The following is a 55,764-nucleotide window of genomic DNA, read 5'->3' on the forward strand; positions in this document are numbered from 1 at the left end:
TAGGATCAGTTATTTAGATTTAATTGACTCGTCAGTTCATTGCTACTTGTCGGGGCATCTTCCAGATGAGACGTCAAGAAGGCGCGTGAAAAGCTTGAGCTGTTACTCAGCACCACAAATATTGCAGCGCGACTATTATTGCTTGCCTGACTCTCAACGGCATGTAAGCAGGTCTGCAAATCACTCCCCGGCCACCAGTTACTGATTGGTGTTGTGGCGCCCGCAGTGAAGAAATTCGATATATTTCCGTAACCTGGCTTCTGAATATTGGCAAAGTTATAAATCTTGCCATTTCTTGGAGAGGTTACCAATGCCCCTGGCTGAGTATAAATCGGGTTATCATGATCAGCGATACTTGGGACGTAATCCCAATCGGTATTCATGGTCTTTGCATCAAATGCACATACCATAGTTCGCTTCCAGTAACTGGATACCCGGCAAATATATGCACCAAGGTCTTCATACTCAAGCCCCCGTGGCTTAATATATTCGTTGGTATATCTCGCGATCGGGGTAGGCTTGATATCTTCTTTTTTTAGTAACGTGTAGAGCCACTGGGCAATGGCCACCACTATGCCTATCACCGCAATAATAATCCCCAAGGGGCCGGCAATGGCAAGCCCCATAAAAGAGGCAATGGCGACGCCCAACGCCACCGTGGCGACCAGCATGTTGATTGCCGCAAATATAATATCCCCAATATCCCCGCCCTCGACAGCCTGATATAGGTTATACGCTGCCAAGGCCGCCCCCAGCGCTGCCAATCCAACAAAACATATATTGATAACCCGTGTAATATTTTGAGTGGCGAGAAACATCTTGCTGGCTATCTGCCGCTCTATCACATTCGTGAGATGCTCGCCTTTGGCTGCAAGGTTGCTCAAAAACTGACTGAATTTCCCCATATTAATGGCTATGCTATTTATGATTCCTTCACCATTGCCATAAATAAACATGGTCACTTTATCAAGGAACCGACCGAGCTGGATCACATTCAGTACCGTATCAAAAAGGGCGGCCCCCAACTCCATCAAAGGAACAGGGTTGCTCCACTCCTCCCGCTCGGTCGCCGTCAACCAGGTAAAGTTGCCTACTCCCAGCAACAAGGTGAACACGGAAAGGAATGAATCTGTGGAGAAGGCAGCGGGAGCCACACCGGAGAAGGCTGTGGGAGCCACACTGCCCGTCGCCCCTGCCAGACTGGGGTACTTATTAAGAATACGCCGCTGGGCATCCCCATACTGCAAGGTGCTCGTTCTCAAGCTCATATTATTCAGTTCATTCCAGAAACTATCTGGGCTATTGCTGTTGAAAAAATTGCTCCAGAAGGTGCGCTGAGTACCGCTTTCATTTCTCAGCAAGGTCACCACATCATCGAAATTTCTCCTGTTGGCCAGGACTGTGTATTTCTCGCTTTGGTGACCCCAGCTCATGTTCATGGCAAACCCGCTGTAAACAGAACCCGCCATGGTGCGTTCAAATGTTTTCAGCTCATCCTCGGTGATGCGACGACCGGATGAAATATTGAGTGCCCTTACTTTATTGATGGTGTTATACACTTTCCACATCGCTTTTTCAAACGATGAGCCCGATCCCAGATACTCCTGAACTTTAAAAGAACTGATCAGTTCGTCTAACACCTCATTCTTGGAGTAGTGTTCGATAAGTTGACGAGCCCAACTTTCCCCCCCTGCTTTGTAGGTGGTTAACTTTCCATTTTGACAATAATGGATGGCGACAGAGTATAGCTGATCGATAATCTCTTTAAATTGCGCTCCCTTTTCTGCTTGCTTAATATTCGCATTTACCTTAACCATATCCCAAGAGTTATAAAGCTTCCGGTCAGCCACAGTGACATTAGTTTGCTTGCTATATGAGTGTTGCAGCAAGCCACTTACATATTCAACCATGTTGTCAGTAAAATAGCGTCGATTGCTGGTGAAAATGGCGTTAACCGAGTTGATGCCATCACTCATTGTCAGCACCTTATCATTAGGCTTCATGCCAGCGCCCAAGTCTGCACTTAATGTGCCGTTCTGATACTGGAATTCGAAATTCATTAACTCTTGAAACATCACTTGGGCAAGATATTGAGCTTCATCAGTTTCTTGTACAAAATTGACCCGATTCGAATCAACGGTGGGCTGGTTAGACGCCATCACGTAAAAGTCGATCTCATCCAGTTCAGCGAAAGTGCCACTATTCAGGATAGAAATGGCGGCCTTCACCGGGGCAGGAAAAACACTGCTCGCAGCCAAGCCAAGCAATGACATGGAAGAGAAAGTGAGAAAGTCGCGACGACCCTGTGAAACTTCACGATGAATAATCTCTGAAAGTTTTTTCATATAATATATCTCTATCCGTGCTCTATGGTTTTCCAGATTGCTCAGTTTCTTCATACAATAGCCGGGCAGGTCATATCATAATGACTGAGCATATGAGTGTTTTTAGGGTGACAGGTAAAAACAGGTAACCACATCAGCATAATTAATACGTAAGTGGCAACTACGCTACTGATATTTATAAAACAAAAGAAAATATAGATAATTAAAGCTACAGCAATCCAGCCACGCATCCTTGTTTGTATATTTTACAACCTACCTTCATATTCTCATTTGAGTCAAACATCAATAATGAGGTCAAACCAAAAAATGCTACCCGTTAGACAAAAACAGACTTTATTGCGGGAAAATTTGTAACAAGATATTGCGAAGGAAAAACCGCTTGAAAACAGGACTTCCCCCCAGGTCCGGTATTGGGTCAATGCTGCGGCATTGCTTGAAAAATCAGCGTAGCGTTTCCCCGAGACCAAAGGCTCCCGGGCACGCCTTCACCCATCCGGTTGCAAGGACGCGGAGCTCAGCCTCTGATGACAATGAAGGGGAAGGAAAAGGAAGAGAGGAAGCCAGATATAAAGAAGAAAGATTGCGTGCTCTGTCTTGATAACAAAACGGCAGCCTGAAGGCTGCCGTTTTTTGCTCATTGTTCTTCGGGGATCTCGTCAAACAGGGGGTGGTAGAGCACTTCGCCAGCCATGCCAGCCAGGCCGCCTTCCTGCAGCTCCATCGCCAGAAAGCAGTCGGCGGGAACTTCATAGATGCAGTGCAGACCGAACTCGCTGGCGGGACGAAAACCGAAGCGACCGTAGTAGGTCGGATCGCCGAGCACCACCACCGCCTTCCAGTCCATCTCCAGCGCCGTATCCAGCCCCTCACGCACCAGATCCGAGCCGATACCCTGCCCCTGCCAGTCCGGATGGACGGCAACAGGCGCCAGACCGAGCCAGGGCCCTTCCATGCCGTTAATGGTGATCGGGCTCAGCATCAGGTGCCCCATGAACTCGTACTCTTCCTCTTCGACCATGGTCACCACGGCAGCGCCACATTCGCGCAGGCGGTTGACCAGTTCGGCCTCATCGGAACGGCCAAAGGCGGCGCTCACCAGTTCATAGACCGGCAGCATATCGCCGGGGCGCTCGGTTCTCAGCATACCGCGTTACTCCTCGTACAGCAGAGCGGGCATTATTCCACAAAGTGCCGGTCGGCCTGAGCACCTTTGTCCAGAAATGGGAGGGTGGACTCAGGAAAGCGAGCCGCAAGCAGCCGCAGTACCCCTTGCAAGGCCACCGGCGTCATGGCCGTGATGGCCTCACCGTAGGCCGCGAACAGCTCGGCATCGTCCTGTTCCAGCCGTGCCAGAGCAAGCTCAGGCCCCTGATGCCAGCGCCCGGCCAGCTCATCGACAAGCTCTGGCAGCTCCACCAGCAGCCAGAGCTGATGATAACGCCCCGCGACCGAAGCCCCATCAAGGCCCCCTGCCGCGGGAAGGCCGGCGCGACGCGCCATCTTGTCAATCCAGTCGAGCCGCTGCTGCCGCTGCGTGCGGGTGAGCAGGACGGGCCCCTGGCGCAGCAGACTGGTCAGTTGCAGCAGGCAGGCAGGCAAGCCCCTGCTCGTCCCTGTCTTTTAGCAGCAAGCCACCCAGCAGATGCAACTGCTCGGGCTCGACCTGCTCCAGCTGACTGAGCGGATGGTACACAATGTCGAACAGGGCCCCATCATAGGGTGCTGCACCTGGCAAGGTGGGTATGCACTTGTCATCCAGAAACAGGGTGAGCTGAAACGAGCCGTCATGACCCAACCCGGCCTGTGCATCGGCACCATGCAAAATAGCCACGGCCACCCGCTCGTTCGCCAGCCAGGGCGCCAGTTGCTGCATCACTGGCTCGGGCAGGGGGATGGCCCTGTCCAGTCGCCAATAGCTCACCTCGCACGGCTGCTGGGCAGTTCGGGCGCGCAGCCCGCGATAGTGCATGCCGAGTTTGGCCATCACCCGACCGGAGGCGAGGTTGCCCGGCATATGACGGGCGATCAACGCCGGCAGTTGCAAGATGTCGAACGCAAATGACTTGACCAGCTGCGCAGCCCGGGTAGCCAGCCCCCGGTTCTGCCAGGGAACACCGACCCACCAGGCCAGCTCGCCGTTCCAGTGCAGCGAAATCACCCCGACCAGCGGGGCCACTTCAACCCCCTGCGGCAGCGTCATGGCCCAGCTCCAGCCCAGCCCCAGCGCGCCCTTGCGCCCACTGCTGGCGAGCCAGTCACGGGCGCCTTCCGGCGGGTAAGGGTGAGGAATATTGAGGGTATAGCGGGAGAGCGCCTCATCGCTGCAGTAGCGCACCACCTCGGCCTCGTCGTCGGCCAGCAATGGCCGCAACACCAGGGGGCTGCCAGAGGGTGACGCCAGAGCGGATTCACGCAGCAGGGGCACGGTCAAGCGGCGGGCAAGCAGGCGCTTGAGCACGGCGCCCATGTCGTCATCCGCGGTCAGCACCAGATCGGCCCCGAGCGGCCCCAGGGTGAGCAGGCCGCTCTCCTTGGCCAGGGTCAGCAGAGAGGGGGACGCGCTGATCAGGATCTGGCGGCTGGGATCGACATAGGGATCCGCGCTCAGATCGCCGTCGAGCCAGGCCGCCAGCAGCCCGCTGGCGGACAAGATGCCATCAGGGGGGCAGCCAGACCAGAGATCAGCCCCCTGCCCCAGATGGAATTCGCTCTCTTTGCACAGCAGCAGTTTCCAGCAATGACCCTGCCGCTGCCAGGCTTGCAGCACAGGAGACCAATGGGGTTGCCACAGCGCCCGCTCGATAAGCAGCTCCATCAGCTTGCCTGACAGGCTCAGGTGACGGGGGTGAGCCTCGAGGCGGGCGATCCAGGCCTGGATGGCAGGCCAGCCCTGCAAGGAGAAGATCCCCTCCTCCACCACATGGGTGTAAGCATAGAGAGTCATGTCGGCGATGGTCGGCGTTTACCCGCACAGGTAGGGACTCTGTTTCAGCTGCTGCTCCATCACCGCCAACGCCTGCTCGCCACCGGCCTTGAGGCCATCGAGCCGTGCCTCCTGAGATTCCGGCCGCCCCAGATAGTGGACGATGAAGCGCGCCACGGCTATGTAGGGCTCGTGGCTGTACTGCTCGAAGAACAGCCACTTGAGCACCTCGGCCTGCTGGCGGGGATCTGCCGGCCAGAGCGTGGAGCCCTGCGCCAGATAGAAGAGGATGGCGTTGGATTCCGCCAACGTATCCCCTTCATCGATGGCCAGCACGGGGATCTTGCCGTTGGGGTTCATGGCCAGAAAGGCCGGGGTTTGGGTGTCACCTGCCTGGATATCCACCGGTACCCAGGTCAGAGGCAGCTCGAGCCAACGGGCCAGCAGCCACACCTTGTAACAGTTGCCGGATCTCAGGTCGCCATACAGACGCATACAGACTCCTTGTCAGCGCAGGAGATTGAACGGGATAAAACAGACTCTCAGGGTGCCAGCCGCTCTATGTGCCAGCCATCTCCCTCGCGGGTGTAGTAGAAGCGATCGTGCAGGCGATGCTCGCCCCCCTGCCAGAACTCTACCGTGTCGATCACCACCCGATAGCCGCCCCAGAAGCTCGGCAGCGGCACTTCGCCATTGGCAAACTTCTGCTTGAGCTCGAGGAACTTGGCCTCCAGCACGCCGCGGGCCGAGATGCGGGTCGACTGCTTGGAGACCCAGGCAGCTATCTGGCTATCCTTGGGGCGACTGTGGAAGTACTTCATCACCTCGAAGGTGCTCATCTTCTCCACCCGGCCGGTGACGTGCACCTGGCGATCCAGAGTATGCCAGGGGAAGAGCAGACTGATGCGGGGATTACCTTCCAGCTGGTGTGCCTTGCGGCTGCCCATGTTGGTGTAGAACACCATGCCCTGGGCATCGTAGTGTTTGAGCAGTACGGTGCGCTGCCAGGGTTGCCCCTCGGCATCCACGGTCGCCACTACCATGGCGGTGGGATCGGTCAACTTGGCCTCGCAGGCCTGGGCCAGCCACTTCTCGAACAGGGCCAGGGGGTCGGCCGGCAGATCGGCCCGGTGCAATCCGCCCCGGGTGTATTCACGGCGCAGATCAGCCACATCCATCATCTTGATTTTCCTTCTCTCTTTTTGCCGCCGATGCGGCCATGCGTGCTGGCATTGTGCGACGAGCACGCCATGGGTACAAGCCTCGGGGCGGTCAAATGCCAGCGCCAAAAAAGAAAGGGAGGCTTGCGCCTCCCCTTTTCTGCCCACACCCGGCTGCGGACTTATTGCTTGCCGACAGCCGATGGACAATGGGCCAGCATGCGCTGGTTATACTCGGCCGCATAGGCCCTCAGCCTGGCCTGAGCCTCTTCCTGACCGGGTCTGATGACATCTCCCAGTCCATCGAGGTAGCGTACGCCACAACGCGCCTTGGCGGCTTCCTGCTCACTTGCCGCAATGCCGGGCGCCACTTCTCCGCGCCCGGCCCGCACAATCAGCCGGTAATCCTGCCTGGCAAGGCTGGCGCTGACCGTCTGCTCCAGCGTCTCGGCATCCGCCTGACATCCACCAAGCAGAGCAAGCAGCAGCAAGCCTGCCAGCCTCATGCCCGCCTCCTTTGCCAGCCGAACAGGGCCAGCGCCAGTGCCCAGAAGCCAAGAGAACCACCGCCACCACCACCCGAGCTGCCGCCACTTTGCGCGACCGGCAATTTGAGCGGGCTGATGGCGAAGAAGATGTTGTCGCTACAGGCCACCTTCAGCCTGACGCTGCTAGTGAGGTTGGTCGGCAGAGTCACGGTAGCCGAGCCACTGTTGGGCTGGCTGCTGGCCAGGGTCGACCAGTTTGCCCCTTCATCCTGAGTCACGAACAGGTCTACCTTGCTGCAGTTGATAGGCGCAGCATGGGTGCCAGCCACATCCCAACTGACGGCCTGGCTGGCCCCCGGCGTCACCGTCACGCCCAACGGACTGGTCAGGCGGAAGGCGCTGCCGGTGTTGACTACCTGCACCTTCATATCATCGCTGGCGACGCCGCCCTGGCCATCACGCACAGTGAGCCGGAAGTTGAGCTCCCGGTTGGTAGTGGGCCAGGCCTCGCCCTTGGCCAGGGTACCGGTCAGCAGGGAGGGCAAGCTTGGCAGGATCCGCTCCGGCGAGCTGGTGGGCGAGACGAACCGGAACAGCGGGCGGGTACCATCGTCGATCATGTCGAGGGTACTGCTGGACTCTGTGCCCAGATCGATCTGCTCCCAGGTGTAGGTCAGGGGATCCTTGTCCAGATCCGCCCCTGCCCCTCTGAGCACAAAAGGGACATTGGCAGGAATGGCGTAATTGGCACCCGCTGCGGCCTGAGGTGCGTTGTTGCTGAGGCTCAGTGTGGTGCCACAGGTCGGCACAGTGGCCATGTGCGCCCGCATCTGCTCGATGGATTTGCTGTGGAAATAGGGATCACCTTGCCGCTGGATGTTTTCATCCCCACAGATACCGGCATAAGCCATGATGGAAGTGCCGCTGCCCGGTTCCCAGGCCTGATTGGCTACCCGGTTGCCACCGCCGCAACTGTTGGTGGTACCGTTGAAGGTGTGGTCGGCACCGAACTGGTGGCCGATTTCGTGTGCCACATAGTCGATAAAGAAGGCATCTCCCACTGGGTTGGATGAGCCTGTCATGCCGTTCGATTTGGTGGCAGTACAGAGCACCCCCAATCCGGCCAGACCACCACCGCCGGTATTGACCACATGACCTATGTCGAATGGCCCCAGCGCCCCGCTAGGCAAGGTCTGCGCAGTGGCCTGTACCAGGCCGTTGACATTGAAATCCGTGGCGTCATTGCCGCTGGCCAGCTGGAACTCGGCCCCCACGTCGCGCTGATATACCTCGTTCACCCGGTTGAGCAAGGTGGCAATCGCTCCCATGGTCAAGACCTTGGAGCCACCGTGGAACTGGGTATACTCTCCGGCTGCCGAGATGGCTATGGTATAGCGCTTGCGCTCGTTGCCATCCACCTGCACCTTGCGGGCCAGGGTGTTGGCGTCATGACCGATCACCTTGTCGGCCTCCTCTTCCAGCCGGCTGTAGGCATCCTGCTGGTAGTAGACGGCATAGCCTTCGGCATTGGGCAGCGGATCGACGAACACCATCTTGCCCTGATGGCTGAACATGGCGTGGAAGCCCTGCGGACCAAGATCAAAACGGCCCGTCTCTACCGGCGCAGCCGGATTATGACCCTTGAAGGTCAGGATATCGGGATACTTGACGGCAAGATCGGCGGGCAGCAGGTCATAGGCCTGCAGCGCGAAGGTCACTTCCCCCCCGTCAGGCAGGGGCAAGGTCAGCTGGCGTCCCCCGGCCTGCAGTCCGGCAAAGTAATCGAGGGGCACCTTGGCCACTCGAAACTGGTTCGCCCGCACGTCATAACCGTCAGTCACCGTGGCGCGCGCCGCCACAGTGCTCCACTCCTTGGCCGCAAGGCCACCAGAGCTCATCAGGCTGGCCACAACCAGCGCCAGGGGCGAATATTTCATCAACTGCATCTTTTTAGTCCTTTTAAATGCACTCAGCTGAACAACCATCGGCATCATTTTCCTGCTGGTCCGATTAGTCCAGCGCCATCGTCTGTACATTCCCCGAATGGGGAGTGTTGCGCCAACCCTGTCTAACCCCTATCATTGCGCGGATTTATCAGTTTTAGAACCGCGCTCGATAGGGAGGCGGTTCATCTTTATCTGGCCAAGGTTAATCTCATGCTCAAGTCCCCACTGTTGCCCCGTTCCGGGGATCTGGTCGTTGCCATAGTTGACGATGTATTAGGCCAGGGTCTCACCCTGGACAGAGCCTATGCACGTCACTTCTCCGGCATCGAAATCAAGCCACAAGAACAGGCAAGGATTGCCCTGGTCACCGGCGACCTGCTGCGTCGCCTCAGCCTCTACTGCGCCCTGACCGGTATTCAGGTGCGTCAGGCCGAAAAAAACGTCTGGCCACTGCTGCACAGTTGGCACGCCTTCCACAAGATAGTTCAGTCCAACCACCCGACCCTGGATCGCTTCAACGAAGAGGCATTCCGTCGCCGCCTGACAGAAGCGAAGAAAAATCCGGTGCTGATGGATGGTTGCCCTGCCTGGCTGGAAAAACTGGGCAGCGAGCAGTTGGGCGAGGCCTGGCCTGCAGAGCGCGCCGCCCTGGCCTGGATGCCCAAGCGTTACCTGAGGGTCAACACCCTCAAATGCACGCGGGAGCAGCTGCAAGCCGCGCTGGCCAAGGAGCAGGTCAACACAATTCCGGTTGAAGGGGTCGCTACCGCCCTGCAGGTCACCTCTGATGCGGCCCTGTTTCGCACCAAGGCGTTTGCCGACGGCTGGTTCGAGCAGCAGGACGCAGGCTCCCAGCTGGTTGCAGCCGCGCTGGAAGTCACCCCTGGCATGCGAGTCATCGACGCCTGCGCCGGTGCCGGCGGCAAGACCCTGCACATAGCCGCCATGATGCAGGGCAAGGGCCGTCTGCTGGCGATGGATGTGGAAGAGTGGAAACTGGAAAACCTCAAGCAGCGCGCCCGCCGTGCCGGTGCCCACAACGTGGAAACCCGCGTCATCGAGAGCAGCAAGACGGTCAAGCGCCTCAAAGGCACCGCCGATCGCGTACTGCTGGACGTGCCCTGCTCCGGTCTTGGCGTGCTCAAGCGCAATCCGGATGCCAAATGGCGCGACACCGCCGAGCGACTGCCGGTGCTGGTAGCCTTGCAAGAGGAGATACTGCAGCGTTACAGCCAGATGGTGAAGGTGGGGGGTCTGCTGGTCTATGCAACCTGCTCCATCCTGCCCCAGGAGAACCGTCAGCAAGTAGACAAGTTCCTGGCTGCCAACGACAACTATCGTCTGCGGGATGACCACACCGTCAGCCCGTCAGCGACCGGCTTTGACGGCTTCTATATGGCGCGGATCGAGCGCATCAGCTGATCCTGTCTACCGTGATAAAAAAGGGGAGCCATTGGCTCCCCTTTTTGCATGATGCAGATGCGACCTTATTCGGCAGCAACGTCATCCTGCTTGTGCTTGGCGGCAGTTTCCTTGATCAGGGTCTGCAGCTCGCCGGCCTGGAACATCTCGATCAGGATATCGCAGCCCCCGACCAGCTCACCCTCTACCCACAGTTGCGGGAAGGTGGGCCAGTTGGCGAACTTCGGCAACTCGGCACGGATGTCCGGATTTTGCAGTATGTCGACATAAGCAAACGGCTCGCCACAGGACATCAGAGCCTGGGAGGCCTGGGCAGAGAAACCGCAGCTGGGTAGCTTGGGGGAACCCTTCATGTACAGGATGATGGGATTGTCAGCCAGCTGCTGTTTGATCTTTTCAATAGTTTCCATAGGTGCCTCACTAGAGCGATTTCGGCGGCCATTCTACTGCAATCCTTGCAGACCACAAACTGACAAACCGTCCTGAATGCAAGAAGTGATGAATCAATACGCCGTAGCTTGATCCGGATCATGGCGAGAATCAAGAGTTGTTAGCCCATCTTTGATGCTGGTACAATCGACGGGCTTTGGGCCATCTGGCCCCATCATTTCAAGAACAATTCTTTTCAAAATAGAAAAGAGTACGCAATGTCTTGCAACCGTCGCCTTCGCACGGCCAGCCAATGGAGAGTAGAAAATGGCTTTCGAACTTCCCGCTCTGCCCTACGCAATCAATGCCCTGGAACCGCACATCTCCCAGGAAACTCTGGAATATCATCACGGCAAGCACCACAACACCTACGTGGTCAACCTGAACAACCTGGTGCCAGGTACCGAGTTTGAAGGCAAGTCTCTGGAAGAGATCATCAAGACCTCCACTGGCGGCATCTTCAACAACGCCGCCCAGATCTGGAACCACACCTTCTACTGGCATTGCCTCTCCCCGAACGGTGGCAACGAGCCGACCGGCGCCCTGGCTGATGCCATCAACAAGGCGTTTGGCTCCTTCGCCGAGTTCAAGGATGCCTTCACCAAGTCTGCCATCGGCAACTTCGGTTCCAGCTGGACTTGGCTGGTGAAAAAAGCCGACGGCTCCCTGGCCATCGTCAACACTTCCAACGCCGGTTGCCCGCTGACCGAAGCTGGTACTACACCGCTGCTGACCGTCGACCTGTGGGAACACGCCTACTACATCGATTTCCGCAACCTGCGTCCGAAGTACATGGAAACCTTCTGGACCCTGGTGAACTGGGAATTCGTGGCCAAGAACCTGGCTGCCTGATAGCCGCTTCTTGCCAAAACGCCCCGCACTGCGGGGCGTTTTTTTATGGCAGAAATGAGCTGGCAGCAGATATGAAAAAGGCGCCCGAAGGCGCCTGTTATCGACAGCCAGTGGTATCACTGGTCTATCTCGTCCAGATAGTCATCCAGATTGGCATCGTCAGCTTTCTCCGCCGGAGTCTGCCTAAACTCGGTCTGACGACCGGTCACTTTGTTCTGGTTGTGCTGAAGATAGAAATCCTTGGTCAGGGCATAAGGATCGAGCGCGTTGTCGATGATCCTCTCCTGATCGATCAGCTTGGATCGGGTACCCAATCCATCCAGCATCCAGTGGGTGACTCGCAGCGGCAGCGTCAACAGGGCATAGGGGAAGTAGATGGTATCTATGGTATCCCCCACCAGCTTGCGCGTCGTGGTAGGACCGTAGACGGGCACCATCAGATAGGCACCATCGCCGATATCGGCACGACCCAGTACTGTATTGAGTTCCAGCTTGTCGCGTTCGAGCCCGGCATGCTTGGCCACATCGAAGATACCCAGCAAACCGATAGTGGTGTTGAGGGTAAAGCGGCCGAGGTTGGTTCCCGCGCCTTGCAAGTCACCGGTGATCAGGTGGTTGACCATGCTGCTCGGCTCGTTGAAGTTCTCAACCAGGTTCTCGATGCCATCCTTCATGCCTTGCGGAATATAGCGGGCATAGCCATGCACCACGGGGCGGGCCACATAGGGCTCCAGCACATCGTAGTTGACCACCCACATGGCCCGGTTTGCCCCCTGGAAGGGGTCGCGGCCATCGCTGGCAGTGCTGGTCGCCTCGGGCCGACCCGGTGCTTCATTGAGATCAAGACTCTCGGGGCCCGGCTTGGGTGGGCCACCCGCACAGCCTCCCAACAACAATGCCGCCATCAATGCCACTGAACGCACATACATATGGAAGTCCTAGTTTCTTATTGTGATTAATCCGAATTATAGGCACCCGCCCCATAGAGGGGCGGGGCAAAGGGGTATTAGAGGGCGTGATCGATACGGATGTCAATCGGCGCTGAAGGAATCGCATCCGTCGGGATAGATGTCGATACCCCTTCGAACGCCCCTTCCTTGTTCATGACGTTGCCGCCGCGAGAAAGCCGTGCCTTGAACTGCAGTTGCGGATAGGCGGAAAGCTTGCTGCCCTCCATCATGGCATCACCATCCCCAAGAGAAAGGGTAACAGGCAAAGTGGGTCCTGCGATGCGCTTCACGGCAATGGGCATGGGCGGTCCATTGGGCACCACGGCAAAAACGAACAGATGAGCATCTTCCGGCATCTGAATGCCGGCAGCCAGGGTGACATGGATCGGAAACTCCCCTTTCTTCACCTCCAGCTGTTGCCCCTGCTCGTCACTCTTGTTGGCTGCACCAGGGATCGTCACCGCTATGCCACGCTGTTTCAACTGCTGCTCGGCATAGTCGATGGAGCGCTCCACCATGGCGTAGCGGGTCGAGCCCTTCTCCATCAGCGGCAGCATCTCGCGCCAGCGCATCAGCGCTGTCTTGAAGTCCTCTTTTTGCAGCGCCATGAAGGCATAGACGGAGCGGGCCTCTATGTTGGCCGGATCCAGCGCGATGGCGCTACGCAGCAGCTCATCGGCCTGGGCGTCATCCCCCGTCATCATCAGCGCCTGGGCGTAGGGCACGGCTACCATGGTCTTCTGCGGAGCCAGATCGTAGGCGCGCTCAAGGGCCTCGCGGGCCATGTCAGGATCATTGCCATCCAGCGACAAACGACCCAGCAGCAGCCAGCCACGGTAATCATTCGGCTCGTCTTTCAGACGGGTGCGCAACGCCAGCATGAAGTCCAGCAGGTCCTGCTCGGTCACCTGGGCATCCCGTTCGACCAGAATGCGGTTGCTCAGTTCACCCAGTCGACTGCTGGCATCCTGCCAGCGCTGGACTTCCTGCCAGGCACCCAGCTTGTAATAGAGCCCCAGACTCACCCCCACCAGCACCAGCACACCCGGGATCCAGATCAGGCTCTTGCCGCCACGGGCGCTCTGCTCCACATCGGGGATGTCATCCAGCAGGCTGCGTTGCAGCTCGACCAGGGATTCCGGCTCCTCCGCCAATATTCCTTGCTCGCGCTCTTCGCCGATTTCCAGCAAACGCTGACGATAAAGCTGCTTGTTGAGAGCCGAACGGCTGATGCTCTGCTTGCCCTCACCACGCCACAGCGGCATCGCCAGGGTCAGACTCACCAACACCAGCAAGGCCGCGATCACAATCAAAAATGCGGTCATTTTTTCTCTTCCTCTTTGAGCAGGGCAGCCAGACGTTCCTGCTCCTGTGCGCTCAGGGCGCCATCCGCCTGTTTGGCCATGACGGGACGACGGCGACTGCGCACCACCACAGTGACGGCGCCAATGACGATGACCAACAGCGGGCCGAGCCAGAGGATCAGGGTCGACGCCATCAGCGGCGGATTATACAAAATGAAGTTGCCGTAGCGGGCGACCATGTAGTCCACCACTTCCTGCTTCTCCTTGCCCTCACGTACCATCTGGTAGGTCTTGTCCCGCAAGTCCTTGGCAAGCCCTGCATTGGAATCGGCGATGTCCTGGTTCTGACACTTGGGACAGCGCAACTCGCGGGTCAGCTCGCGAAAAGTCTGCTCTTGCGCGGGAGTGTCAAAGGTATAGACATCAATCGCAGCCAGGGCTTGTCCTGCGCCACCCAATCCCGCCAGCAACAGCAGGGAGGCAATCAGTGTTTTCATCAGGCGCCTTCTCATTTCATGGACTCGAAGATGGGCTTGAGGGTAGTGGCCCAGACTTGTGGATTCACATCCCCCACATGGCGATAGCGAATGATGCCCTGACTGTCGATAAAGAAGGTCTCGGGTGCCCCATAGACCCCCAAATCCAGCCCCAGCATGCCATCCGGGTCATACAGATTGACCTGATAGGGGTTGCCAAGCTCGGTCAACCAGCGGATGGCCTTGTCCCGCTCATCCTTGTAGTTCATGCCGACAATGGGGATGCCCTGCTCCGCCAGTTGCTTGAGGTAGGTGTGTTCGCCGTAGCAGGTCGGGCACCAGGTAGCCCAGACGTTGAGCAGCATGGGGCGCCCCTTGAGAATGCTGCGATCATGCTGCTTGTTCAGGTCGTAGATGTCCTGCAGGGTGAACACGGGCACTTCCTTGTCCACCATCACTGACTCGAGCTTGGTGGGGTCGGAATAGAGCCCTTTGAACAGGAAGACAGCACCCAACAGAAAAATAATGAAGGGGATCAGAAACAGCCAGGTTTTCTTGTTCATGCCTTGGCTTCCTCTTCACGACGGCCAAAACGGTAACGCTTGTCCAGTATGGCCAGCACGCCGCCAATGGCCATGAAGACGCCACCGAACCAGATCCAGCGAACGAAGGGTTTGTAATAAATCCGCACAGCCCAGGCGCCGTTGTCCAACTGCTCGCCGAGCGCTGCATAGAGATCCCGGGTAAAACCGGCGTCAATCGCCGCTTCCGTCATAGGCATCCGGCTCACTGTGTACATCCGCTTCTCGGGTTTGAGCAGGGCTACCTGCTTGCCATCTTTGTGAACTTCCAGCACACCTTTGAAGCCGTCGTAGTTGGGACCATTCTTTTCCCGAATGCCGGTGAAAACAAACTCGTAATCGGCAAATTGCACCCGATCGCCGGCCTGCATGCGCAGATCTTTTTCGATGCTGTAGTTCTGGGTACAGGCGATACCTATGATGCTGACGGCCAGCCCCACGTGACCCAGGATCATGGCCCAATGGCTGTTGCCCAGCTTGCGCACCCCAGTAGCGAAGGAGTGCTTGTGGGTGGCGCGTACCCAGGTCTCCTGGATGCTGGTGATGATGATCCAGGTCCCCAGCCCAATTCCCACAGCAGCCCAGGGCTTGAACTCCTCGGCCAGCCACAGTGGCAGCAAGATGGCGGAGACCAGACTCAGAACCAGGGCAAGGATCACCTTGCCCTTGAGTTCGCCCAGCCCCTGACGGCGCCAGCGAAACAGCGGGCCAACCCCCATCAGCAGGGCAAACGGAATGATCAGCCAGCTGTAGATGTGGTTGAAGAAGGGCGTGCCGATGGAGATGCTGCCAAGTCCCAGCTCCTTGTGCACCAGCGGCAACAGGGTGCCGAGCAACACGGTGAGCAGACCCGCCACCAGCATGATGTTGTTGCCGAGCAGCAGGGTCTCGCGGCTCCACAGCTCGTGCTTGCCGTGGCTCTTCACCTGCGAGCCCTTGAAGGCGAACAACAAGAGCGAGCTGCCGATCACCGCCAGCAGGAAGCCCAGAATGAACAGGCCGCGGGTCGGGTCGGAGGCAAACGCATGCACCGACACCAATACGCCGGAACGCACCAGGAAGGTGCCGAGCAGGCTCAGGGAGAAGGCGGAGAGTGCCAGCAGCACTGTCCAGGCCTTGAAAGTAGCCCGCTTCTCGCTTACCGCCAGCGAGTGCAGCAGGGCAGTACCTGCCAGCCAGGGCATGAAGGAGGCGTTTTCTACCGGATCCCAAAACCACCAGCCACCCCAGCCGAGCTCGTAATAAGCCCACCAGGAGCCAAGCACTATGCCCAAGGTCAGGAAGACCCAGGCCGCCATGGTCCAGGGACGGGACCAGCGCGCCCAGGTGGCGTCGAGACGCCCCGTCATCAGGGAGGCGATGGCAAAGGCAAAGGCGACCGAGAAGCCCACATACCCCATGTAGAGCATGGGCGGATGGAAGATAAGACCCGGATCCTGCAACAAGGGGTTAAGATCGCGGCCATCCACAGGGAAGTAAGGCAGGGTCCGGGTGAAAGGGTCGGAGGTAAAGAGCACAAAGGCGGTGAAACCAACCGAGATAAGCCCCAGAACCCCGAGCACCCGCGCTACCGCATCGAGCGGCAGGCTGCGGCTGAACAGGGCCACCGCTGCCGTCCAGCCTGCCAGCGTCAGTACCCAGAGTAGCAAGGAGCCCTCATGGGCCCCCCAGACGGCAGAGATCCGATACGCCAGCGGCAAGAGGGTATTGGAGTTGGTGGCCACATACTGCACGGTAAAGTCGTGGTCGATAAAGGCCCAGGTCAGGCACAGAAACGACAGCAACAGCAGCAAAAACTGGGCATAGGCCAGCGGACGGGCGGTCGACATCATGCCAAGGCGCCCCCACTGAGCGCCGAGCAAGGGATAAACCCCCAGCAAGATGGCGGTGGCAAAGGCCAGGATCAGTGAAAACTGCCCTAATTCCGGGATCATTTCAGAGTTCCTTCAGGTTGAGTGACAGCACACACCTGTGCGCGGGTGAGAAACGATGAAAACGGTGAGCGGGTAGCCAGACTCATTGTTTGGCTCCTTTCAACTGCGCCTCGGTATATTCCGGCTTGAAATGCATACCATTGGTGGCATCGGCCACTTCCGGCGGCATGTAGTTTTCATCGTGCTTGGCCAGCACCTCGAACGCCTCCACCGTAGTGGCGTTCTTGAGGGTACCCTGGGCCACTATGCCCTGCCCCTCACGGAACAGGTCGGGCAGTATGCCGTCAAACTCGACGGTCACCAGATGGCCGCCGTTGTCCACCAGCTTGAAGGCTACCTTGAGGCTTTGCTGATCTCGCAGCACTGAACCCGGTACCACCAGCCCACCAATACGCAGACGCTGCCCCTCTTCGGGCTTTATCTTGTCCGGTCCCTTGCCTTCTACCAGCTCACTCGGGGTGTAGAAGAGATCGATGTTCTGGCTGAGGGCGTAGAGCACCAGGCCGATCACGGCGGCCAAACCGGCACTGATCGCCAGTATGATGGTGAGGCGTTTTTTGCGTCTCGGGTTCATAGGGTGTTCTCCATCTGCTGGGCTGCCTTGCGGCGGGCCTCTCGCGCCTGCTTGCTACGCAACTCGCCAAGCAGGCTGCGGGTTTTTATACGGGTGGAAATGACGATGCCAACCAGGCAAATCAGGGTCAGACCAAAGGAAAGCCAGACATAGAAGGCGTAACCGCCCATCGCCATGAAGTCACTGAAAGAGGCAAAGTGCATGCTTACTTCTCCTGCTTGGCAAGATCGATGACCCAGGGGCGATGCCACTCCCGCATCAAGAGCTCGTTTCGAAAACGCATCAGGGTCAAGGCTCCAAGGAAGGCGGCAAACGCCAGTATCATGATGAGCAGCGGCCACAGCATCTCGGGGGAAATGGAGGGTTTGTCAAACTTGGTGATGCTGGCGCCCTGGTGCAAGGTGTTCCACCACTCAACCGAGTAGTGAATGATGGGCAGGTTGATCACCCCCACCAGTGCCAGAATGCCAGCGGCGCGGCCCGCCACCACCTTGTCGCTGAAAGCGTTGTAAAGCGCGATCACACCAAGATAGAGAAACAGCAGGATCAGCTCCGAGGTGAGGCGCGCATCCCATACCCACCAGGTGCCCCACATGGGTTTGCCCCAGGCAGCACCGGTAAACAGCGCAATAAAGGTGAACACGGCACCGACCGGCGCAATGGCCGCCACCGTCATGTCGGCCATTCGCAGTTGCCACACCAGCCCAATAAAGGCGGCCACCGCCATGGTGGAGTAGGCCCCCATGGAGAGAATGGCGGAGGGCACATGGATATAGATGATCCGGAAGGAGTCACCCTGCTGATAGTCGGCCGGCGCAAAGGCCAGCCCCCAGACAGTACCGATGATAAATGACAGCAGACTTGTCACGGCAAACCAGGGCAGCAAGGTCCCTGCCAGCCCATAGGCTCGCTCGGGTTTAGCGTAAGGGTGCAACCATTTCCACATAGCTCACAAAACCTTTTTGTTATTAATTGTTTGGCGAGGCCTACCATACTGACCTCGGGGTGACATCAAATACCCCGAAAGCAATAAGCGACCCTCTTCTTGATCCATCGCAACATTATTTTTCCACAATGACCCATCAGGAGCCCTGTGCTCATGTCCATCGTCAGTTCAGGCTGACCCTGAGCGCCGCCGATACCGCCAGCGGGGTCAGGGTCAAAGCCCCCACCAGCATGGCGGCCAAAATAGCGAGCTGGCCAGCATAGGGCAAGCCCATCCCCGCCGCATCGATGGCGGAGGTGGCAAAAATCAGTACCGGAATATAGAGCGGCAGGATCAGCAGGCTCAGCAAGACACCGCCCTTGCGCAGCCCCACCGTCAGGGCGACGCCGACTGCCCCGAGCAGGCTCAGCACAGGGGTTCCCAGCGCCAGGGTCGCGACCACGGCCAGATAGGAGTTCATATCCAGTGACAACAGGATGGCAAGCAGCGGTGAGATCAGCAGCAGTGGCAGCCCGGTCAGCAACCAGTGAGCGATCACTTTTGCCAGCGCCAGCAGCCCGAGGGGATGAGGCATCAGCATCATCTGCTCCAGCGACCCATCGCTGAAATCATCCCGAAACAGCCGCTCAAGGGAGAGCATCGCAGCCAGCAAGGCGGCCACCCAGATGATACCAGGGGCAATGCGAGCCAGCAGCTTGGGCTCAGGGCCTATGCCGAGGGGAAACAGGGTAATGACGATCAGGAAAAACCAGAGCGGGTTTAAAATGTCGGAGCGCTGGCGCAGAGCCATCAGCAACTCGCGGTGAATAAGCTGGATTACGGCGCGCAACATCAAGCTACTCCTGCAGCAAAGGGGTCAGCGACAGGGTCTTCAACCGTCCCTGCATCAGAGTCATGTCCTGATGGGTGGTGAGGATCACCATACCTCCCCGCTCGGCGTGGGCCAGGAAGAGGCGTTCCAGTACCTTGACCCCCTGCTTGTCGATGGCGGTAAAGGGCTCATCCAGGATCCAGAGCGCCGGTTTATCACTGAGCCAAAGCCTTGCCAGTGCCACCCGGCGCTGCTGACCGGCGGAGAGTTGCCCGCTGGGATTGTCCTCGAAACCGGCAAGCCCGACCTGGGCCAGCACTCGCCACAGATCCACCCCGGTTTGGGTCGGATGATGCAGTTTTTGATAGAAGGCGAGATTTTCGAGCGGTGTCAGCGCCGCCTTGACACCGGGCTGATGGCCCAGATAGAGCAGGTTGGCATGATATTCATCGCGACAGTGGCGGATATTTTCGCCATTCCAGCACACTTCACCGGCAAACGGCTGGGACAGACCCGTCAAGAGGCGCAACAGGCTGGTCTTGCCCACGCCATTGGGACCTTCAATCTGCACCAGATCGCCGGGAGCCACCGCAAAGGAGAGGTGTTCAAACAGAGTGCGATCTTCACGCACGCAGCTCAGATTGTTAACTTGAAGCAGCATGAGGATGTAATCAGATGAAAAGAGGCGGCCTGCATATTAACACAGTATTAGAATGCGTCTTTTCAAAGATGCCAATTATCAGCAGGATTTGTGGGGAAGATCCCGCCTTTTCGGTGCGCAAAGCGGGAGATGAAAATCAGGAAGGCGAGCGCCTTCCCGATGATTTATGAGCGGCCTTTTCGCAATGAAATCAAGAGTTCAGCCTCGGCCTTTGGCAATTCGCACTCGTTCATGACCTCGTCGAGGTCGGCACCCAGCTCGACCATCTTGGCGGCACGGCTGTAAAGGCGGCGTTCCGGATCCTGCAGGGTCAGCTCCTGCTGGCGATCGTTGACCTGCTGCATGGCCCCTTCGACCGACTGCAAACGCTGGCCCATGCCGATGGCCCCCGTGTGCAGTTCCATCATCTGCTTCCGCAGACTCTCGAGCTGGCCTTGCAGCGTCTCCACCCTGGCCTCGGACTCTCGTTGACCACGTCGACTACTGATCACCCCGTACAGGGCCAGCACCAACGCCAACAAGGACACCCCCAAGGCAGCTATTTCAATAATCAAAACATCACCTTTCTATCAGAGGGAACCAATATCTTCCCACTCTTCATCGGAGAGCAGCTTGTTCAGATCGACCAGGATCAGCAGTTGACCATCACGGTTGCTGACACCCTGAATGAACTTGGCGCTCTCTTCGGTACCCACCGCAGGGGCGGCATCAATCTCGGAGGAACGCAGATAGACCACCTCGGCCACACTGTCGACCATGATACCAATCACCTGCTTCTCCGCCTCGATGATGACGATGCGCGAGTTCTCGCTCACATCGCCGGAAGGCAGGCCGAAACGGGAACGTGTGTCGATGACGGTCACCACATTGCCGCGCAGGTTGATGATACCCAGCACATACTCGGGCGCACCCGGCACAGGGGCGATTTCGGTGTAGCGCAACACCTCCTGCACCTGCATCACGTTGATGCCGTAGGTTTCATTTTCCAGCTGGAAGGTGACCCATTGCAGCACTTCATCTTCGGCCAGATTCTGTGCAATATTGCGCTTTTCTGTCATGTTTTTATTCCTTTTATGAAAACGTCTACTGGTAAAACTAGCAATAAAACAGCACAAGTGCAGAAGTTATCAGCGACCTTCTATGTTGACCCCGCGCTCCAGCAGCAGGAGCAATTCCCTGACATGCAGCAGGGCGCACATCTTCTCCTTGACCATGCCAGCCAGCCAGGGGCGTTTACCCTCCTGATGACGCCATTTGACCTGATCACGATGCAATAACTCTGTGCCTTTCAGATGATGGCAGGCGAGCCCCCAGGGAGATTCACCCAACATGATCAGATACTTGTAATCCGGTATCTCCAGATGCTGACCCGGCATCACCCACTGCGCGGTATCCACCACGTTCATCTTCTGCTCGCGGGAAGTCATGATGCCACGATACCAGTCGGGCTGACCAAACAGCGACGAGACTTCGCCCATCTGATGGATCCCGCCGAGCTCGGTCAGGGGCACTGCAAAGGTGACGCCAGCAACTTCGAAGAACAGCGCCTGAAATTCCTTGCCGGTATCGATGTTTTCCCAGATCGATGGTGCCACCTCTTCTTGAGGCGTCAGCTCTACCGTCGTTTCTGTCATCACCAGCGTTGACGGTTCGACCACCGCCGGGGCCGGCATCTCCTCTGGCCAGACAGGCTCAACCGGCAACAAGGCATCTTCAGCCTCGATCTGCAAGGGCTCGCTGATGACCTCTTCATGGCTCAGGGCATCCATTTCAAACTGCACCTGACCCACCTGGGCGAGCAACTCGCTCAGCTGTTCGAGCCGTTCATCCGCTTCCAGATAGGGTTGAACGACTACCTCGGGAGCAGCAAGAGGCTGGCGTTGCAACAAGATCACGGGCGCAGGTTCAAGCTCTTCTGACGGCTCCGTCAGCAGGACCTCATCCAGCAACAGGGAATGGAAGTAATCATCCATTGCCCTCACTTGAGTTGTGTCTCTCATGATGTCACCTCATGAGCACGTTGACGCTCCTGGGCATCAAGATAGTTGAGCAAAGTCTCATAGGCATAAGTGCCGCGGCTGCTCGGCGAATAAATAGAAGGGGGAATGTGGAGCAAACTGGCATCCCGAAACTTGGTATCGATGGGGATGACGGCGTTCCATACGGCATCGCCATGTTGTTCCTTGATGGACTTCAGGGTCATCAGGGAGGCGCGGGTTCGCTTGTCAAACATGGTGGGGATCACGGTGAAGCGGAACTTCTCCCGCTTGGAGCGTTGCATGATTTCGAAAGTTTTCATCATCCGCTCCAGCCCCTTGAGCGCCAGAAATTCGGTTTGTACCGGTACCAGTATCCGATCACAGGCCGCCAGAGCGTTGACCATCATGACGCCCAACACCGGCGGACAATCGATGAGCACATAGTCATACTGATCCTGAATACGCAGCAGGGCACGCTTGATCACCAATCCCATCCCTTCCCGGTTTCCCATCACCCGATCCAGGGTAGCCAATGTGATGGAAGCCGGCAGAAGATGGATATTTTCGAATTTGGTTCTCAGCGTCAGTTTATTGACCAGCTCGGCAGTAGGTTTGGCAGCCTGAAACAACTCATAGAGAGTGCCGTCCAGCCGGTCTGAATCAAAGTCGAGATATGCAGTCAGGGAAGCATGGGGGTCAGTGTCAATCAATAGCACACGCTGTCCACGCTGAGCCAGAATACCGGCTAACGAGACTACTGTGGTGGTTTTACCGACCCCACCTTTTTGGTTGGCAACCGTCCAAACAATCACTGTATCAATCCTGCCTTGTTGTTATACGTATGCCACCACCTGGCAGAGTGATCACCTTGACCTCGCCTGCCTCGACTGCCTGTTGCACTGCGGGAACCGGCTCCACCGTCACAGGCTTGACAGGAGCGGGGGCGGGTGGCACCCAGGCGAACTTGGAAATAGCGACCACCACCTTGCGATTCTGTAAACGCCCCTGCTCGCTGTCATTCCCGGCAAAGGGAGAAAACTCGCCATAGGCCTCGTAAGCAAGCCGCTGGGGGGCAACCCCCTTGGCGATGAGAGCCGTGAGCACGGCCTCCGCTCTTGCCGCTGACAACGTCCAGTTTGAGCGGAAAATTTCATTATTTATCTGCTGGTTATCTGTGTAGCCTCGCACTCTCACATAGTTATCGACCGGTTTGAGAATACTTGAAAGAGTATTGAGCACAGGCTCGGCATTAGTGCTCATAAAGGCACTGCCACTACCAAACAAGAGTCCAGAGCTCAGCTCTACCGTCAACCAGTTGTCATCCAGCGTGAGCTTGACTACCCCCGCCTCCACCAGTGAGCCCATGTTTTCCTGCAATTGGGTATCTATCGTCGCAAGAGTCGTACCATCTTGCTTGATGGGAACACCAGAGATGGGAGCAATCGAAGGAGAGTCTTGTCTGGCACTCTCCAGCACTGCAGATGCGGCAGAGACCTCGCCGTTCAACAGGGATGTCCCCAGCCCTTCCAGCAAGCCATCGCTGCGTGGCGGCATGACATTGAAAGCCTGAGTCATGCCATCAATGACGGCGCGATACTTGTCTTTGTTGACCAGCGCCACCGAGTAGAGCACCACGAACAGAGCAAAGATCAGCGTCATATAGTCGGCATAGGAAACCAGCCATCGATCGAGGTGCTCTCGACCTTGCAGGTGCAAACGATAGCGCTTGCGCATGGCTACTCTCCTTTCAGATAAGCCTTCAACCGCCGTTCAACCTGCGGGCCATTTTCGCCGTGAGCAATCGCCATCAAACCTTCCAGCGTCATCTCCTGAAACAGAGCGTAATGATAGTGAAAGGCGCGCAGACGATTGGCAATCGGTAAATAAAAGAGGTTGGCAAATCCGACCCCATAGATGGTGGCAACAAAGGCAACGGCAATTCCGGCACCAAGAGCTGCGGGATCTTCCAGATTGAACATGGCCTGGATCAGACCTATCACTGCACCTATGATGCCAATGGTCGGACTATATCCCCCCATCGCCTCAAAGACCCGGGCGGAGTGCTCGTTGCGCTCCTGCTCGATATCGATGTCCGCTTCCAGCAACATGCGGATATCCTCTATCGATACCCCGTCCACTATCATGGTGAGGCCCTGACGGGTGAACTCGTCACTCTCCTGATCGGCCTGATTTTCCAGCGCCAACAGTCCCTGCTGACGGGCAAACACAGCCCATCCCTGCAGCCGCTCGGCTTGATTGAGCAGATCCCAGGCAGGAGGGAGCAACATCCAGCGCAACTGCCTGATTGCTTCAAGCAGATATTTGCGTGGTGTCTGCAAAATGACCGCGCCCCAGGTGCCACCAACCACGATGACAAAGGCAGGGCCATCGAGCAGGGTGAGCAGGGTGCCGCCATGCCACAACTGGGCAATGGCAATGGCTCCCAACGCCAGGATCAGGCCGAACATACCCATCTTTAGCGACCCAGCTCAACCAGAATACGCTGTGCCACCCGATCCAGCGGCAGTGATTCAGTGGCGATACCCGCCTTGGCGACGGCTTGCGGCATACCATATACGACACAGGACGCTTCATCCTGAGCCCAGATGGTAGAGCCCTGCTCCTTGAGCAGGCGAGCGCCATCTCGGCCATCGGCCCCCATGCCGGTCAATACGATGGCAAGCACCTTGTCGGCATAGGTTTTGGCTGCTGAAGCAAAGGTAATATCGACACAAGGCTTGTAGTTGACCTTGTCGTTACCCTCGACAATCCGGATTCGGGCTCCGACACCACGCCCTTCCAGCAGCATCTGCTTGCCACCGGGCGCCAGATAGGCATGGCCGGGTTTGAGCACATCACCATCTTCCGCCTCTTTGACCCCGATCTGGCACAGGCCATTGAGACGAGCGGCAAAGGCGGCGGTAAAGGTCGCCGGCATATGCTGGATAAGCAATATGGGGTGAGGAAAATCAGCGGGCAGCTTGGTCAACACATTTTGCAGTGCAACCGGGCCGCCGGTGGAGGTACCGATAGCCACCAACTGATAAGTCTTGCCACTGCGCTTGAACGCCACCGCCGGCACACTCCGCTGTGGCTCGGCCTGACGATCACCAGGACGTGACAGCGAACTGCCCAATGGGCTGCGAGCAGCAGGTTCCGGCGCTTTGACTCGAGCCGGTGCCACCATCAGGAAGCGCTTGCGCGAAATATCCTTGACCCGTTGTTGCAACAGCCGGATCGCCTCATCCTTGTCACGGGCAATGTCTTCAAATTTCTTGGGCAGAAAGTCGAGAGCACCGGCATCCAGCGCATCGAGCGTGGCCTTGGCCCCTTCATGGGTCAGAGAGGAGAACATCAGGATCGGAGTGGGACACTTGGCCATGATCTCGCGTACGGCGCTGATGCCATCCATCACGGGCATCTCTATGTCCATGGTGATCACATCAGGCCGCAGAGCCAGCGCTTTGTCTACTGCCTCCCGTCCATTTTGGGCCGTGTCTATCACCGTCAGCATGGGATCCTGATTGATGATTTCACTGACCCGGCGGCGGAAGAAGCTCGAATCGTCGACAACTAGTACCTTGACTGCCATTGTTATTTTTCTAACTCCTTGGGCCTGAGCTATCAATGTCTACGCGCATACGCTTTGAGCAGACTCGGCACATCCAGAATGAGTGCGATACCACCATCACTGGTGATAGTGGCCCCGGCCATGCCAGGGGTTCCTTGCAGCAGGTTGTCCAGCGGCTTGATCACCACCTCTTCCTGACCAATCAGGTTATCCACGACAAAACCTATCTGCTGGGTGCCAATCTGCACTATCACCACATGGCCCGTATCCTGCCGTGATTTCTTGTTCGTCCCTTTCACCAGCCACTTGTGCAGGTAAAAGAGCGGAATGGCCTTGTCACGCACTATGATAGTGAGCTGACCATCCACCACGTTGGCCTTTTTGAGGTCCAGATGGAAAATCTCGTTCACACACCCCAGCGGCAAGGCAAACGTCTGTTCACCCACTTCCACCATCAGCGTCGGCAAGATCGCCAGCGTCAAAGGCACCTTGATCTCGAGGCGGGTCCCTTTACCCCAGGTTGAATCGATATAGACGGAGCCATTCAGGCTCACAATACTGGTTTTCACCACATCCATACCGACACCACGGCCTGAAATATCGGATATCTCTGACTTGGTAGAGAAACCAGGCGCAAAAATCAGGTTGTAGGCATCGTTGTCACTCATACGAGCCGCACTGTCTGCATCCAGCACACCACGACTGATGGCGATGGACTTGAGCTTCTCCGGATCCATGCCGGCACCATCATCCTCGATACAAAGCAGGATGTGGTCACCCTGCTGGGAGGCACTCAGGGTAATGGTGCCCTGACGTGGCTTGCCCGCTTTTTCACGAACATCCGGCATCTCTACCCCATGGTCACAGGAGTTGCGTACCAAGTGAACCAGCGGATCGGCCAGGGCCTCGACCAGGTTTTTATCCAGGTCAGTCTCTTCCCCGACCATCACCAGCTCAATGTCTTTCTTGAGAGTGCGGGCCAGATCGCGCACGACGCGCGGGAAGCGACCAAATACTTTTTTGATGGGCTGCATGCGGGTTTTCATTACCGCGCCTTGCAGATCGGCCGTCACCACGTCCAGATTGGCAACCGCTTTTGACATGTCTTCATCGTTGCTGGCGATGCCGAGGCTCACCAGACGATTACGAACCAGCACCAGCTCACCCACCATGTTCATGATGACGTCCAATGTCTTGGTATCTACCCGAACCGTGGTATCGCTTTGCACTGCATTTTCTGCCGGTGCTGACGGTTGTTTGACGGGGGCTGGGGCCGGTTTTGCGGCAACAGCCGGCGCGGCGGCGGGTTTTGGTGCAGGCGCAGGCGTCGGCTTGGCCGCAGGGGCTGCGCTCACCGGAGCTGCTGGTGTTGGGGCGGCTGCTACCGGTGCAGCAGGTGGCGTGATACTGGTTTTCGGTCCCTGGCCACGACCATGCAGCTCATCAAGCAGACGCTCGAACTCATCGTCATCGATAAGTTCGTCGACTTCTTTTTGTACCGACGTCAAAGGGTTGACCTCGAGGGCGCCGCTATGCTGACCCTGACCATGCAACTGGTCGAGCAAGGCTTCGAACTCGTCGTCGGTGATGTCACCGGTGCCGGTCAATATGGAATTGGCAACCGGGGTCGGCGCCCCGCCAGCACCATGCAATTCATCGAGCAAACGCTCGAACTCATCGGCAGAGATTTCATCGATGGAGCCGCCACCATTGACGGGCAATGGTGCAGCAACCGTCTCGGGTTCGGAAACCATGACAGCAGTCTCAACCAGTTCTTCCCCATGGGCAGGGGCATTATTGCCAGCGGAGGCAGTCAGCAGCTGCTCTTGCCCCTCGGGCTTGCAGAGCTCATGCAGATCATGCAGGATTTCGGCGGATGCAGGGCTTGGTGGTTCGCGATTCTGCACCTGGGCAAACATCACATTGATGGCGTCCAGTGCCTGCAAAATAACATCCATCAACTCGGCAGTGACGGTTCGCTTGCCATTGCGCAAGATGTCGAACACGTTTTCGGCACCGTGACAGACGTCTACCAATTCTCCCAGAGAGAGAAAACCGGCGCCGCCTTTAACGGTATGAAAGCCTCGAAATATGGCATTCAACAGATTCTTGTCATCGGGTCGCTTTTCCAAGTCGACCAGTTGTTCGGACAACTGTTCCAATATTTCGGATGCTTCGACCAAAAAGTCTTGCAGTATGTCTTCATCAACTTCGAAGGCCATGCGTCACTCCATTAGAATCCCAGGCTAGACAGCAGATCGTCCACATCATCCTGACCATTGACCACATCGGAACGCGTCTCAGGGTTCATGATGGGGCCTTCGGCTTCAATCCCGCTTACAGGAAGGCGTTGAGATGAATGCTCAGCCGCAGCCTCACCAAACATAGTCAGCATTTCTATTAATTTTGTTTCAACTTCCTGAACCAGCTTGATGACCTTGCGGATCATCTGGCCGGTCAAATCCTGAAAATCTTGCGCCATCAGAATTTCTGTCAGCAGTTGCCGTAATTTATCGGCATCAGATTCAGAAGCCTTAATAAAATCATCCAGTTGGTGACATAAAGACTTAAATTGTCCGACATTCATGTCCCTGCTCATCAGGGCATTCCAGTTGGGCAGAACCAGCTGAATATTGTCATTGAGCCGGTCAGCAATCGGCAGGCTGGCTTCCACCGCATCCATGGTGCGGTTGGCTGCCTTGTCAGTCATGTCGATAACGTAGCTGAGACGCTCCCGTGCATCGGGAATATCATGGGTCGCCAGGTCGGGGATCCGCGGATCCAGCCGGAAATCCTGTAGGGAATCATGCAGTTGTCGGGTCAGTTGACCCACTTTGTCAAAGAGAGCGGCGGCATTGGGGGCACATGCATCAGCAATGATGGTATCGGCCTGTTCAAATTCGCCTTGCTCAAGATGGGCAACAAGCATCCTTGCCTGATCGAGCGAAATCATTGCACTCGTTTTGGCCTTCATCCCTGCTGCTCCTTAGCCGATTCGTTCAAAGATTTTGTCGAGTTTCTCTTTGAGCGTTGCAGCGGTGAAAGGCTTGACGATATAGCCATTGACGCCCGCCTGGGCGGCTTCAATGATCTGTTCGCGCTTGGCTTCAGCCGTTACCATCAGCACCGGCAGATGCTTGAGTTTGTCATCGACGCGAATCGCCTTGAGCAAGTCGATACCTTGCATACCGGGCATGTTCCAGTCGGTGACCACGAACTGATAATCACCATTTTTCAACATTGGCAAGGCCGTGTTGCCGTCATCTGCTTCGTGGGTATTGTTAAATCCCAAGTCACGCAGCAAGTTCTTGATAATCCGGCGCATCGTTGAAAAATCGTCAACAATGAGGATTTTCATGTTCTTGTCCAAAATTCCCTCCTAAATAGCCGCCATAGCGGCTCACTTACATGATGCAGATCGCAGGTTTTGTTTTGCGGATTATGCCTTAGAGTTTTGTTTCAGTGTAGCTAGTACAAACACTTATACATGCCAATCTCTTAAACGAGCGCGTAATCTGTGCATCGCCTGACTGTGTATCTGGCTCACACGAGACTCGCTTACGTTCAATACCTCGCCTATTTCACGCAAGTTCAGTTCTTCATCGTAGTAAAGGGAGAGCACCAACGCTTCCCGTTCCGGCAAGCGTCCAATGTGTTCGGCAAGAGCACCTTGAAAACGCTCAGCTGCCAGTTCGTCAAACCCACTGTTGCCTCCAGCATCGTCGGGATGACCAATCACATCCTCGCTAACCCCCAGGTCCTCGATGCCGATGATCTTGCCGCAGGAGACATCCTGCAGCATGGTGTGATACTCGCCGAGACTGACCCCCATCTGGACCGCCACCTCGGTATCGCGGGCATCACGGCCATGCGCTTGTTCAACATTTTCGATGGCTTCGGCGATGGCACGGCTGTTGCGATGCACGGAACGCGGCACCCAGTCGCCCCGCCGAATCTCGTCGAGCATGGAGCCACGGATGCGGATCCCGGCGTAGGTCTCAAAACTGGCGCCCTTGCTGCCGTCAAAATTGCGGGAAGCTTCGAGCAGCCCAATCATACCTGCCTGGATCAGGTCATCCAGCAAGACACTGCTTGGCAGGCGAGCCAATAAATGCTGGGCAATCCGCTTCACCAGTGGAGCATGACGCTCGACCAGCACATAGGAATCCTGATGACGCAAGTACGCTTGGGCTTTATTCACGGGAACCTTCCTGTGCTATGACCGGCTTTTGCAGCAAATTTTCCAGGAAAAATTCGAGATGACCGCCGGGTTGGTTAGGAATGGGCCAGCTTGCCGCCTTGTTGGCGAGGGCGCGAAACGCCAGCGCTGCAGGTGACTTGGGGAAGGCTTCGACAATCAGCTTCTGCTTGCGCACCGCAGCCCGCAGGTTGGTGTCGTAAGGCACGCAGGCCACCAGCTCCAGCGAGGTGTCCAGAAAACGATCGGTTACCCGGGTCAGCTTGGCATAGAGCTCCTGCCCCTCGCGCAGGCTGCGCACCATGTTGGCTACCACCTTGAAGCGAAACACGCCGTGATCCTTCGAGAGGATCTTGATCAGTGCGTAGGCATCCGTGATGGAGGTAGGCTCGTCGCACACCACTATCATGATGTCCTGAGCCGCGCGAGTGAAACTCAGCACCATCTCGGAAATGCCCGCCGCAGTATCCACCATCAGGATATCGACCTGAGTCTTCATCTCGCTGAAGGCGCGGATAAGCTCGGCATGCTGCACCGGGGAGAGTTCCACCATGGACTGGGTACCTGATGTCGCCGGCACTATCATCATGCCGTAGGGCCCCTCGACTATGATGTCGTCTATGGTGCACTCGCCGGCCAGCACATGGGAGAGGTTGCGGTGTACCCGCAGCCCCAGCATGACGTCAACGTTAGCAAGGCCAAGGTCGGCGTCCAGCACCATCACCCGTTTGCCTTGGGCGGCCATGGCACCCGCCACGTTCAGGGTCACGTTGGTCTTGCCCACGCCACCCTTGCCACCGGAAACGGCGATCACTTTTACTCGATTGTTTTGACGCATTTTGCGCAGACCACTCGCCTGATCCATATGTATGTTACTCATAAAACTCCGAATCTTCGGCCTCGCCAAAGCCTGCCCCCCAGAAATAGGGTTCTTCTGTTTCCTGCTCCAGCGAGCCCATGGCAGCCCCGACGAGCTGCGCCGCATTGGCAACTTGAATATCTTCCGGAACCCTTTGTCCATCAGTGATATAGCTGATAGGCAATGCATTCTGGATACACACGTTAATCACTTCGCCCAGATTCAGACTCTCATCCAATTTAGTAAGTATGCAGCCGCTTAATGGAATACGCCGGAAATGGTCCACCGCCTCCTGCATCACTCGACGCTGGGACGTGGCTGACATCACCAGGTAGCTGCGGATGCGAACCTTGGCATTCTTGACCAGGGTATCGAGCTGCTCGGTCAACCGTATATCCCGCTGCCCGACCCCTGCGGTATCGATGAGTACCAGCCGACGATGGCGGAACTGATAAAGCGCATTGGCCAGCTCTTCGGCATCACGCACCTGCCGAACCGGACACCCCATGATGCGACCATAGGTCTGCAACTGTTCATGGGCACCAATCCGGTAGTTGTCCGTGGTGATGAGCGCCACCTGCTCGGCGCCATACTTCATGGCAAAACGAGCCGCCAATTTGGCGATGGTGGTGGTTTTGCCCACCCCGGTCGGTCCGAGCAGGGCAACGGCCCCACCCTGTCGTAAAATGTCATCTTCGCTGATCTTGAGCTGGGCGGTCAGCACCTCGGCCAACTGGGCCATGGCCTGATGGATGGACATATCCTCAGGGATAAGGCCCGCCAGCTGATCGGCAAACGCATCATCAAAGCCTATCTTCTTGAGTTCCTTGATGAGCAGGGCCCGCATAGGTTCACGGCGTTCGACTTCCTGCCACATCAGTCCGGAGATCTGGTGCTCAAGCAGCTTGCGAATGCTGGCCATCTCCTTGCGCATCCCTTCCATCTCCTGCTCTCGCGGCGCAGGCTGGGGAGCGCGACCCGGGGTCGCCACTCTGGCTTTGGGCTTGGCGGGCTCGGGCGCCGCTCCCCACTGCCCCTGTTCGGCCAGGGTGCGAGGCGCAGATCCGGCAGCAGCCATCGGAGCCCCACCGTTGAGACCGGCCGGGTTGGATGGATTCAGCTTCTGCTGGCGTGCCAGCAGCGCGGCCAGGGTATCGGCATAGTGTTCGTTCTGTTCCTTGGCCGGGGTGGGCGCAGGGCGCGTCATCTGCCGTCCGGCAGACGAGATATTGACGCTCTCATCGTTCAACTGACGGCGAACCGGCGCATCTTTGGGTCCCGGAACCTGGGATTGATAATCGACAGCGGCGACTATCTCCACCCCTCCGGTGACTTTCTTGTTGGACATGATGACGGCATCGGGCCCGAGAGTCTCCTTGACCTCAGCCAGCGCCGTTCTCATATCCTTGGCAAAAAAACGCTTAATCTTCACCCGTCATCTCCGCTAACTAGTTCTGTCCTACCGCACTGACGATGCGGATTTGCTTGTCATCAGGCACTTCCTGATAAGACAGAACGCGTAATCCAGGAATGGCATTCTTGACAAATTTCGCCAGGGTATTGCGCAGTATCCCTGATGTCAGAAGCACGGCCGGTTGGCCTTCCAGTTCTTGTCTTTGAGTGGCTTCCACCAGCGAGCGCTGCATCCGCTCCGCCAGGCCCGGCTCTATGCCAGCGCCATCACCACCCCCTGCCTGCAGGGATTGATGCAATATACGTTCCAATTCTGGCGACAATGTGATCACCGGTAACTCGGGATCCGGGCCGGCAATTTCCTGCACTATCAGGCGGCGCAGGGCGATACGGCAGGCGGCCGTGAGCACTTCCGGGTCCGGGCTGCGCGGGGCATATTCCACCAGGGTCTGCAGGATAGTGCGCATATCACGGATTGGCACGCCTTCATTGAGCAAATTCTGCAATACCTTCACCAGGTTACCCATACTGATGACCTCGGGAACCAATCCTTCCACCAGTTTGCTCTGGTGCTTCCCTATCATGTCGAGCAGTTGCTGCACCTCGTCATGCCCCAGCAGCAAGGCGGCATGGTTGGAGAGGATCTGGCTCAAGTGGGTAGCGACTACTGTCGCGGTATCCACCACTGTATAACCCAGGGTCTGCGCCTGGGAGACCTGCTCCTTGGCGACCCACACCGCCTCCAGCCCGAAGGCGGGATCCCGGGTGGCGATGCCCTGGATCTGGCCGAACACCTGGCCAGGGTTGATGGCCATCTCCTTATCATAGTAAACATTGGCCTCGCCGGTACTGACCCCCATCAAGGTGATGCGGTATTGATTGGGCGCCAGATCCAGATTGTCCCGAATATGTACGGCAGGTACCAGAAAGCCGAGCTCCTGAGAAAGTTTCTTGCGCACCCCTTTGATCCGGCTGAGCAGTTCCCCGCCCTGATTGCGATCCACCAGAGGGATGAGCTGATAGCCCACCTCCAGCCCGATAATATCCACCGGCATCACATCGTCCCAGCTCAGCTCTTTCTGCTCATGAGGCTGCTCTGAAGTAGCCGGCATCAGTTCGCCCTTGGCGGCCTTGGCCGCAGCACGTTTCTCACGGCGCAGCAGCCACCAGGCTCCGGTGGCAGAGATGGCTCCCAGACTCAGGAAAGCAAAATGTGGCATGCCGGGAACCAGCCCCATCATCAGCAGGATGCCGGCCGAGATGGTCAGTGCCTTGGGATTGTCAAACAACTGACCCAGTACCGCCGTGCCCATGTCCTGATCCGTATTCTGCCGGGTCACAATGATGGCAGCGGCGATGGAGAGCAGCAGGGAGGGGATCTGGGCAACCAGACCGTCACCAATGGCAAGCAGGGTATATATTTCAGCCGCTTCACCAAAGGTGAGCTGGTGCTGCATCATGCCGATGATGAAACCGCCGATGATGTTGATGAAGAGGATCATGATGCCCGCGATAGCATCCCCTTTCACAAATTTGGAGGCGCCGTCCATGGAGCCGTAGAAGTCGGCTTCCTGGGTCACATCCTGACGACGTTTTTTGGCATCTTCCTGGTTGATGAGACCAGCGTTCAAATCCGCGTCGATGGCCATCTGTTTGCCGGGCATGGCATCCAGGGTGAAACGGGCGCTCACCTCTGCGATCCGCCCCGCACCCTTGGTGATGACCACAAAGTTGATGATCATCAGGATCGTAAAGACGATGATACCGACCGCATAGTTGCCACCGATCACCACGTTGCCGAACGCCTCGATCACATGACCGGCTGCAGCGCTGCCATTATGACCTTCCAGCAAGACCACCCGGGTTGACGCCACGTTGAGCGCCAGACGCAGCAAGGTAGCGAGCAGCAAAACGGTTGGAAAGGCAGCAAATTCGAGGGGGCGGCGGGTATAGACGGCGACCAGCAAGACCACGATGGAAAGCGCAATATTGAAGGAGAAGAGGACATCCAGCATCAGCGGCGGGATGGGCAGCACGACCATACCAAGAGACGCAAGCACCAGCAGCGGTGTCCCCACCCCCTTGGTCAGCAATCCCCTGTGCTCTTTCAATCGGCCCAATGATGCCTGGAATTTCATCGTTTTTCTCAATCTTAAACTGCTGGTATCCGATTAAAGCAAACATCAAGCCAACAATTCAATGTATTGATTTTAAATGATTTTATTTTGACTGCGTCAGAAGTTTGTCATTTTCGAAATTCGGGCGGAATGGGCAGATCCTTGGCGATCGGATTGGGGCGCCGGCCGCTGCCACGACGGAATTTTTTAAGCTGATAAATATAAGCCAGCACCTGGGCCACGGCGGCAAACAGGCCTTCCGGGATCTCGTGCCCAATTTCGGTGGAGTGAAAGATAGCGCGGGTGAGTGCCGGGGACGGCATGATGGGGATCTCGTACTCCCTGGCTATTTCCCTGATCTTCATTGCGATCTCATCTGTCCCCTTGGCAACTACCTTGGGCGCGGCACCCGGCTTGGCAATGTCGTATTTGAGCGCCACCGAGTAGTGGGTCGGGTTGGTGATGATGACGTCTGCCTTTGGCACATCTCCCATCATGCGTCGCATCGCCATCTGCATCTGCAACTGCCGTATCCGTCCCTTCACCTCGGGTTTACCTTCGCTGTCCTTGAATTCGTCTTTCACTTCCTGCTTGGTCATCTTGAGCTGGCGGGTGTGGTTCCAGGTCTGGAAGGGTACATCTATGGCCACTATGGGGATGAGAGCACAACAGAGGATGATCAGCATCCACAGCAGGCCAAGCGGATAGACAAGCTCCCTTAGCAAGGCCGGCAACATGGCGCCCATGGCGTTGGGATCAAAAGCCTGATCCCGGTCCAGAGTAAAGCCAATGGTGAGGATCTTGACCATGGCGCTGGCCAGACTCTCCTTGACCATCAGCAGACCGAAAACAGCCGCCAGCAGGGCGCTGGCAGTACCCAGCTCCTTGGAGCGTGCAATCTGCCCTTTTTCCCGGGCCTGTTGCAGTCGTTTGCCCGTGGGTTGTTCGGTACGTTCCTGATCGGTATCAGCCATCTTGCTGACCTCCGCAACGCCGGACGCAGCTCAGCGGCACTCGCCTCCAGAGGAAGTGAAGCTGTTCGGTATCAAGCCACGCGCAATCAACCATTCTGATCACCGAAGCACTGGACATTAATCAGCTCGCAGCTGGTCTCCTGCACCCGCTCCCACATGGAATCGAAGTGACCGAGAAAACCGCCGATGGTGAGCCAGAGAATGAAGAGGCCGGACATCATGCTGACCGCAAAACCGATACTGAAGATATTGAGCTGGGGAGCTGCCCGGGTCATGACACCGAACGCAAAGTTGATGAGCAACAGCGCGACTATGGCCGACAGCGCCATCACCAGAGAGGCCTGGTACATGATCCCCAGAAAACCGACCAGACTGCGGATGGCAGGCAGGGTGAGCCCGGCATCGGAGACCGGCAAAGTCTCGAAACTCAGCACGACCATGCGCAGCATGATGAGGTGACCATCTACCGCCAGAAACACCAGGGTTGCCAGCATCAGGTAGAACTGGCCTACCACAGGGGCCGACTGGCCATTCATGGGATCCACCAGGGTCGCAAAGCCCAGACTGGTCTGCATGGCGATGACCTGGCCGGCCATCACGAAGCTCTCCATCAGAAACTGGGTCATCAGGCCGAGGGCAATGCCGATGAGCAGCTGCTGGGTCAATACCAGAAAACTGCCGACGGAGAACAGCTCAACCTTGGGCATGGGAGGCAACAAGGGGGCGATCATGAAGGTCAGTGCCAGCGCCAGCCCGATGCGGATCCGGGCTGGCGTCAGCCGGCTGCCAAACACCGCCATCACCATCAAGAGACCGCTCACCCGCGCCAACGGCCAGAGGATGGAAGACAACCACTCCATGATAAGAGCGGTTGTATAGGTCATACTGCCGCCTCGGAAGCCTGCAGACATACCAGCAGCAGTGGGTTGTCAGACGGCAATCCTGGCCGCGTCGTGGAGTGCATCATCCCACCACCTCGGGAATTTGACTCACCATCAGCAGGAAGAAATCCATCAGGCTCTGCAAGCCCCAGTGTGCACCCGCCCCCAGTGCAAACAGGGTGACGATGAGACGAGGCAGAAAGCTCAAGGTCTGTTCGTTGATGGAGGTAGCGGCCTGAAAGATGGCCACCACCAGACCTATCATCAAACTCGGTAAAATCACGGCGCACACCATGATAGTCACCAGCCAGAGTGCCTCACGGAATACGTCGACAAAGGTTTCCGGACTCATGCTCCTTGCTCCTTGCGTTTGTCCGACTTAACCACCGGCGCCCAAGCCGAAACTGTTGGCCAGAGAGCCCAGTATCAGGTTCCAGCCATCCACCATGACGAACAGCATCAGTTTGAATGGCAGGGAAACCAGCATGGGTGACAGCATCATCATACCCATGGCCATCAGGATACTGGCCACTACCAGATCGATCACCAGGAAGGGCAAAAACAGCATAAAGCCTATCTGGAATGCCGTCTTCAACTCGCTGGTCACAAACGCCGGGATCAGCACTCGCAGTGGCACCTCGGCGGGTTTATCCACCTGCACATCGGCGATTTCCATGAAGGTATTGAGATCCTTTATCCGGGTCTGGGAGAGCATGAACTGATGGATGGGCAGTTCGGCCTTCTCCAGCGCCTCCCTGGCCTGAATGGTCTCGGCCAGATAGGGTTGCAGCGCCTCGTCGTTGATGCGATCCAGCACGGGGGACATGATGAAAAACGACATGAAGAGGGCAATGCCGATCAACACCTGGTTGGAGGGGCTCTGCTGCAAACCGATCGCCTGGCGCAATATGCCAAGCACTATGATGATGCGGGTAAACGAGGTCATCATGATGACAACCGCAGGCAAGAAAGAGAGCGCCGTCATCAGCGCCAGCACTTGCAGGGTCAGGCTGTATTCCTGGCTGCCATCCGCCAGGGTCTTGATGGTCACGGCCGACATGCCATCCTGGGCCAGCGCCAGCGGCGAGAACAACACCAGCGTTGATAACAGGCCGACCAGCAGCCCCATTGGTAACCACAAGCCGTTAGCTTTTTTCATGTTTACCCATCAATTTGCCAAGTTGCTGGGAAAACGCCTGGGGCTGGCTCTCGTCCAGCGGCGTATCCAGGCGATAGAGAAAATTGACCTGCTGCGGTGTCACCCCGATCAACAACTGCTGTTCACCCACTTTGACTACCAGCAGCTTCTCTTTATAACCCACCGGCAGGCTGGCGATGACACGCATCTGACCGCCCCCCATGGCGTTGGCTATCTTGCTCTTCTTGAGCAGAAAGCCCAGCACCAGGATGAGGCCGATCACCATCAGGCTGGAGAGCAACCAGGAGGTGAGGCTGGGAGGATTGGCTCCCGCCCCCGGATTGGCCAGTACAGGGCAGGACAACAAGAGTAACGGGAGCGCGCGGATCATGTGAGTTTCTGGATCCTGTCGGCCTGAGTGATGATGACATCGGTCAGCGCAATGGTGCTGGTCATTTGAGTTTCTTGATCCTTTCAATCTGGCTGATGACATCGGTCAGACGGATACCGAACTTGTCGTTCACTACCACCACTTCACCGTGGGCGATCAGGGTGCCATTGACCAGCACGTCCAGCGGCTCACCCGCCACCCGATCCAGCTCCACCACAGAGCCCTGGTTCAGTTGCAGCAAGTTGCGGATGCTGATCTGGCTGCGGCCCACTTCCATGGCGATGGTGACCGGAATATCCAGAATGGTGTCGAGTTTGCGCCGCTCCTCGGCACTGATGGGGGCGTCATCGGTGAGCTCCTCAAGGGGAGCGGGTTTGGCTTCGGCAATCACCTGCTCTTCCAGTGCGGCTGCCCAGGCGTCCGCCATCAGTTCCGCTCATCTTGCTTCCTTATGCTAATTCGTGACCATCTGTCGTGACAGACTGTCGATTATCGCTGTTGATCTTCGATGCTGCGCTCGAGCTCTTCCAGCTCGGCCTCACCATCGATACGTATGCCGCCCCGGGTCACCAGATGCATCTCTGTCTTGACCCCTTCAGGGCGCTTGAGTTTGTCGGTAATCTTGAGGGCCACGTTATCCTTGGTCCGCCCCATCTTGGCATGGAAGGTGGGCAAATCTTCCACATAGACCAGCAGGTTCTCAGGCATCTCCACCGGGATTATGTCGCCGGGCTTGAGCTCCATCAGCTCGCGCAGTGTCAGATCCGTCTCCAGCAGCTTGGCTCGGAGCTCGACCTTGACGTCCATGATCTCGTCGCGCAGCGCCTTGCTCCAGCGTACATCCGTGTCCCCCTTGTCGCTCTGCACACCGGCATCCAGCAGTTCGCGGATGGGCTCCAGCATGGAGTAAGGCATGGCCACGTGAAAATCACCGCCGCCCCCATCGAGCTCGATGTGGAAGGAGCTCACCACTATCACCTCGGTGGGACTGACGATGTTGGCCATGGCAGGGTTCACCTCGGAGTCGAGGTATTCGAAGCCCACATCCATGACGGGGGCCCAGGCGTCCTTGTAATCCTCGAACACCAGCTTGAGCAGCATCTGTATGATGCGGCGCTCGGTGGGCGTGAACTCGCGACCCTCGATCTTGGCGTGGTAGCGACCATCGCCGCCAAAGAAGTTTTCCACCAGGATGAAGACCAGTCGGGCCTCCATGGTGATGAGTGCCGTGCCCTTGAGCGGACGGAAACGCACCATGTTCAGGCTGGTCGGCACAAACAGTGTGTGTACGTATTCGCCGAATTTGAGCATCTGCACGCCGTTGATGGAAACCTCGGCGGTACGGCGCATCATGTTGAACAGGCTGATCCGCATGTGACGGGCAAAGCGCTCGTTCACCAGCTCCAGGGTCGGCATACGGCCACGGACGATGCGGTCCTGGGAGGAGAAGTCAAACTGGGCAACACCGGGATCCCCCGCTGCGCCTATCTCTTCCTCTTCGACATCATCGACACCGTGCAAGAGGGCATCAATTTCGTCCTGACTTAACAGATCGCTCACGCTTCACCCTTATTGCATTACAAAGCCGGTAAACAGCACTTGTTCGATAACGGGGGAAGAGACCAGGTCACCCAGTACCCGACGGCACTCTTCCAGTGAATCCTTGCGCAGCTTCTCCTTGCCTTCGAAGGTCATCAGCTGCTCGCTGGTGGCGGCACTGAAAATCCGCAGCAAGGTGCCTTCAATCAGGGGGATATTTTGCTTGGCCAGGTTCTCGTCGGCGGTGCCACGCACCATCAGCTGCACCTTGATCTTCACCAGCCGATCCCGCTGCCCGCCCGAGACGTTGAACACGAAGGGACGCGGCATGCCCACATAGAGCGAAGGTTTCGGTGCCGTATCTTTCGGCTTGGCATCTGCCCCCTCGGCAGCAGCATCCGCAGCCGGCTTGTCAGAGCCGGAGAGCATGAACCAGGCACCAGCACCGCCACCCGCCAGCACTATCACTGCCAGGGCGATGATCATGATCAGCTTCTTTTTCTTGCCTGCCGCCGGATCTTTAAGCGTCAGTTCGTTGTCATCTGCCATCCCTTGTCCACCCTAGTCTCAAACTTGTTCGATATCATAAACTTACTCAGGCTGGCATCAAGCATAGAAATCAATTCCGGCGTCGTTTGTCGATTCCATCGACAAACGACTACCTGCCGCCGTGACCTCTGCCTCAGTTTGGCCTGTTTCAGAAAACGATCCGCTGCCATGTTGACCTGACTGGCCCTGGCCGGAAAAAGCGGACTGTCCCTGAGACTGCTGCTGTGGCTGTTGTTGTACCAGAGTCTGACCAAGCTGGATGCCCTGTCCGGCCAGCATATCACGCAGGCGGGGCATGGCTTGCTCCAGCATTTCGCGAGTCTGCCCATGCTGCACCACAAAGTGCACGTTGGCTTGGTTGTCGGATCCCATCTGGATCTGGATTTTCATCTTGCCAAGACCCAGGGGATCGAGCTGGATCTCCGCCTGCTGCAACTTGTCCGTCAGCATCAGGTTTACCTTCTGATGCAACTGGGCAGGGGTCTCCGGACTGGCCAGCTTGAGGTGAGCCAAATGCTGGGGATCCCGCCGCGCCGATATGTCGGTGGTCGGCTTGCTGTCATTGTTCACGGCCTGGGGCTGACTGTTCTGCTGCACCTGCTGGCTGTGGTTGTTGTCCTGGGTAGTAGACTCTGTGCCCAGAGCGCTGTTTCTGCCAAGCTCGGCCACCTTCTGCTTCACATCCAGTTTGACGTCCGCCTTGGTATTGGGCGAATCACTGGCTTCCATCTGCTTGAGACCGGCCGACAAGGCGTTCAATGATGCTTGCGGCCCTTGTGATTCACTGCTGGCCAGCGCCTGTTGCGGCGCCGTCAATACGGGCTCGGCAGCTTGTGCAACCGGTGTCGTCTGAGCGGCTGTCGCCATGCTGGATACAACAGCCTGGCTATCTGATTTGGCGGCAGGGGCAACCTTGGCTTCCTCACCCTCTTCAGTGACAGCCTGGGTCTGTGCGGCATCGGTCGAGGTTGCGGTGCCACTGTCGGCCCGGCCCAATCCCTCTTCAAACGCCCTGGTGGCACCCGCCTGAGCAGGCACGACCTGATTCATGGTGTGCAGGGGAGATGGCTTTTCAGCCCCCTCCTTGTGACCCATAGAGTGGATGGCGGATTTGGAGCTGCCATCAACCTCGACAGGATTGTTCCCCTCGCCTTTGGCAACCTTTTCCACCGCTTCGGTCGGCAACACCTTGCTCAGCAAGGCGGTCCGTCCAGCACCGGAAAGTGCGGCCTTGCCGCCCTTGTCGGCACTCGCCGTGTCTTTGCCCTTTTCATCACCCTTCAGCTCAGCCGCCATGGCAGCGAACATATCCCCATCCACGGCTTCGGTGGCGGGCGTTTCATCGTTTGCAGCCGCGGCCCCTGTATCCGCTCCCTTGAGCAGGCTGGCCACCTGTTGCGCCAGCAAGGCGGCGTCTCTGGACGCGGCCTGCTTGCCATCACCTTGTTTGCCGTCAAGCGCCAGCGCATCGGCAGATGCAGTGGCCTCATCTTCTTGCGGCAACATATTGCCGTCACCTTCCAAAACCGGGGCAAGATTGAGAACGACGGGGGAGACGAGACTGGTATCCTGCTTGAGGGCGTCTTGCAGACGCTGCAAGAAATCAATGGGAGAGGCACTGCTCTCAGCCTCGTCCATTTTCTTCTCCTTGTCGTCCGTGGCGGCCGTCTCCCCTGTGGAATCCGCCAAAGATTTGGCATCACCATGCTTGCGACCTTCCCCCTTGTCAGTGACTACCGCCTCCTTGGCGAGCGGATCGGGGGCGACTTGCTCACCGGCAGCCACTTTGCTGCCCTGCCTGGCACCCGTTGCCTTATCCGCCTGCTGAGCCTTGACCATCTCCTCGGAAAAGCCCCCCTTCAGATCGCTCTGCGAGGACTGATCACCTTTATCGGACGATGAGATGAGCGACACGTTTTTATCGGCAGAGGGCGCAGCCGAAGCGGAGGGGGTATTGGTTAACAGTGTCTGCATCATGATGAAGGTCCCTGACGGCAATCGGGTTAGGGTGCAGCCCTCACGCGAAAGAGAGGGGTGAGGCGCACACTGGATGGCCAGAATAAAGCAAGTTACAGGCCAGAATGATGAAAACGGCGCAGCATGGCGTACTCATCCAGCATCTTCTGCTCCTGACGCTGAGCCTTCTGCTGCTCACGCCCGGCCTGCTTGGCCAGCAACAACTCTACCGCCTTGCGCCTCTGCTGGGCAGACAGCCACTCTTGCCGTCGCAGTTCCAGCGCCTGACGCACTTGCCTCACCCCTTCATACTGCTGGGTAGCCGCCTGTTCGAGCTTGCTGATAAAAGCGTGATACTGGGCATTCTGCTGGGCACCTATGCCCTGCAAGCCACGGTCGGTCCACTGTTGGTGGTAAATCTGGCGGTACTGATTGAGCGCTTCCTGCTGCTCCATGAAGATTTTCAGATCCTGCTGGGCCTTGGCCAGTGCCAACCCTGCCTGCTGTTCGGCCTCAAGCAACCGCTCGGACAACATCACCAACCCTTTACTCATGAGCGCGCTCCACCCTTACTACATCGTCAACGCATCAGTGGCATGGCCACCAGTTGCAGGGATTGCAGGCCCTCATCATAGTGAATGACCTCGCGCATACCCTGTTGCAAGAACTGATCCAGATAAGGTTTGTGAACGATGGCACGGTCGATGCGAGGGTCAGACCCCTGACTGTAAGCGCCTATGGTAATGAGATCCCGGTTCTGCTGATAGAGGGAGTAAAACTGCTTTAGGGTGCGCGCCAAATCCATGTGTTCGGGTGAGGTGACCATGGGCATGACACGACTGATGGATTTTTCGATATCGATGGCCGGATAGTGGCCTGCATCGGCCAGCTCCCGCGACAGGACTATGTGGCCGTCGAGGATGGCCCGCGCCGCATCGGCGATGGGATCCTGCAAGTCATCCCCCTCGGTCAAGACGGTGAAAAACGCCGTAATGGAGCCCTGACCATCGCTACCGTTGCCTGCTCGCTCCACCAGCGCCGGTAATTTGGCAAAGACCGACGGCGGATAGCCCTTGGTCGCCGGCGGCTCACCCACCGCCAGTGCGATTTCCCGCTGGGCCTGGGCATAGCGGGTAAGGGAGTCCATCAGCAGCAGCACATTGAGGCCCTGATCGCGAAAATACTCGGCGATGGCGAGCGCCGTCTCGCACCCCTTGAGACGCATCAGGGGTGAGGCATCGGCCGGTGCCGCCACCACCACGGAGCGGGCTCGCCCCTCCTCCCCCAATATGTCCTCGATAAACTCTTTCACTTCCCGGCCCCGTTCACCGATGAGGCCCACCACCACCACATCCGCCACCGAGCCGCGTGTCATCATGCCGAGCAACACGGATTTGCCGACGCCGGAACCGGCAAACAGTCCCATCCGCTGGCCCTGCCCTACCGTCAGCACGGCATTGATGGCGCGCACCCCTACGTCCATCGGCTGATGGATGGGGCGACGGGAGAGCGGGTTGATACGGTGCTGGGCAAATTGCACCGTCTGGGACGAGAGGATGGGACCAAGCCCGTCCAGCGGCTGGCCTATGCCGTCGATGACCCGCCCAAGCAGATTCATGCCGACCGGAATGCCGTGCTCTTCGGTCATGGGCACCACACGGGCACCAGGAATGACCCCCTTGAGCTGTTCACTTGGCATCAGGAACAGGCGATCACCAGAAAAGCCCACCACCTCGGCCTCCAACTCGCCATCCTGGGTATCGATGCGACAGAGGGCACCGATGGCCGCGCGGCAGCCAATGGCCTCCAGCGTGAGTCCCACCACCCGGGTCAATTTACCGGCGACGGGCGGCTTGGGCGCGGTATCGCGGACCCGATACCCTTGCAACCGAGTGAGTAACGAGCCGCTCATCTGGCCTCCTGAGAGAGAAAAAAGTCAACCGGGCCCGCTGGCGCCAGCCCGGTGTCAATTACTCGGCAAGTCCCGAGACGCATTGTCGCGCAAGAAACTGCGCAGCAGCTGATCGATACGCCCCTGCAGGGTCAAATCGACGCTGGAAAGCTCGGTCGCCAGTTGCAGATCACCGGGGGAGAGAGTGGGATCGCTTTGCAACCGCCAGTGGCGCTTGGCGCACTCTTCCACCCCGAACGCCTGCTCGACCCGGGCAATGTCATCAGGATGCAGCATCAGGGTGACGCCCTGCTCGGCGGCCGGCAACAAAGCCAGCCCCTGCTTGAGCGCTTCCAGCAGGATACGGGGCGAGGTCTCTGCCTCGTGCCGCATGAGGGTGCGGGCCAGTTGCATCACCAGCGAGATGAGCTGCTGCTCTACCGCCTGATCCAGCTCATGGAGAGGATTGGCAAGGCGGTCGATCAGCGACTGCCAATGGGCCATCTGCTGTTCCACCTGCTCGCGGGCCAGAGCCAGCCCCTCCTCCTTGCCCTGCTCGAGCCCGGCCTGGTGGCCTTGTTGCAAGCCTTCCAGCTTGCCCTCCTCCAGTCCCTTGGCAAATCCGGTGGCCTGACCTTCGACCATGCCTTCATCCCAGGCGGCCTGACGGATGGCTTCCAGCTCTTCTGCCGTTATGCTGGGGGTGGGTTCGGGAACCGGTTCTTCCACCGGCACTTCTTCTTCCTGCTGATACCAGTCGGGAGAATAACCCAGGGCATTGGTCTCGACCGCGGCCTCGACTTCCATCTCCGGCCAGCCCCACGCCTCGACCCGGGTATCATCCCCGTCAGGGCGAACATAACCACGCAGCTTGTTGTTCATGCTTTAAATGCGCCCCTCGCCACGGTCAGATACGGGCCAACGAAACCGAACACTTGATGGTTCATGGTTTAGAGGAACTCCTCGCCACCACCGGCGCCCAGCATGATCTCGCCGGCATCCGCCAGACGGCGGGCGATGGAGAGGATCTCTTTCTGGGCAGCTTCCACCTCGGAGACCCGGATTGGCCCCATGGCCTCCAGATCGTCCGCCAGCATCTCGGCGGCCCGCTTGGACATGTTCTTGAAAATCTTCTCGCGCATCTGATCGTCCGAGCCCTTGAGCGCCCGTTGCAGCAGCTCGCCCGGCACTTCCCGCAGCATGGTCTGAATGCCGCGGTCGTCCACGTCGATGAGGTTCTCGAACACGAACATCAAATCCTGGATCTGCTGGCTCATCTCTTCGTCCGACTCGCGGATGGAGTCCATCAGCTGGCCTTCGATGTTGGTATCCAGGTAGTTCATGATGTTGGCTGCCGCCTTCAGGCCGCCCATCTTGGCTGCCTGGGCACCCGCCGCACCGGCGAACTGTTTCTCCATGATGTCGTTCAACTCTTGCAACGCCGCCGGTTGCACCTCTTCCAAGTTGGCGATCCGCATCACCAGATCCATGCGCACCTGCTCCGGGAACTGGCTCAGGATCTCGGCCGACTGCTCAGGCTCCAGATAGGACAATACGATTGTCTGGATCTGCGGGTGTTCGTTCAGGATGATGCTGGCCACCTGGCGTGCATCCATCCACTTGAGGGAGTCGAGGCCGCGGGAGCCTGAACCCAATATGATTTGATCCACCAGGTTGCTGGCTTTGTCTTCGCCAAGGGCCGCCACCAGCGCCTTGCGCACGAAGTCTTCGCTGCCGATGCCGATGTTGGTGTACTTCTGGATATCGTCGATGAATTGACGATGCACCGCCGCCACCCGATCGTGGCTGAAGTCAGACATGGAGGCCATCGACATACCGAGTCGCTGTACCTGCTTGGGCTCAAGGTGACGGAAGATCTGGGCAGCATCCTCTTCATTGAGGCTCAGCATCAATACGGCCGCCATCTCCATCCCGCTCATCTGATCCAGGATCAGGCGCTGTCCCTCGGTAATGTCATTACCGGTGACTTGGGTCTTAATTTCTTCAGGCATCTTTGTTGCTTACCCATTCTTTAATGACCTGTGCGGCCAGATCCGGTTCGTTCGCCACCAGCGCACGTACCGCCTTGAGCAGATCCTCGTCACGGTGCAGATCCGGCAGTTTCAGATGGCCGTCACGCACCCCGAATACCGGCTCGGACTCGGCCTGAGCGGCCAGCAGACTGAGCTCGTCATCCCCACCCAGCACTATGCTGTTGTCCAGATCCAGATCCCCTTCCGGTCGTGCATCCGGGTAAAGCAGACGCTTCAGCATGGGGCGTACCACTGTGACAATCAATACGATAATCACCAGCACTGACGCTGCTATGCGCACCGCACGCCAGAACCAGGGTTGCTCGTAGATGGGCGCGTCGGCCACATTTTCAAGCTCGGGCCGGTTGAACGGAATGGCGACCACTTCCAGAGTATCACCGCGGGTCACATCAAAGCCAAGCCCGCCGCTCAACAGACGACGCAGGGTATCGAGTTCGGCCTGGGAACGGGCCTCACGGGTGACGGCGCCATCGGCACCGGCGATGGACTTGTAATCCACGGCTACCGAGACTGTCATGCGGCGAATACCCCCCATCTGGCGGCGAATATGGCTGACGGTGGTATCCAGTTCGAAGTTGCGGGTTGCTTCCTTGCGGGAACGACCGGAGGAAGAGGCGGCTCCGCCATCCCCGCCTGCGGCTTCCTCGGGAATATTCGATGCAGCGGGTGGCTGATTGGTGAGAGCACCCGGCACACCGCCGTTGCTGCCGCTGGCACTGTTCTCTTCCAGCGTCATCTCGGAACGCACGGCAGGCAGGTCCGGGTTATAGGTCTTGCGGGTCTGCTCCTGCTGGGAGAAGTCGAGGGAGAGGTCAACTTCCGCCGTATAATTGTCGGCGCCCAGTACGGGTATCAGGATGGCGTCAATTTTTTGTTTGTATTCCACTTCCTGCTTCTGCTGCATCGCAAACTCCTTGCGGGTCTGGGCAGAGACAGGATCTTGCGAACCGGAATTGAGCAGGCGACCGTTCTGATCGGTCACAGTGACACGGGTCGGCTCCAGGCCATGTACGGCGGAGGCGACCATGTCGACGATGGAATCCACTTCCCCCTGACCAAGGGCATTGCCCTTGAGGCTCAGCACCACGGTCGCACTGGGTTTGCGCTCGTTGCGGGCGAATACGTTGTCTTTCGGAATGGCCAGCAGCACCTGGGCCTTGGCCACGTTCTGGAACTGCTCGATGGCGCTCGCCAGCTGGCGCTCACGGCTTAACTTGAGGCGCTCCGTCTCCATGCGCTGGCTGACGCCAAAGCTGGAATCCTTGAGCAGTATGGACTCGCCATCGTTGCTGGCATCGGTATTGGTGGCAAGGCCGGCGCGGGTCAGGCGCAGGCGGATATCGGCATATTTTTCGGCGCTGACCAGCACGCTCTTGCCATCCACCTCATAGGGGATCTTCTGGGCGTCAAGGTAGTCCAGGGTCTTGACCAGCTCCTGGGTGCTGTAGGTGCCAAGGGGACGCATGTCCGGCTCCTTGCCCCACAACAGGATGAAAACGGCGATCGCCAGACAGATGGCCAGCCCCAGGATCAGGGTAATTTGCCGCAGCACATCCGTGTTGGACAGGAAGCCGAGAGCTGAACTCTTTTGCTCGTTCTCATCGAGGGCAGCGGAGCTCTCCTCGTTGATCAGCAGTTCGCCATTTTGGTCAGTAGCCACGATTTATGTCCTTATTGCTGACATGTGCATGATATTCAGTAATCTCTTATACCGGCATGTTCATGATGGTCTTGTAGGCATCGACCATCTTGTTGCGCACCTGCACCGTTGCCTCGAAGGCGATAGAGGATTTCTGGCCGGCGATCATCACATCGGACAGATCGACGGACTTGTCGCCCATATCGAAACGGGTGCGCAGATCATTGGCGGCGCCTTGCAGTTCGTTGACGTTGCCGAGCGCCTGCTGCAGCAACTGACCAAAATCAGAGGTGACCTGACGACCGGGCTGAGTCAGCGGCGTGGCACCAGCTTCAACCTTGAGAGCCTGCATCTCTTGCATCAGGCTGCTTGCACTAATTTCCATATCTCATCCCCAGACAAATCATTGACGCTGGCATCCAATAAGCAATTAGAGTGCCAATACGTTAGGAGTGGCGTGAGGATGCGTGGCCAGACCAGAGCAGACGGATTCGACAAGGACTGATGGCTCTGATTAAATCCGGTGTTGACGCCCACTTTTAATGGTTGGCAAGGAGTCATCTCTGGATTATCGCAAACCTGTGTTCAAGGCGATGGACTACATAAGCCAGCATCTGGATGACAATCCCAGTCTGGATGAGGTCGCGACGGCGGCCGCCATCTCCACCTTTCACTTTCACCGCATTTTCAAGACGATGGTCGGAGAGACTATCGCCGGCTTTACCCGGCGCCTGCGCATGGAACGTGCGGCCCGTCGCTTGCTGGCCGCACCGCAGAGCGATATCACCACCCTCGCGCTGGCCGCCGGGTTCTCCAGCTCCCAGAATTTCGCCAAGGCCTTTCGCCTGCACTTCGCCATGAGCCCCTCGGAATACCGCCAGCAACAAGGGGGAAACTGGAAAAGCAAGATTGGAAACGATCCCCTGCCCTTTGAAACCTATGATGGCCTGGTCATGCACCCGGTCACAGAACACCAGGGTCTGTTGCAGGGGGCGAGCGTCAAGCAGATGCCCGCCCGGCGCGTTGCATATATGCGCCGTATGGGTCCTTATGGCAAGGAGACCTGCGAGCAAGCCCATCGGGATTTACTTGCACTGTTCGCGTCAGACGAGGCGATGACACCGGCAGGCACCTTGAGTCTCTATTGGGATATTCCTGACATCACCGATGAGACGCGTTGTCGCACAGACATCTGCATTGAATTGGGCCCCGAAATCCACGCAGGGCGCCAGTTAACCACCCAGACCATCGCCGCTGGCCCCTATGCGGTATGCCAGTTTATCGCTCGCGGCGATCAGCTGGTCACCACTTGGGAGACGGCGTTTGGCTGGCTGGTGAGCAAAGGGCTGAGCTGCGACGACCGTCCGTGTTACGAGCAATACCACGCGGGCACTGACCCCGACCGGGATCATTACGTGTTTGATATCTGTATCCCGCTTATCAACCCATAAGCCGATACCCCATTTCCATTCACCCTCTTCGGTGCCTTCGGGCGCCGAAGCGACGGAGTCATGCCCATGAATGTCAAAACACTGTTTCTTGCCAGCCTGCTGGTGAGCCTTCCGATGGCAGCCAATGCCCAGTCACAGAGCCAGACCCTGATCTTTGGCGGCACCATCTACAGCGGCGATCCGGCGAACCCTCACCCGGAGGCAGTCGGTATTGAAGGTAAAAAGATCGTGGCGGTCGGCAGTTACCAGGAGGTCAGTGCCCGGCTCGGCAGCCATGCCAACCAGATTGATCTGAAAGGAAAGTATCTGATGCCGGGACTCATCGACAGTCATGTGCATGCGGCCTTTGCCGGATTTCAGGCCATGACGGTTAACTTTCCCGATGCCATGAGTCAGGTTAAGCAACTGCAACAATTTCTGACCAGCAGCCAGGATGACCCCCGGCTGACACTCGGTGACGTGCAGCTATACAGCAATGTCTCGCTCGACTACTGGCATCAGCTACCCCTGCTCGATCAGGTGTTCAATGGCCCGCAGTACCGGCAGGTCCCCGTGGTGCTGGCCGGATCGGATGCCCACACCGGCTGGGCCAATCAGGCCATGCTGCGCAAGGCAGGCATTGATGGCGAGTCCCTTGCCGGTCGCTATGCCCCATTGAAAGGCAATTTTGGCCTCACCCCATCCGGCAAGCTGAATGGCTTTGCCTCGGAAGGCGGGTGGGATGCCATCCTCAAGGCGCTGCCACCCGTCAGCGACGAGACGATTGCCAATGCCATCATGACTGCTGCCAAGCAACTTAATCAGGTGGGCATTACCGCCTGGATGGACCCTATCAGCAATATTCGCCCCCTCGCGCCTATCTTCAACGCCGAGCCGGATCGCCGTGACACCGGCCTGTTGCCGGCATACAGCATGCTATCGCGGGAAGGCAAGCTGACCGGGCATGTATCCGCCCTTGCTCTGGTGGGGATCAACGCCTCTCCCGCCATCATTGATGACGTCCTGGCGCTCCAGCGGCAGTTCCAAGATGCCCCGGATGTCAAACTGGTGGGGATCAAGATCCTGCAAGATGGAGTCATCGAGTTTCCATCCCAGACCGCCAAGTTGAGCGAGCCCTATCTCAACCGCCCCGGTTACAGCGGCAGAGACGATCTGGACAAGCAGCGCTTCAACGAGCTGATCCGCACGGCGGATGCCCATCAACTGATCGCTCATTTCCACGCCATCGGCGATCGGGCCGTCCGTGAATCCCTCAATGCCATCGCCTATGCTCGGGCCCACAATGAAGATCGCCGCCTGCTGCACAGCATCACCCACCTGGAAGTGGTGAGCCCGGCCAGCATTGCCCGTTTCAAACCACTCAATGTGGCCGCCTCAATGCAACTGTTGTGGGCCGGGAAAAACGTGGCGACCACCATGCTGCTGGAGGGGAAAGTGCCCCCTGCCCTGCTGTCCCGTCTCTATCCGGCAGGCAGCCTGCTGCAAAGCGGCGCCATTCTCGCCGGTGCCAGTGACTGGCCGGTATCCAGCCCCAACCCCTTCCTTGCGATATATACCGCGATCACCCGCCAGGGCGAACTTGGCTTGCTGCCCCCTGCCAGCGAGCAGATCAGCCGCCAGGCTATCTTGCAGGCTTACACGCTCAACGCAGCCAAGGTGATTGGACAGGAGAAACAGACAGGATCAATCAGCATAGGCAAGAGTGCTGATCTGGTATTGCTGGATCGCAATCTGGAGCAGGTTGCGAGCGAGCAGATCAAGGATACCAAGGTGCTGTGGACCATGTTCAAAGGCAAACGGGTCTATCAGGCCCTCTAATCCAGAGAGAGGAAAAAGGCCCACTATGCGGGCCTTCATGAATAGGTCATGGCAAAACCATTACCTGCTGTGACCAGCTGATAACGACTCGATTATCGGCTTTTTTCAGTCAGATCCTTGTCCACCCAGTACTTGGATCCCGAGATGCTGGCATCGAGCAGCAGCCCCGTCTCGCCGATCTGATAGATGGCCATGCCGCCATTGTACTTGGCGGTGAGCCCGGCGCTCTCCTTGCCCGCTACCGCCCCCACCTCTGAGGTCGCCTCCCAGCCCTTGGTCACGAAGGCATCGAACCTGGCCTTGTCTTCAAACAGGATCACCTGCTGGTAGAACTTGCCGCCAAGGCCGGCCGAGAGGCCAGCGCCCAGCATTTTCATGTAGGTGTGCTGGCCGCTGCCGCGATTGATCGCCACCCCTGCCCCCTGATTGGTTTGCAACATCAGGGAGAACTTGCGTGAATCGAACACCGCATAGCCATACGCCCGGTTAAACAACAACTTGGCAGAGGGTTGTTCGTTGAATAGCCTCACCAGGGCTGTGTCGGCCATGGTATCGAGGGCGAGTCGTGCTTCTGGCGCCGTCTTGGGCTCACGCATCTCGTCGAGCTTCTTGTCGGCGACCACCAGCCACTCCTTGCCGGTTGCTATGCTCTTGTCGGTCCAGGCCCCGGCGGTATTGAACGCCTCCGAGCCCCACTGGGAGACGGACGCCCAGGTCGCCTTGGAGAAATCGGTCACGCTCCGCCACGCCTCCTTGCTGGTGTCGCTCACAGCCGTGCCAAGGTCGGCGGCGGCCTCCTTTACCTTGGCCCAATCGGCCAGGATGGGGGTCGAGGCCAGCGCCAATGTCGTTGCCAATACCAGGAATCGAATCTTCATGGGTTCTCCACCATCTGTGATGAGCTGACCCTCACAGTAGCAGAATAAGGGACCGCCGGATAAGTGTGAGGCCCACAACACCAGTCAGTGGATGACGCACGGCCTGACCTCATATGAACACCTGAGCACCCAATCCGGTATCCGAGATGCCCGGCAAGCCTGGCTGAAAGGGTCCGTTCCCCCATGACGGCGCTGGCGTTATTCCTTGTCGCAGCAGGCGTTGGCAGGCAGAACATGAGGGGAACAACTGGACTCGGCACGCATCATGCCGCATGCCTCGGGGTGACCGGCGCAGCACTCCTCCGTGAGGTAGCCTATCAATGCCAGCATGAGAGGGATGTTTGCGCGATAACGCAGGAAGCGACCCTCTTGTTCCACCGACAGCAAGCCGGCGTGCAACATGGCCTTGAGGTGAAATGACAGTGTGTTGGGGGCGATATCGAGACTGCTGGAAAGCTCCCCGGCCACCCGTCCCTCCAGGCCCGCTTTCACCAGCAGACGCCAGACATCGAGCCGAATGCCGGAGGAGAGGGATTCAAACACCTTGGTGGCCATCGCTTTGTTCATGTCATTCACCTTGAATTTTCATCAATAACTCATTATTTCAGCAAGATACGTACGATTAACATGCGTGAGACAAGCAGCTCGCCCCTCCCGGGAACGAGCACTGATCGTTGCACAACCAGACCCAACCATCTTGCGACCAGCGCACTGTAACAGGGCCTTCGTCCCTGATATGCAATGAAAACACATGTTTTATTCATTTGCATACCCTGATTGCCCGGCGTATAAATGGCATATGCTAAATAGGAGTGCTTATGCCCAGACCCAAGATTGCCCGCCAGATCTGTGGCCGCCCCGCCAACAGTTGCTTCAAACCCAATGGCCGCCCCATGCACCAGCTGGAGCAGGTCGCCCTTGCTGCCGACGAATTCGAGGCACTGCGCCTGGTGGATCTGGAAGGCATGCAGCAACAGGAGGCCGCCGTCGTGATGGGGGTCTCTCGTCAGACCCTGGCCAACATCCTTAAAAAAGCCCGCTACAAAGTGGTGGACTGTCTGAGCCAGGGCAAAGCCTTGATGATGCAGGCGAGCGACCCCGACACCAGTGGAGACATACCCCTATGAATACAGAACATGGCCTGATGATGGCACCAGCAGCCAACCGTGCCGTCATGCTGACCCGGGGCCAGCTGGCCAGTCACTTTACCCGCGCCGAACAGCTGCAAATAGTAGGCCCCGAGGGCACTGTGCTCGCCACCCTGCCCAACCCGGCAGCCGGTGAGGGTTGTGGCGACAAACAGGCGCTGCTGGTCACCCTCAAGGCTCATCAAGTCAATCAGGTAGTAGTACGCAATATCGGTGAGCGAATGCTGGGAGGCTTGTTGACCGGCGGCATGCAGGTGGTGCAGTGTCGCTCGGCGCGACTGCCGTGGCCGGCACTGCTGGCTGAAAGCAATTTGCAACCTCTGACCGAGCCAAGCCAGGGCCGCAGGTCACAGCGCCATGCTGGCAAACCCGTCATCCACGCCATCAAACGCGATGGCCATGACGGCGCTGAGCGTCCCCCTTGTCAGGGAGGCTGCTGCGGCGAAGGGAACACAGGGTGCCACAACACCAAGGAGGCAAACTCATGTCACTGCTGCTGATCACCATACTGGCCGCCTTTGTGCTGATCGTCGCCATGGGCTCCCTGCTCTGGTGGCGCCAGTACAGGCTGGCGCAAAAGCGCGCGGATAAAGCGGTGCGCCCCTGTGGCTGCGCGAGCACCTGCACCGATCACCTCTACCAGATAAGCGAACCTGGGCCCAAGTAGAAAGGTAAGAACCGGCAATACTGGGGAAAATTGCTGACATCAGTGGCTTGAACCGCGGCCAGGTCCCGAAAGATCGCTGCCGACCGGGCTGGTGGCGGGCTCCTGATACTGCTGATGTATGGTGCGAAACGCCTCCTTGTTGCGAAGCGCGGCTTCCACGCAGACGGGGTCAAACTGGCTGCTGGCATGCTCCTCCAGATAGGCAAACGCCCTGTCAAACGGCCAGGCCTGCTTGTAGGGGCGCTCGCTGGTGAGAGCATCGAACACATCTGCCACCGCAACGATACGCGCCGCCAGCGGAATAGCCTCCCCCGCCAGCCCCTCCGGGTAACCGGTGCCGTCAAAACGCTCATGATGGCAGGCGATGATATGGGTCAGCATGTCGGTATGGTGAATGCCGTCGAGGCCAAATTCACTGATCATCAGGGCAATCATCTCCCGCCCCTTGCCGGGGTGGATCTTCATGATCTCGAACTCTTCCGGCGTCAGCTTGCCCGGTTTGAGCAAGATGGCGTCAGGCACCGCAATCTTGCCGATGTCGTGCAGCTCGGAGAAGAGGTAGATAAACTCCACCTCCTCGTCACTCAGCGAATGGCTCGTTGCAACGGAACGGGCGATCAGCCGGGAGTAGGCCGACATCCGGTGCAGATGGTTGGCGGTCTCCTCATCCCGATAACGGCTGAACTCCCGCGCCGTGGTGAGGGCGCCGCCAAGGGTCTGGATGGAGAAAAATTCCACCGCTATGATGGCCGACAGCACCTGGGCATAGGCTGACAACTCGCTGCGAATGGGCTCCTTGAAGTAACCCGGCTCCATCGCATCGCAAAACAGAAAGCCGAACAGCTTGCTGTTGAACAGCAGCGGCTCCGTATAGCTGGAGGCATACCCCGCTTCCAGCAGCTTGCGGCTGTGCTCCGAGCTCGACCCCAGCAGGGAGTCCAGACTGTCGAGCACCCTGGGCTGTTTGTGTTCCGCCAGATAGCGCAGGGAGGGCACCTCGCTCAGTTTGACCTCGTACTGCACCAGAGGAGAGCTCCCCTCAGTGCTGTGGGCAAAGGTCTTGAGCCTGTCCGTATGCGGGTCATAGATAGCGATGGCCACCCGGCTCAACTTGTCAAAGCGCTGCCTGAGCGTGGCATGCACATGCTGCATTCTCTCGCCAAATGAGCTTTCCATCCCGTCCTCCCTGCTGGTGTGCCTGTTGGGAGTATAGTGACGCCCATCAGCAGCCCCCATCTCGTTAACTGAAAACTCAACAAGATGTGAGCGGGTCGACGATTCGGCTGGCCCAGTCGAGATGCACCCAAAAGGGGTAGCCTGGCTGGCGCAGTGCTTGGGTGCTGTATGGGGGAATCTGCCTCCGCCAGAGATATTGTTCCGTTCTACCGTGCTGGCTGTATAGTTTTTGGTTAGCCATTCCGGTAAAATCCGCGCCCTTATAAGAGAGCCACCTAAGAGTGATTGAGCGATGTCCAACACAAAACAGGCCCCCAAAGTAGGATTCGTCTCCTTGGGTTGCCCCAAAAACCTGGTCGATTCCGAGCGCATCCTGACCCAGCTGCGTACCGAAGGGTACGATGTGGTGCCCAGCTATGACGATGCGGAGCTGGTGGTGGTCAACACCTGCGGCTTTATCGACAGCGCGGTACAAGAGTCGCTGGAAGCGATCGGCGAGGCCCTGGCCGAAAACGGCAAGGTGATCGTCACCGGCTGCCTTGGCGCCAAAGAGAACCAGATCCGCGAGATCCACCCCAAGGTGCTCGAGATCACTGGCCCCCATGCCTATGAAGAGGTGCTGGGTCACGTCCACAAATACGTGGCCAAACCGACCCACAACCCCTTCACCAGTCTGGTGCCGGCCCACGGCGTCAAACTGACTCCGCGCCACTACGCCTATCTGAAGATTTCCGAAGGCTGCAACCACCGCTGCACCTTCTGCATCATCCCCTCCATGCGCGGGGATCTGGTGAGCCGCCCCATCGGCGAAGTGCTGGCCGAAGCCAAGCGCCTGAAAGAGGCTGGAGTGAAGGAAATCCTGGTGATCTCCCAGGACACCTCCGCCTATGGCGTCGACGTCAAGCACCGCACCGGTTTCTACGATGGCATGCCGGTCAAGACCAGCATGGTGGCCCTGTGCGAAGAGCTGGCCAAGCTCGACATCTGGGTACGCCTGCACTACGTCTACCCCTACCCGCACGTGGATGACGTCATACCGCTGATGCGCGACGGCAAGGTACTGCCCTACCTCGACATTCCACTGCAACACGCCAGCCCGCGCATCCTCAAATTGATGAAGCGCCCGGGTACCGTCGAGCGCACCCTGGAGCGGATCCAGAAGTGGCGCGAGATCTGCCCCGAGATCACCCTGCGTTCCACCTTCATCGTCGGCTTCCCCGGCGAGACCGAAGAAGAGTTCCAGATGCTGCTGGACTTCATCGACAAGGCGGAGCTGGACAGGGTCGGCTGCTTCAAATACAGCCCGGTCGAAGGCGCCAAGGCCAACGAGCTGCCGGATCCGGTACCGGAAGACGTTCAGGAAGAGCGCTTCCAGCGCTTCATGGAGCTGCAGCAGCAGGTCTCCATCCGCAAGCTGGCTCGCAAGGTCGGCAAAGAGATGACAGTGCTGATCGACGAGGTGGACGAAGAGGGTGCCACCGGCCGCTCCTTCGCCGATGCCCCCGAGATCGACGGCTTGGTCTACCTGAACGGTGAAACCGATCTGAAGCCCGGCGATCTGGTCAAGGTCCGCATCGATGAAGCGGACGAATACGACCTGTGGGCCAGCCTGATAGGCTAAGTCCGCAGTCCATGATGGCACCTGCCCGGCAGGCGCCAATAAAAAAGCCAGTCA

At 57.9% G+C, this 55,764-nt stretch carries 59 protein-coding genes and 1 pseudogene; 9 read left to right on the forward strand and 51 right to left on the reverse strand.

Features of this window, described 5'->3' with window-relative positions:
• Positions 1 to 5: 5 nt before the first annotated feature.
• From AXW79_RS16450 to AXW79_RS16480, 8 genes and pseudogenes are all read right to left on the reverse strand, one after another.
• Positions 6 to 2,345, reverse strand: a complete 2,340-nt coding sequence (locus tag AXW79_RS16450; RefSeq protein ID WP_236614852.1) for a hypothetical protein — start codon at positions 2,343 to 2,345, stop codon at positions 6 to 8.
• Between the two features lie 634 nt (positions 2,346 to 2,979).
• Positions 2,980 to 3,489, reverse strand: coding sequence for a GNAT family N-acetyltransferase (locus tag AXW79_RS16455; protein WP_005319210.1), 510 nt, complete (start codon positions 3,487 to 3,489; stop codon positions 2,980 to 2,982).
• 32 nt (positions 3,490 to 3,521) lie between these two features.
• Positions 3,522 to 3,944, reverse strand: a complete 423-nt coding sequence (locus AXW79_RS23825; RefSeq protein WP_231109934.1) for a hypothetical protein — start codon at positions 3,942 to 3,944, stop codon at positions 3,522 to 3,524.
• Positions 3,850 to 5,160 (reverse strand): GNAT family N-acetyltransferase, encoded by a 1,311-nt coding sequence (locus AXW79_RS16460; RefSeq protein WP_227534473.1) that lies wholly within the window; start codon positions 5,158 to 5,160, stop codon positions 3,850 to 3,852. Before AXW79_RS16460 ends, AXW79_RS23825 begins: the two co-directional genes overlap by 95 nt.
• Positions 5,161 to 5,172: 12 nt before the next feature.
• A pseudogene (locus tag AXW79_RS16465) lies at positions 5,173 to 5,763 on the reverse strand (glutathione S-transferase family protein); the annotation flags it as partial.
• A gap of 47 nt (positions 5,764 to 5,810) precedes the next feature.
• Complete coding sequence (pdxH, locus tag AXW79_RS16470; protein ID WP_005319216.1) at positions 5,811 to 6,449, reverse strand: pyridoxamine 5'-phosphate oxidase; 639 nt, start codon at positions 6,447 to 6,449, stop codon at positions 5,811 to 5,813.
• 161 nt (positions 6,450 to 6,610) lie between these two features.
• Positions 6,611 to 6,934: a hypothetical protein gene (locus AXW79_RS16475; protein WP_005319219.1), complete on the reverse strand. Its 324-nt coding sequence runs from the start codon at positions 6,932 to 6,934 to the stop codon at positions 6,611 to 6,613.
• Positions 6,931 to 8,862, reverse strand: a complete 1,932-nt coding sequence (locus tag AXW79_RS16480) for a zinc-dependent metalloprotease family protein (RefSeq protein ID WP_005319224.1) — start codon at positions 8,860 to 8,862, stop codon at positions 6,931 to 6,933. Before AXW79_RS16480 ends, AXW79_RS16475 begins: the two co-directional genes overlap by 4 nt.
• Before the next feature lie 210 nt (positions 8,863 to 9,072).
• Here AXW79_RS16480 and AXW79_RS16485 point away from each other — a divergent pair, with 210 nt between their 5' ends.
• Positions 9,073 to 10,284, forward strand: a complete 1,212-nt coding sequence (locus AXW79_RS16485; protein WP_005319227.1) for an RsmB/NOP family class I SAM-dependent RNA methyltransferase — start codon at positions 9,073 to 9,075, stop codon at positions 10,282 to 10,284.
• 65 nt (positions 10,285 to 10,349) lie between these two features.
• Here the strand turns inward: AXW79_RS16485 and AXW79_RS16490 are convergent, their stop codons facing one another.
• On the reverse strand, positions 10,350 to 10,694 hold the full coding sequence (locus tag AXW79_RS16490) for a Grx4 family monothiol glutaredoxin (protein WP_005319230.1): 345 nt from the start codon (positions 10,692 to 10,694) through the stop codon (positions 10,350 to 10,352).
• Positions 10,695 to 10,980: 286 nt separating this feature from the next.
• On the opposite strand from AXW79_RS16490, the gene sodB reads away from it, so the two are divergent.
• The gene (sodB, locus tag AXW79_RS16495) at positions 10,981 to 11,565 is read left to right on the forward strand and encodes a superoxide dismutase [Fe] (RefSeq protein ID WP_005319233.1); all 585 of its coding nucleotides are present in this window, start codon (positions 10,981 to 10,983) and stop codon (positions 11,563 to 11,565) included.
• 116 nt (positions 11,566 to 11,681) lie between these two features.
• Here the strand turns inward: sodB and AXW79_RS16500 are convergent, their stop codons facing one another.
• From AXW79_RS16500 to ccmA, 10 genes are all read right to left on the reverse strand, one after another.
• A complete protein-coding gene (locus AXW79_RS16500; RefSeq protein WP_005319235.1) occupies positions 11,682 to 12,494 on the reverse strand; it encodes an MlaA family lipoprotein in 813 nt (270 codons plus the stop codon).
• A 77-nt stretch (positions 12,495 to 12,571) separates the two neighbouring features.
• Positions 12,572 to 13,840: a c-type cytochrome biogenesis protein CcmI gene (gene ccmI / locus AXW79_RS16505; RefSeq protein ID WP_005319239.1), complete on the reverse strand. Its 1,269-nt coding sequence runs from the start codon at positions 13,838 to 13,840 to the stop codon at positions 12,572 to 12,574.
• Positions 13,837 to 14,316 carry a cytochrome c-type biogenesis protein gene (locus tag AXW79_RS16510; protein WP_005319244.1) on the reverse strand — a complete coding sequence of 160 codons (480 nt, stop codon included), beginning with the start codon at positions 14,314 to 14,316 and terminating at the stop codon, positions 13,837 to 13,839. Before AXW79_RS16510 ends, ccmI begins: the two co-directional genes overlap by 4 nt.
• A gap of 11 nt (positions 14,317 to 14,327) precedes the next feature.
• Positions 14,328 to 14,858 carry a DsbE family thiol:disulfide interchange protein gene (locus tag AXW79_RS16515; RefSeq protein WP_005319248.1) on the reverse strand — a complete coding sequence of 177 codons (531 nt, stop codon included), beginning with the start codon at positions 14,856 to 14,858 and terminating at the stop codon, positions 14,328 to 14,330.
• Positions 14,855 to 16,810: a heme lyase CcmF/NrfE family subunit gene (locus AXW79_RS16520; RefSeq protein WP_005319252.1), complete on the reverse strand. Its 1,956-nt coding sequence runs from the start codon at positions 16,808 to 16,810 to the stop codon at positions 14,855 to 14,857. The genes AXW79_RS16515 and AXW79_RS16520 overlap by 4 nt, the downstream gene beginning before the upstream one ends.
• Before the next feature lie 82 nt (positions 16,811 to 16,892).
• On the reverse strand, positions 16,893 to 17,384 hold the full coding sequence (gene ccmE, locus AXW79_RS16525; protein WP_005319256.1) for a cytochrome c maturation protein CcmE: 492 nt from the start codon (positions 17,382 to 17,384) through the stop codon (positions 16,893 to 16,895).
• Positions 17,381 to 17,587, reverse strand: coding sequence for a heme exporter protein CcmD (gene ccmD / locus AXW79_RS16530; protein ID WP_005319258.1), 207 nt, complete (start codon positions 17,585 to 17,587; stop codon positions 17,381 to 17,383). Before ccmD ends, ccmE begins: the two co-directional genes overlap by 4 nt.
• A 2-nt stretch (positions 17,588 to 17,589) precedes the next feature.
• Positions 17,590 to 18,330: a heme ABC transporter permease gene (locus AXW79_RS16535; RefSeq protein ID WP_005319261.1), complete on the reverse strand. Its 741-nt coding sequence runs from the start codon at positions 18,328 to 18,330 to the stop codon at positions 17,590 to 17,592.
• A 163-nt stretch (positions 18,331 to 18,493) separates the two neighbouring features.
• Positions 18,494 to 19,162 (reverse strand): heme exporter protein CcmB, encoded by a 669-nt coding sequence (gene ccmB, locus AXW79_RS16540; RefSeq protein WP_005319265.1) that lies wholly within the window; start codon positions 19,160 to 19,162, stop codon positions 18,494 to 18,496.
• 4 nt (positions 19,163 to 19,166) lie between these two features.
• Positions 19,167 to 19,802, reverse strand: coding sequence for a cytochrome c biogenesis heme-transporting ATPase CcmA (gene ccmA / locus AXW79_RS16545; RefSeq protein ID WP_005319269.1), 636 nt, complete (start codon positions 19,800 to 19,802; stop codon positions 19,167 to 19,169).
• A 14-nt stretch (positions 19,803 to 19,816) separates the two neighbouring features.
• On the opposite strand from ccmA, the gene AXW79_RS23020 reads away from it, so the two are divergent.
• On the forward strand, positions 19,817 to 19,972 hold the full coding sequence (locus AXW79_RS23020; RefSeq protein ID WP_155268749.1) for a hypothetical protein: 156 nt from the start codon (positions 19,817 to 19,819) through the stop codon (positions 19,970 to 19,972).
• Here the strand turns inward: AXW79_RS23020 and AXW79_RS16550 are convergent.
• From AXW79_RS16550 to fliE, 29 genes are all read right to left on the reverse strand, one after another.
• A complete protein-coding gene (locus tag AXW79_RS16550; RefSeq protein ID WP_043134707.1) occupies positions 19,967 to 20,353 on the reverse strand; it encodes a DUF2802 domain-containing protein in 387 nt (128 codons plus the stop codon). The genes AXW79_RS23020 and AXW79_RS16550 overlap by 6 nt on opposite strands.
• Positions 20,354 to 20,371: 18 nt before the next feature.
• On the reverse strand, positions 20,372 to 20,860 hold the full coding sequence (locus AXW79_RS16555; RefSeq protein ID WP_005298836.1) for a chemotaxis protein CheW: 489 nt from the start codon (positions 20,858 to 20,860) through the stop codon (positions 20,372 to 20,374).
• 69 nt (positions 20,861 to 20,929) lie between these two features.
• A complete protein-coding gene (locus tag AXW79_RS16560; protein WP_011898512.1) occupies positions 20,930 to 21,802 on the reverse strand; it encodes a chemotaxis protein CheW in 873 nt (290 codons plus the stop codon).
• The gene (locus AXW79_RS16565) at positions 21,799 to 22,593 is read right to left on the reverse strand and encodes a ParA family protein (protein ID WP_011898511.1); all 795 of its coding nucleotides are present in this window, start codon (positions 22,591 to 22,593) and stop codon (positions 21,799 to 21,801) included. The genes AXW79_RS16560 and AXW79_RS16565 overlap by 4 nt, the downstream gene beginning before the upstream one ends.
• Positions 22,594 to 22,597: 4 nt before the next feature.
• Complete coding sequence (locus AXW79_RS16570; protein ID WP_005319281.1) at positions 22,598 to 23,515, reverse strand: flagellar motor protein MotB; 918 nt, start codon at positions 23,513 to 23,515, stop codon at positions 22,598 to 22,600.
• A 2-nt stretch (positions 23,516 to 23,517) separates the two neighbouring features.
• On the reverse strand, positions 23,518 to 24,255 hold the full coding sequence (locus AXW79_RS16575; RefSeq protein WP_011898510.1) for a flagellar motor protein: 738 nt from the start codon (positions 24,253 to 24,255) through the stop codon (positions 23,518 to 23,520).
• Between the two features lie 2 nt (positions 24,256 to 24,257).
• Positions 24,258 to 25,373 (reverse strand): protein-glutamate methylesterase/protein-glutamine glutaminase, encoded by a 1,116-nt coding sequence (locus AXW79_RS16580; protein WP_005319287.1) that lies wholly within the window; start codon positions 25,371 to 25,373, stop codon positions 24,258 to 24,260.
• A gap of 32 nt (positions 25,374 to 25,405) precedes the next feature.
• Positions 25,406 to 27,574 carry a chemotaxis protein CheA gene (locus AXW79_RS16585; RefSeq protein WP_005319290.1) on the reverse strand — a complete coding sequence of 723 codons (2,169 nt, stop codon included), beginning with the start codon at positions 27,572 to 27,574 and terminating at the stop codon, positions 25,406 to 25,408.
• Positions 27,575 to 27,585: 11 nt separating this feature from the next.
• Complete coding sequence (locus AXW79_RS16590) at positions 27,586 to 28,326, reverse strand: protein phosphatase CheZ (RefSeq protein ID WP_005319293.1); 741 nt, start codon at positions 28,324 to 28,326, stop codon at positions 27,586 to 27,588.
• Positions 28,327 to 28,338: 12 nt separating this feature from the next.
• Positions 28,339 to 28,710: a chemotaxis response regulator CheY gene (gene cheY, locus AXW79_RS16595; RefSeq protein ID WP_425267348.1), complete on the reverse strand. Its 372-nt coding sequence runs from the start codon at positions 28,708 to 28,710 to the stop codon at positions 28,339 to 28,341.
• Between the two features lie 123 nt (positions 28,711 to 28,833).
• A complete protein-coding gene (locus AXW79_RS16600) occupies positions 28,834 to 29,553 on the reverse strand; it encodes an RNA polymerase sigma factor FliA (RefSeq protein WP_005319297.1) in 720 nt (239 codons plus the stop codon).
• Positions 29,546 to 30,430 (reverse strand): MinD/ParA family protein, encoded by an 885-nt coding sequence (locus tag AXW79_RS16605; protein WP_034523505.1) that lies wholly within the window; start codon positions 30,428 to 30,430, stop codon positions 29,546 to 29,548. The genes AXW79_RS16600 and AXW79_RS16605 overlap by 8 nt, the downstream gene beginning before the upstream one ends.
• A complete protein-coding gene (flhF, locus tag AXW79_RS16610) occupies positions 30,423 to 31,841 on the reverse strand; it encodes a flagellar biosynthesis protein FlhF (RefSeq protein ID WP_005319300.1) in 1,419 nt (472 codons plus the stop codon). Before flhF ends, AXW79_RS16605 begins: the two co-directional genes overlap by 8 nt.
• Before the next feature lie 16 nt (positions 31,842 to 31,857).
• Entirely contained in the window at positions 31,858 to 33,960 is a 2,103-nt protein-coding gene (gene flhA / locus AXW79_RS16615) for a flagellar biosynthesis protein FlhA (RefSeq protein ID WP_011898508.1), read from the reverse strand.
• 107 nt (positions 33,961 to 34,067) lie between these two features.
• Entirely contained in the window at positions 34,068 to 34,913 is an 846-nt protein-coding gene (flhB, locus tag AXW79_RS16620; RefSeq protein WP_005319305.1) for a flagellar type III secretion system protein FlhB, read from the reverse strand.
• A gap of 86 nt (positions 34,914 to 34,999) precedes the next feature.
• Positions 35,000 to 35,797 carry a flagellar biosynthetic protein FliR gene (gene fliR, locus AXW79_RS16625; RefSeq protein WP_005319307.1) on the reverse strand — a complete coding sequence of 266 codons (798 nt, stop codon included), beginning with the start codon at positions 35,795 to 35,797 and terminating at the stop codon, positions 35,000 to 35,002.
• Positions 35,798 to 35,876: 79 nt separating this feature from the next.
• On the reverse strand, positions 35,877 to 36,146 hold the full coding sequence (gene fliQ, locus AXW79_RS16630; protein ID WP_005319310.1) for a flagellar biosynthesis protein FliQ: 270 nt from the start codon (positions 36,144 to 36,146) through the stop codon (positions 35,877 to 35,879).
• A gap of 27 nt (positions 36,147 to 36,173) precedes the next feature.
• Complete coding sequence (gene fliP / locus AXW79_RS16635; RefSeq protein ID WP_034282679.1) at positions 36,174 to 36,953, reverse strand: flagellar type III secretion system pore protein FliP; 780 nt, start codon at positions 36,951 to 36,953, stop codon at positions 36,174 to 36,176.
• Positions 36,940 to 37,323, reverse strand: a complete 384-nt coding sequence (gene fliO / locus AXW79_RS16640) for a flagellar biosynthetic protein FliO (RefSeq protein ID WP_005319315.1) — start codon at positions 37,321 to 37,323, stop codon at positions 36,940 to 36,942. Before fliO ends, fliP begins: the two co-directional genes overlap by 14 nt.
• A 61-nt stretch (positions 37,324 to 37,384) precedes the next feature.
• Positions 37,385 to 37,750: a flagellar motor switch protein FliN gene (fliN, locus tag AXW79_RS16645; RefSeq protein ID WP_005319317.1), complete on the reverse strand. Its 366-nt coding sequence runs from the start codon at positions 37,748 to 37,750 to the stop codon at positions 37,385 to 37,387.
• A 62-nt stretch (positions 37,751 to 37,812) separates the two neighbouring features.
• Entirely contained in the window at positions 37,813 to 38,883 is a 1,071-nt protein-coding gene (fliM, locus tag AXW79_RS16650; protein ID WP_005319319.1) for a flagellar motor switch protein FliM, read from the reverse strand.
• Positions 38,884 to 38,892: 9 nt separating this feature from the next.
• On the reverse strand, positions 38,893 to 39,411 hold the full coding sequence (gene fliL / locus AXW79_RS16655) for a flagellar basal body-associated protein FliL (RefSeq protein WP_005319322.1): 519 nt from the start codon (positions 39,409 to 39,411) through the stop codon (positions 38,893 to 38,895).
• 57 nt (positions 39,412 to 39,468) lie between these two features.
• Entirely contained in the window at positions 39,469 to 41,388 is a 1,920-nt protein-coding gene (locus AXW79_RS16660) for a flagellar hook-length control protein FliK (protein ID WP_005319324.1), read from the reverse strand.
• Between the two features lie 92 nt (positions 41,389 to 41,480).
• Positions 41,481 to 41,921 carry a flagellar export protein FliJ gene (gene fliJ / locus AXW79_RS16665; protein ID WP_005319326.1) on the reverse strand — a complete coding sequence of 147 codons (441 nt, stop codon included), beginning with the start codon at positions 41,919 to 41,921 and terminating at the stop codon, positions 41,481 to 41,483.
• A 26-nt stretch (positions 41,922 to 41,947) separates the two neighbouring features.
• Positions 41,948 to 43,279 (reverse strand): flagellar protein export ATPase FliI, encoded by a 1,332-nt coding sequence (fliI, locus tag AXW79_RS16670; protein WP_005319328.1) that lies wholly within the window; start codon positions 43,277 to 43,279, stop codon positions 41,948 to 41,950.
• Between the two features lie 54 nt (positions 43,280 to 43,333).
• Complete coding sequence (gene fliH / locus AXW79_RS16675) at positions 43,334 to 44,140, reverse strand: flagellar assembly protein FliH (protein WP_005319330.1); 807 nt, start codon at positions 44,138 to 44,140, stop codon at positions 43,334 to 43,336.
• Positions 44,141 to 44,208: 68 nt separating this feature from the next.
• Entirely contained in the window at positions 44,209 to 45,270 is a 1,062-nt protein-coding gene (gene fliG / locus AXW79_RS16680) for a flagellar motor switch protein FliG (protein ID WP_005319333.1), read from the reverse strand.
• Positions 45,263 to 46,972, reverse strand: a complete 1,710-nt coding sequence (fliF, locus tag AXW79_RS16685; protein WP_005319335.1) for a flagellar basal-body MS-ring/collar protein FliF — start codon at positions 46,970 to 46,972, stop codon at positions 45,263 to 45,265. Before fliF ends, fliG begins: the two co-directional genes overlap by 8 nt.
• 46 nt (positions 46,973 to 47,018) lie before the next feature.
• A complete protein-coding gene (gene fliE / locus AXW79_RS16690; protein WP_011898507.1) occupies positions 47,019 to 47,336 on the reverse strand; it encodes a flagellar hook-basal body complex protein FliE in 318 nt (105 codons plus the stop codon).
• Between the two features lie 157 nt (positions 47,337 to 47,493).
• Between fliE and AXW79_RS16695 the strand changes: the two genes are divergently transcribed.
• Both AXW79_RS16695 and AXW79_RS16700 read left to right on the forward strand, forming a co-directional pair.
• The gene (locus AXW79_RS16695; RefSeq protein WP_005319340.1) at positions 47,494 to 48,402 is read left to right on the forward strand and encodes an AraC family transcriptional regulator; all 909 of its coding nucleotides are present in this window, start codon (positions 47,494 to 47,496) and stop codon (positions 48,400 to 48,402) included.
• A gap of 66 nt (positions 48,403 to 48,468) precedes the next feature.
• Positions 48,469 to 50,220 (forward strand): amidohydrolase, encoded by a 1,752-nt coding sequence (locus AXW79_RS16700; RefSeq protein WP_005319342.1) that lies wholly within the window; start codon positions 48,469 to 48,471, stop codon positions 50,218 to 50,220.
• 92 nt (positions 50,221 to 50,312) lie between these two features.
• Here the strand turns inward: AXW79_RS16700 and befA are convergent, their stop codons facing one another.
• Together befA and AXW79_RS16710 are read right to left on the reverse strand one after the other, a co-directional pair.
• Complete coding sequence (gene befA / locus AXW79_RS16705; protein ID WP_005319344.1) at positions 50,313 to 51,098, reverse strand: beta cell expansion factor BefA; 786 nt, start codon at positions 51,096 to 51,098, stop codon at positions 50,313 to 50,315.
• Positions 51,099 to 51,296: 198 nt separating this feature from the next.
• On the reverse strand, positions 51,297 to 51,665 hold the full coding sequence (locus tag AXW79_RS16710) for an ArsR/SmtB family transcription factor (protein WP_005319346.1): 369 nt from the start codon (positions 51,663 to 51,665) through the stop codon (positions 51,297 to 51,299).
• Positions 51,666 to 51,916: 251 nt separating this feature from the next.
• On the opposite strand from AXW79_RS16710, the gene AXW79_RS16715 reads away from it, so the two are divergent.
• From AXW79_RS16715 to AXW79_RS16725, 3 genes are read left to right on the forward strand one after another with little or no spacing between them, the layout of a single operon-like run.
• On the forward strand, positions 51,917 to 52,225 hold the full coding sequence (locus AXW79_RS16715; RefSeq protein ID WP_005319348.1) for a DUF134 domain-containing protein: 309 nt from the start codon (positions 51,917 to 51,919) through the stop codon (positions 52,223 to 52,225).
• On the forward strand, positions 52,222 to 52,746 hold the full coding sequence (locus AXW79_RS16720) for a NifB/NifX family molybdenum-iron cluster-binding protein (protein WP_005319350.1): 525 nt from the start codon (positions 52,222 to 52,224) through the stop codon (positions 52,744 to 52,746). Before AXW79_RS16715 ends, AXW79_RS16720 begins: the two co-directional genes overlap by 4 nt.
• The gene (locus AXW79_RS16725; RefSeq protein WP_005319352.1) at positions 52,731 to 52,913 is read left to right on the forward strand and encodes a hypothetical protein; all 183 of its coding nucleotides are present in this window, start codon (positions 52,731 to 52,733) and stop codon (positions 52,911 to 52,913) included. The genes AXW79_RS16720 and AXW79_RS16725 overlap by 16 nt, the downstream gene beginning before the upstream one ends.
• Positions 52,914 to 52,952: 39 nt before the next feature.
• On the opposite strand, the gene AXW79_RS16730 is transcribed toward AXW79_RS16725, so the two are convergent.
• Complete coding sequence (locus AXW79_RS16730; RefSeq protein ID WP_005319354.1) at positions 52,953 to 54,089, reverse strand: HD-GYP domain-containing protein; 1,137 nt, start codon at positions 54,087 to 54,089, stop codon at positions 52,953 to 52,955.
• A gap of 292 nt (positions 54,090 to 54,381) precedes the next feature.
• Here AXW79_RS16730 and rimO point away from each other — a divergent pair, with 292 nt between their 5' ends.
• Complete coding sequence (gene rimO / locus AXW79_RS16735; protein ID WP_005319357.1) at positions 54,382 to 55,710, forward strand: 30S ribosomal protein S12 methylthiotransferase RimO; 1,329 nt, start codon at positions 54,382 to 54,384, stop codon at positions 55,708 to 55,710.
• The last annotated feature ends 54 nt before the right edge of the window (positions 55,711 to 55,764 follow it).

The sequence above is a fragment of the Aeromonas salmonicida subsp. salmonicida genome, from assembly GCF_001643305.1.
Classification (GTDB): Bacteria; Pseudomonadota; Gammaproteobacteria; order Enterobacterales; family Aeromonadaceae; genus Aeromonas; species Aeromonas salmonicida.

Excerpts from the sequence above, each read along its gene's own strand:
- AXW79_RS16725 (WP_005319352.1), top strand. The coding sequence starts at position 52,731 with ATGTCACTGCTGCTGATCACCATACTGGCCGCCTTTGTGCTGATCGTC.
- cheY (WP_425267348.1), bottom strand. The coding sequence starts at position 28,710 with ATGAAAATCCTCATTGTTGACGATTTTTCAACGATGCGCCGGATTATC.
- ccmE (WP_005319256.1), bottom strand. The coding sequence starts at position 17,384 with ATGAACCCGAGACGCAAAAAACGCCTCACCATCATACTGGCGATCAGT.
- fliP (WP_034282679.1), bottom strand. The coding sequence starts at position 36,953 with ATGAAAAAAGCTAACGGCTTGTGGTTACCAATGGGGCTGCTGGTCGGC.
- befA (WP_005319344.1), bottom strand. The coding sequence starts at position 51,098 with ATGAAGATTCGATTCCTGGTATTGGCAACGACATTGGCGCTGGCCTCG.
- AXW79_RS16500 (WP_005319235.1), bottom strand. The coding sequence starts at position 12,494 with ATGTATGTGCGTTCAGTGGCATTGATGGCGGCATTGTTGTTGGGAGGC.
- AXW79_RS16720 (WP_005319350.1), top strand. The coding sequence starts at position 52,222 with ATGAATACAGAACATGGCCTGATGATGGCACCAGCAGCCAACCGTGCC.
- ccmB (WP_005319265.1), bottom strand. The coding sequence starts at position 19,162 with ATGTTGCGCGCCGTAATCCAGCTTATTCACCGCGAGTTGCTGATGGCT.
- AXW79_RS16715 (WP_005319348.1), top strand. The coding sequence starts at position 51,917 with ATGCCCAGACCCAAGATTGCCCGCCAGATCTGTGGCCGCCCCGCCAAC.
- AXW79_RS16460 (WP_227534473.1), bottom strand. The coding sequence starts at position 5,160 with ATGGAGCTGCTTATCGAGCGGGCGCTGTGGCAACCCCATTGGTCTCCT.
- pdxH (WP_005319216.1), bottom strand. The coding sequence starts at position 6,449 with ATGATGGATGTGGCTGATCTGCGCCGTGAATACACCCGGGGCGGATTG.
- fliQ (WP_005319310.1), bottom strand. The coding sequence starts at position 36,146 with ATGAGTCCGGAAACCTTTGTCGACGTATTCCGTGAGGCACTCTGGCTG.
- AXW79_RS16510 (WP_005319244.1), bottom strand. The coding sequence starts at position 14,316 with ATGAAAACACTGATTGCCTCCCTGCTGTTGCTGGCGGGATTGGGTGGC.
- fliL (WP_005319322.1), bottom strand. The coding sequence starts at position 39,411 with ATGGCAGATGACAACGAACTGACGCTTAAAGATCCGGCGGCAGGCAAG.
- fliH (WP_005319330.1), bottom strand. The coding sequence starts at position 44,140 with ATGAACAACAAGCTGCGTGGTTATGTTCGCCCTGACGGGGATGATACC.
- AXW79_RS16695 (WP_005319340.1), top strand. The coding sequence starts at position 47,494 with ATGGTTGGCAAGGAGTCATCTCTGGATTATCGCAAACCTGTGTTCAAG.
- ccmI (WP_005319239.1), bottom strand. The coding sequence starts at position 13,840 with ATGACCGCATTTTTGATTGTGATCGCGGCCTTGCTGGTGTTGGTGAGT.
- AXW79_RS16560 (WP_011898512.1), bottom strand. The coding sequence starts at position 21,802 with ATGAGAGACACAACTCAAGTGAGGGCAATGGATGATTACTTCCATTCC.
- AXW79_RS16485 (WP_005319227.1), top strand. The coding sequence starts at position 9,073 with ATGCTCAAGTCCCCACTGTTGCCCCGTTCCGGGGATCTGGTCGTTGCC.
- AXW79_RS16480 (WP_005319224.1), bottom strand. The coding sequence starts at position 8,862 with ATGCAGTTGATGAAATATTCGCCCCTGGCGCTGGTTGTGGCCAGCCTG.
- AXW79_RS16515 (WP_005319248.1), bottom strand. The coding sequence starts at position 14,858 with ATGAACAAGAAAACCTGGCTGTTTCTGATCCCCTTCATTATTTTTCTG.
- AXW79_RS16535 (WP_005319261.1), bottom strand. The coding sequence starts at position 18,330 with ATGTGGAAATGGTTGCACCCTTACGCTAAACCCGAGCGAGCCTATGGG.
- AXW79_RS16575 (WP_011898510.1), bottom strand. The coding sequence starts at position 24,255 with ATGGGTATGTTCGGCCTGATCCTGGCGTTGGGAGCCATTGCCATTGCC.
- AXW79_RS23020 (WP_155268749.1), top strand. The coding sequence starts at position 19,817 with ATGAAAAGAGGCGGCCTGCATATTAACACAGTATTAGAATGCGTCTTT.
- AXW79_RS16520 (WP_005319252.1), bottom strand. The coding sequence starts at position 16,810 with ATGATCCCGGAATTAGGGCAGTTTTCACTGATCCTGGCCTTTGCCACC.
- AXW79_RS16490 (WP_005319230.1), bottom strand. The coding sequence starts at position 10,694 with ATGGAAACTATTGAAAAGATCAAACAGCAGCTGGCTGACAATCCCATC.
- AXW79_RS16475 (WP_005319219.1), bottom strand. The coding sequence starts at position 6,934 with ATGAGGCTGGCAGGCTTGCTGCTGCTTGCTCTGCTTGGTGGATGTCAG.
- ccmD (WP_005319258.1), bottom strand. The coding sequence starts at position 17,587 with ATGCACTTTGCCTCTTTCAGTGACTTCATGGCGATGGGCGGTTACGCC.
- ccmA (WP_005319269.1), bottom strand. The coding sequence starts at position 19,802 with ATGCTGCTTCAAGTTAACAATCTGAGCTGCGTGCGTGAAGATCGCACT.
- AXW79_RS16585 (WP_005319290.1), bottom strand. The coding sequence starts at position 27,574 with ATGGCCTTCGAAGTTGATGAAGACATACTGCAAGACTTTTTGGTCGAA.
- fliO (WP_005319315.1), bottom strand. The coding sequence starts at position 37,323 with ATGATCCGCGCGCTCCCGTTACTCTTGTTGTCCTGCCCTGTACTGGCC.
- AXW79_RS16570 (WP_005319281.1), bottom strand. The coding sequence starts at position 23,515 with ATGCGCAAGCGCTATCGTTTGCACCTGCAAGGTCGAGAGCACCTCGAT.
- AXW79_RS16580 (WP_005319287.1), bottom strand. The coding sequence starts at position 25,373 with ATGGCAGTCAAGGTACTAGTTGTCGACGATTCGAGCTTCTTCCGCCGC.
- fliJ (WP_005319326.1), bottom strand. The coding sequence starts at position 41,921 with ATGAGTAAAGGGTTGGTGATGTTGTCCGAGCGGTTGCTTGAGGCCGAA.
- AXW79_RS16590 (WP_005319293.1), bottom strand. The coding sequence starts at position 28,326 with ATGAAGGCCAAAACGAGTGCAATGATTTCGCTCGATCAGGCAAGGATG.
- fliE (WP_011898507.1), bottom strand. The coding sequence starts at position 47,336 with ATGGAAATTAGTGCAAGCAGCCTGATGCAAGAGATGCAGGCTCTCAAG.
- AXW79_RS16555 (WP_005298836.1), bottom strand. The coding sequence starts at position 20,860 with ATGACAGAAAAGCGCAATATTGCACAGAATCTGGCCGAAGATGAAGTG.
- flhA (WP_011898508.1), bottom strand. The coding sequence starts at position 33,960 with ATGAAATTCCAGGCATCATTGGGCCGATTGAAAGAGCACAGGGGATTG.
- fliI (WP_005319328.1), bottom strand. The coding sequence starts at position 43,279 with ATGAGCGGCTCGTTACTCACTCGGTTGCAAGGGTATCGGGTCCGCGAT.
- AXW79_RS16710 (WP_005319346.1), bottom strand. The coding sequence starts at position 51,665 with ATGAACAAAGCGATGGCCACCAAGGTGTTTGAATCCCTCTCCTCCGGC.
- AXW79_RS16605 (WP_034523505.1), bottom strand. The coding sequence starts at position 30,430 with ATGAGTAACATACATATGGATCAGGCGAGTGGTCTGCGCAAAATGCGT.
- AXW79_RS16730 (WP_005319354.1), bottom strand. The coding sequence starts at position 54,089 with ATGGAAAGCTCATTTGGCGAGAGAATGCAGCATGTGCATGCCACGCTC.
- fliN (WP_005319317.1), bottom strand. The coding sequence starts at position 37,750 with ATGGCGGACGCCTGGGCAGCCGCACTGGAAGAGCAGGTGATTGCCGAA.
- flhB (WP_005319305.1), bottom strand. The coding sequence starts at position 34,913 with ATGGCTGATACCGATCAGGAACGTACCGAACAACCCACGGGCAAACGA.
- rimO (WP_005319357.1), top strand. The coding sequence starts at position 54,382 with ATGTCCAACACAAAACAGGCCCCCAAAGTAGGATTCGTCTCCTTGGGT.
- fliR (WP_005319307.1), bottom strand. The coding sequence starts at position 35,797 with ATGACCTATACAACCGCTCTTATCATGGAGTGGTTGTCTTCCATCCTC.
- AXW79_RS16660 (WP_005319324.1), bottom strand. The coding sequence starts at position 41,388 with ATGATGCAGACACTGTTAACCAATACCCCCTCCGCTTCGGCTGCGCCC.
- fliG (WP_005319333.1), bottom strand. The coding sequence starts at position 45,270 with ATGCCTGAAGAAATTAAGACCCAAGTCACCGGTAATGACATTACCGAG.
- AXW79_RS16700 (WP_005319342.1), top strand. The coding sequence starts at position 48,469 with ATGAATGTCAAAACACTGTTTCTTGCCAGCCTGCTGGTGAGCCTTCCG.
- AXW79_RS16455 (WP_005319210.1), bottom strand. The coding sequence starts at position 3,489 with ATGCTGAGAACCGAGCGCCCCGGCGATATGCTGCCGGTCTATGAACTG.
- AXW79_RS16450 (WP_236614852.1), bottom strand. The coding sequence starts at position 2,345 with ATGAAAAAACTTTCAGAGATTATTCATCGTGAAGTTTCACAGGGTCGT.
- sodB (WP_005319233.1), top strand. The coding sequence starts at position 10,981 with ATGGCTTTCGAACTTCCCGCTCTGCCCTACGCAATCAATGCCCTGGAA.